At 71.1% G+C, this 51310-nt stretch carries 48 protein-coding genes and 4 pseudogenes (1 of these 52 only partly in view); 29 read left to right on the forward strand and 23 right to left on the reverse strand.

The features are described 5' to 3' along the window. Nucleotides 1-1624, forward strand: partial view of a cation-translocating P-type ATPase gene (locus GFH49_RS29945; protein WP_155059184.1) — the 3' portion only. 2657 nt of this gene lie to the left of the window's left edge; the window shows 1624 of its 4281 coding nt (coding positions 2658-4281); the start codon falls outside the window, past its left edge; it ends in the stop codon at nucleotides 1622-1624. Between the two features lie 355 nt (nucleotides 1625-1979). Beyond that, nucleotides 1980-2936, forward strand: coding sequence for an extracellular catalytic domain type 1 short-chain-length polyhydroxyalkanoate depolymerase (locus tag GFH49_RS29950; RefSeq protein ID WP_408055970.1), 957 nt, complete (start codon nucleotides 1980-1982; stop codon nucleotides 2934-2936). 122 nt (nucleotides 2937-3058) lie between these two features. On the opposite strand, the gene GFH49_RS29955 is transcribed toward GFH49_RS29950, so the two are convergent. Then, a complete protein-coding gene (locus GFH49_RS29955) occupies nucleotides 3059-4138 on the reverse strand; it encodes an NADH:flavin oxidoreductase/NADH oxidase (protein WP_155059185.1) in 1080 nt (359 codons plus the stop codon). Nucleotides 4139-4263: 125 nt separating this feature from the next. Between GFH49_RS29955 and GFH49_RS29960 the strand changes: the two genes are divergently transcribed. Beyond that, nucleotides 4264-4614 carry an ArsR/SmtB family transcription factor gene (locus GFH49_RS29960; RefSeq protein ID WP_196218165.1) on the forward strand — a complete coding sequence of 117 codons (351 nt, stop codon included), beginning with the start codon at nucleotides 4264-4266 and terminating at the stop codon, nucleotides 4612-4614. A 109-nt stretch (nucleotides 4615-4723) separates the two neighbouring features. Here GFH49_RS29960 and GFH49_RS29965 read toward each other — a convergent pair whose 3' ends face one another. Continuing rightward, nucleotides 4724-6067 carry an FAD-dependent oxidoreductase gene (locus GFH49_RS29965; protein ID WP_155059187.1) on the reverse strand — a complete coding sequence of 448 codons (1344 nt, stop codon included), beginning with the start codon at nucleotides 6065-6067 and terminating at the stop codon, nucleotides 4724-4726. 201 nt (nucleotides 6068-6268) lie between these two features. Between GFH49_RS29965 and GFH49_RS29970 the strand changes: the two are divergent. Then, nucleotides 6269-6740 (forward strand): annotated as a pseudogene (locus GFH49_RS29970) (DUF6214 family protein). A 12-nt stretch (nucleotides 6741-6752) separates the two neighbouring features. Here the strand turns inward: GFH49_RS29970 and GFH49_RS29975 are convergent. Then, a complete protein-coding gene (locus tag GFH49_RS29975) occupies nucleotides 6753-7394 on the reverse strand; it encodes a DUF305 domain-containing protein (RefSeq protein WP_155059188.1) in 642 nt (213 codons plus the stop codon). Nucleotides 7395-7490: 96 nt separating this feature from the next. On the opposite strand from GFH49_RS29975, the gene GFH49_RS29980 reads away from it, so the two are divergent. Then, nucleotides 7491-8993 carry an LVIVD repeat-containing protein gene (locus GFH49_RS29980; protein WP_155059189.1) on the forward strand — a complete coding sequence of 501 codons (1503 nt, stop codon included), beginning with the start codon at nucleotides 7491-7493 and terminating at the stop codon, nucleotides 8991-8993. On the opposite strand, the gene GFH49_RS29985 is transcribed toward GFH49_RS29980, so the two are convergent. The 5 genes from GFH49_RS29985 to GFH49_RS30005 form a co-directional block, all read right to left on the reverse strand. Then, nucleotides 8981-9658 (reverse strand): TetR/AcrR family transcriptional regulator, encoded by a 678-nt coding sequence (locus GFH49_RS29985; protein WP_155059190.1) that lies wholly within the window; start codon nucleotides 9656-9658, stop codon nucleotides 8981-8983. The genes GFH49_RS29980 and GFH49_RS29985 overlap by 13 nt on opposite strands. Nucleotides 9659-9803: 145 nt before the next feature. Further along, nucleotides 9804-10493 carry an HAD family hydrolase gene (locus GFH49_RS29990; RefSeq protein WP_155059191.1) on the reverse strand — a complete coding sequence of 230 codons (690 nt, stop codon included), beginning with the start codon at nucleotides 10491-10493 and terminating at the stop codon, nucleotides 9804-9806. A 9-nt stretch (nucleotides 10494-10502) separates the two neighbouring features. Continuing rightward, on the reverse strand, nucleotides 10503-11216 hold the full coding sequence (locus tag GFH49_RS29995; RefSeq protein WP_155059192.1) for a phosphatase PAP2 family protein: 714 nt from the start codon (nucleotides 11214-11216) through the stop codon (nucleotides 10503-10505). A 57-nt stretch (nucleotides 11217-11273) separates the two neighbouring features. Next, a complete protein-coding gene (locus GFH49_RS30000; RefSeq protein ID WP_155059193.1) occupies nucleotides 11274-12209 on the reverse strand; it encodes a M56 family metallopeptidase in 936 nt (311 codons plus the stop codon). Nucleotides 12210-12273: 64 nt separating this feature from the next. Next, entirely contained in the window at nucleotides 12274-12804 is a 531-nt protein-coding gene (locus GFH49_RS30005) for a DUF5134 domain-containing protein (RefSeq protein ID WP_155059194.1), read from the reverse strand. A gap of 134 nt (nucleotides 12805-12938) precedes the next feature. On the opposite strand from GFH49_RS30005, the gene GFH49_RS30010 reads away from it, so the two are divergent. After that, a complete protein-coding gene (locus tag GFH49_RS30010; protein WP_155059195.1) occupies nucleotides 12939-13142 on the forward strand; it encodes a hypothetical protein in 204 nt (67 codons plus the stop codon). Nucleotides 13143-13232: 90 nt separating this feature from the next. Here the strand turns inward: GFH49_RS30010 and GFH49_RS30015 are convergent, their stop codons facing one another. Beyond that, the gene (locus tag GFH49_RS30015; RefSeq protein WP_155059196.1) at nucleotides 13233-13625 is read right to left on the reverse strand and encodes a VOC family protein; all 393 of its coding nucleotides are present in this window, start codon (nucleotides 13623-13625) and stop codon (nucleotides 13233-13235) included. 71 nt (nucleotides 13626-13696) lie between these two features. Between GFH49_RS30015 and GFH49_RS30020 the strand changes: the two genes are divergently transcribed. Then, on the forward strand, nucleotides 13697-14236 hold the full coding sequence (locus tag GFH49_RS30020) for a GNAT family N-acetyltransferase (protein ID WP_155059197.1): 540 nt from the start codon (nucleotides 13697-13699) through the stop codon (nucleotides 14234-14236). A gap of 3 nt (nucleotides 14237-14239) precedes the next feature. Here the strand turns inward: GFH49_RS30020 and GFH49_RS30025 are convergent, their stop codons facing one another. After that, nucleotides 14240-14923: a glycerophosphodiester phosphodiesterase gene (locus GFH49_RS30025; protein ID WP_155059198.1), complete on the reverse strand. Its 684-nt coding sequence runs from the start codon at nucleotides 14921-14923 to the stop codon at nucleotides 14240-14242. Between the two features lie 395 nt (nucleotides 14924-15318). Here GFH49_RS30025 and GFH49_RS30030 point away from each other — a divergent pair, with 395 nt between their 5' ends. From GFH49_RS30030 to GFH49_RS30045, 4 genes are all read left to right on the forward strand, one after another. Continuing rightward, nucleotides 15319-16716 carry a DUF6421 family protein gene (locus GFH49_RS30030; protein WP_155059199.1) on the forward strand — a complete coding sequence of 466 codons (1398 nt, stop codon included), beginning with the start codon at nucleotides 15319-15321 and terminating at the stop codon, nucleotides 16714-16716. An 83-nt stretch (nucleotides 16717-16799) separates the two neighbouring features. Next, a complete protein-coding gene (locus tag GFH49_RS30035; RefSeq protein ID WP_155059200.1) occupies nucleotides 16800-17546 on the forward strand; it encodes an SDR family NAD(P)-dependent oxidoreductase in 747 nt (248 codons plus the stop codon). After that, nucleotides 17543-18613 (forward strand): threonine aldolase family protein, encoded by a 1071-nt coding sequence (locus GFH49_RS30040; protein WP_155059201.1) that lies wholly within the window; start codon nucleotides 17543-17545, stop codon nucleotides 18611-18613. Before GFH49_RS30035 ends, GFH49_RS30040 begins: the two co-directional genes overlap by 4 nt. Before the next feature lie 99 nt (nucleotides 18614-18712). Continuing rightward, nucleotides 18713-19306 (forward strand): transglutaminase domain-containing protein, encoded by a 594-nt coding sequence (locus GFH49_RS30045; RefSeq protein ID WP_155059202.1) that lies wholly within the window; start codon nucleotides 18713-18715, stop codon nucleotides 19304-19306. A gap of 213 nt (nucleotides 19307-19519) precedes the next feature. Here GFH49_RS30045 and GFH49_RS30050 read toward each other — a convergent pair whose 3' ends face one another. Continuing rightward, nucleotides 19520-20248 carry a lysophospholipid acyltransferase family protein gene (locus GFH49_RS30050; protein WP_155059203.1) on the reverse strand — a complete coding sequence of 243 codons (729 nt, stop codon included), beginning with the start codon at nucleotides 20246-20248 and terminating at the stop codon, nucleotides 19520-19522. A gap of 322 nt (nucleotides 20249-20570) precedes the next feature. On the opposite strand from GFH49_RS30050, the gene GFH49_RS30055 reads away from it, so the two are divergent. The 3 genes from GFH49_RS30055 to GFH49_RS30065 all read left to right on the forward strand — a co-directional run bounded on the left by GFH49_RS30055 (nucleotide 20571) and on the right by GFH49_RS30065 (nucleotide 22998). Further along, nucleotides 20571-20906 carry a TlpA family protein disulfide reductase gene (locus GFH49_RS30055; protein ID WP_155059204.1) on the forward strand — a complete coding sequence of 112 codons (336 nt, stop codon included), beginning with the start codon at nucleotides 20571-20573 and terminating at the stop codon, nucleotides 20904-20906. 289 nt (nucleotides 20907-21195) lie between these two features. After that, the gene (locus GFH49_RS30060; RefSeq protein WP_155059205.1) at nucleotides 21196-21981 is read left to right on the forward strand and encodes an electron transfer flavoprotein subunit beta/FixA family protein; all 786 of its coding nucleotides are present in this window, start codon (nucleotides 21196-21198) and stop codon (nucleotides 21979-21981) included. A gap of 54 nt (nucleotides 21982-22035) precedes the next feature. Then, nucleotides 22036-22998 (forward strand): electron transfer flavoprotein subunit alpha/FixB family protein, encoded by a 963-nt coding sequence (locus GFH49_RS30065; protein WP_155059206.1) that lies wholly within the window; start codon nucleotides 22036-22038, stop codon nucleotides 22996-22998. 58 nt (nucleotides 22999-23056) lie between these two features. Here the strand turns inward: GFH49_RS30065 and GFH49_RS30070 are convergent, their stop codons facing one another. Beyond that, nucleotides 23057-23968 (reverse strand): endonuclease/exonuclease/phosphatase family protein, encoded by a 912-nt coding sequence (locus GFH49_RS30070; RefSeq protein ID WP_155059207.1) that lies wholly within the window; start codon nucleotides 23966-23968, stop codon nucleotides 23057-23059. Nucleotides 23969-24161: 193 nt separating this feature from the next. On the opposite strand from GFH49_RS30070, the gene GFH49_RS30075 reads away from it, so the two are divergent. Continuing rightward, a complete protein-coding gene (locus tag GFH49_RS30075) occupies nucleotides 24162-25466 on the forward strand; it encodes a DUF6986 family protein (RefSeq protein ID WP_155059208.1) in 1305 nt (434 codons plus the stop codon). Between the two features lie 403 nt (nucleotides 25467-25869). On the opposite strand, the gene GFH49_RS30080 is transcribed toward GFH49_RS30075, so the two are convergent. Further along, nucleotides 25870-26664 (reverse strand): hypothetical protein, encoded by a 795-nt coding sequence (locus GFH49_RS30080; RefSeq protein ID WP_155059209.1) that lies wholly within the window; start codon nucleotides 26662-26664, stop codon nucleotides 25870-25872. A gap of 8 nt (nucleotides 26665-26672) precedes the next feature. Beyond that, nucleotides 26673-27779 carry a LacI family DNA-binding transcriptional regulator gene (locus tag GFH49_RS30085; RefSeq protein WP_196218166.1) on the reverse strand — a complete coding sequence of 369 codons (1107 nt, stop codon included), beginning with the start codon at nucleotides 27777-27779 and terminating at the stop codon, nucleotides 26673-26675. A gap of 167 nt (nucleotides 27780-27946) precedes the next feature. On the opposite strand from GFH49_RS30085, the gene GFH49_RS30090 reads away from it, so the two are divergent. Next, nucleotides 27947-28900, forward strand: a complete 954-nt coding sequence (locus GFH49_RS30090; protein WP_155059210.1) for an ROK family protein — start codon at nucleotides 27947-27949, stop codon at nucleotides 28898-28900. Nucleotides 28901-29037: 137 nt separating this feature from the next. On the opposite strand, the gene GFH49_RS30095 is transcribed toward GFH49_RS30090, so the two are convergent. Next, complete coding sequence (locus GFH49_RS30095) at nucleotides 29038-29376, reverse strand: hypothetical protein (protein ID WP_155059211.1); 339 nt, start codon at nucleotides 29374-29376, stop codon at nucleotides 29038-29040. A 121-nt stretch (nucleotides 29377-29497) separates the two neighbouring features. Between GFH49_RS30095 and GFH49_RS30100 the strand changes: the two genes are divergently transcribed. Together GFH49_RS30100 and GFH49_RS30105 are read left to right on the forward strand one after the other, a co-directional pair. Next, entirely contained in the window at nucleotides 29498-29836 is a 339-nt protein-coding gene (locus GFH49_RS30100) for a hypothetical protein (RefSeq protein ID WP_155059212.1), read from the forward strand. Nucleotides 29837-29980: 144 nt separating this feature from the next. Continuing rightward, nucleotides 29981-31021: an NUDIX hydrolase gene (locus tag GFH49_RS30105; protein WP_155059213.1), complete on the forward strand. Its 1041-nt coding sequence runs from the start codon at nucleotides 29981-29983 to the stop codon at nucleotides 31019-31021. Between the two features lie 10 nt (nucleotides 31022-31031). Here GFH49_RS30105 and GFH49_RS30110 read toward each other — a convergent pair whose 3' ends face one another. Both GFH49_RS30110 and GFH49_RS30115 read right to left on the reverse strand, forming a co-directional pair. Beyond that, nucleotides 31032-32069 carry a protein kinase family protein gene (locus tag GFH49_RS30110; protein ID WP_155059214.1) on the reverse strand — a complete coding sequence of 346 codons (1038 nt, stop codon included), beginning with the start codon at nucleotides 32067-32069 and terminating at the stop codon, nucleotides 31032-31034. A gap of 11 nt (nucleotides 32070-32080) precedes the next feature. After that, nucleotides 32081-33436: a dipeptidase gene (locus tag GFH49_RS30115; RefSeq protein WP_155059215.1), complete on the reverse strand. Its 1356-nt coding sequence runs from the start codon at nucleotides 33434-33436 to the stop codon at nucleotides 32081-32083. 133 nt (nucleotides 33437-33569) lie between these two features. On the opposite strand from GFH49_RS30115, the gene GFH49_RS30120 reads away from it, so the two are divergent. Beyond that, nucleotides 33570-34835 carry a geranylgeranyl reductase family protein gene (locus GFH49_RS30120; protein WP_155059216.1) on the forward strand — a complete coding sequence of 422 codons (1266 nt, stop codon included), beginning with the start codon at nucleotides 33570-33572 and terminating at the stop codon, nucleotides 34833-34835. On the opposite strand, the pseudogene GFH49_RS30125 reads toward GFH49_RS30120, so the two are convergent. After that, nucleotides 34819-35058: pseudogene (locus GFH49_RS30125) on the reverse strand (PNPOx family protein); the annotation flags it as partial. The gene GFH49_RS30120 and the pseudogene GFH49_RS30125 sit on opposite strands and share 17 nt — an antisense overlap. Here GFH49_RS30125 and GFH49_RS30130 point away from each other — a divergent pair. After that, nucleotides 35056-35161, forward strand: a pseudogene (locus GFH49_RS30130) (DNA-binding response regulator); the annotation flags it as partial. The pseudogenes GFH49_RS30125 and GFH49_RS30130 sit on opposite strands and share 3 nt — an antisense overlap. On the opposite strand, the gene GFH49_RS30135 reads toward GFH49_RS30130, so the two are convergent. Together GFH49_RS30135 and GFH49_RS30140 are read right to left on the reverse strand one after the other, a co-directional pair. Further along, nucleotides 35122-35406 (reverse strand): DUF6332 family protein, encoded by a 285-nt coding sequence (locus GFH49_RS30135; RefSeq protein ID WP_155059217.1) that lies wholly within the window; start codon nucleotides 35404-35406, stop codon nucleotides 35122-35124. The pseudogene GFH49_RS30130 and the gene GFH49_RS30135 sit on opposite strands and share 40 nt — an antisense overlap. Nucleotides 35407-35627: 221 nt before the next feature. Then, a complete protein-coding gene (locus GFH49_RS30140; protein ID WP_155059218.1) occupies nucleotides 35628-37103 on the reverse strand; it encodes an MFS transporter in 1476 nt (491 codons plus the stop codon). Between the two features lie 87 nt (nucleotides 37104-37190). Between GFH49_RS30140 and GFH49_RS30145 the strand changes: the two genes are divergently transcribed. Next, nucleotides 37191-37601 carry a MarR family winged helix-turn-helix transcriptional regulator gene (locus tag GFH49_RS30145; RefSeq protein ID WP_155059219.1) on the forward strand — a complete coding sequence of 137 codons (411 nt, stop codon included), beginning with the start codon at nucleotides 37191-37193 and terminating at the stop codon, nucleotides 37599-37601. Between the two features lie 38 nt (nucleotides 37602-37639). Here the strand turns inward: GFH49_RS30145 and GFH49_RS30150 are convergent, their stop codons facing one another. Beyond that, nucleotides 37640-38374 (reverse strand): maleylpyruvate isomerase family mycothiol-dependent enzyme, encoded by a 735-nt coding sequence (locus GFH49_RS30150; protein WP_155059220.1) that lies wholly within the window; start codon nucleotides 38372-38374, stop codon nucleotides 37640-37642. Between the two features lie 143 nt (nucleotides 38375-38517). Between GFH49_RS30150 and GFH49_RS30155 the strand changes: the two genes are divergently transcribed. After that, nucleotides 38518-39183 carry a class I SAM-dependent methyltransferase gene (locus GFH49_RS30155; RefSeq protein ID WP_155059221.1) on the forward strand — a complete coding sequence of 222 codons (666 nt, stop codon included), beginning with the start codon at nucleotides 38518-38520 and terminating at the stop codon, nucleotides 39181-39183. A 37-nt stretch (nucleotides 39184-39220) separates the two neighbouring features. Here GFH49_RS30155 and GFH49_RS30160 read toward each other — a convergent pair. Continuing rightward, a pseudogene (locus GFH49_RS30160) lies at nucleotides 39221-39508 on the reverse strand (acyltransferase family protein); the annotation flags it as partial. A 122-nt stretch (nucleotides 39509-39630) separates the two neighbouring features. Further along, nucleotides 39631-40800 (reverse strand): MFS transporter, encoded by a 1170-nt coding sequence (locus GFH49_RS30165; protein ID WP_155059236.1) that lies wholly within the window; start codon nucleotides 40798-40800, stop codon nucleotides 39631-39633. Between the two features lie 232 nt (nucleotides 40801-41032). Here GFH49_RS30165 and GFH49_RS30170 point away from each other — a divergent pair, with 232 nt between their 5' ends. From GFH49_RS30170 to GFH49_RS30200, 7 genes are all read left to right on the forward strand, one after another. After that, complete coding sequence (locus tag GFH49_RS30170) at nucleotides 41033-43507, forward strand: ATP-binding SpoIIE family protein phosphatase (protein WP_155059222.1); 2475 nt, start codon at nucleotides 41033-41035, stop codon at nucleotides 43505-43507. A gap of 2 nt (nucleotides 43508-43509) precedes the next feature. Beyond that, a complete protein-coding gene (locus tag GFH49_RS30175; RefSeq protein ID WP_155059223.1) occupies nucleotides 43510-44463 on the forward strand; it encodes a LacI family DNA-binding transcriptional regulator in 954 nt (317 codons plus the stop codon). Nucleotides 44464-44524: 61 nt separating this feature from the next. Then, complete coding sequence (locus GFH49_RS30180) at nucleotides 44525-45763, forward strand: ABC transporter substrate-binding protein (RefSeq protein ID WP_155059224.1); 1239 nt, start codon at nucleotides 44525-44527, stop codon at nucleotides 45761-45763. Between the two features lie 98 nt (nucleotides 45764-45861). After that, complete coding sequence (locus GFH49_RS30185) at nucleotides 45862-46716, forward strand: carbohydrate ABC transporter permease (RefSeq protein WP_230396581.1); 855 nt, start codon at nucleotides 45862-45864, stop codon at nucleotides 46714-46716. Between the two features lie 43 nt (nucleotides 46717-46759). After that, nucleotides 46760-47587 carry a carbohydrate ABC transporter permease gene (locus tag GFH49_RS30190; protein WP_155059226.1) on the forward strand — a complete coding sequence of 276 codons (828 nt, stop codon included), beginning with the start codon at nucleotides 46760-46762 and terminating at the stop codon, nucleotides 47585-47587. A 5-nt stretch (nucleotides 47588-47592) separates the two neighbouring features. Next, a complete protein-coding gene (locus GFH49_RS30195) occupies nucleotides 47593-49926 on the forward strand; it encodes a TIM-barrel domain-containing protein (RefSeq protein ID WP_155059227.1) in 2334 nt (777 codons plus the stop codon). Between the two features lie 188 nt (nucleotides 49927-50114). Further along, on the forward strand, nucleotides 50115-51086 hold the full coding sequence (locus GFH49_RS30200) for a LysR family transcriptional regulator (protein ID WP_155059228.1): 972 nt from the start codon (nucleotides 50115-50117) through the stop codon (nucleotides 51084-51086). The last annotated feature ends 224 nt before the right edge of the window (nucleotides 51087-51310 follow it).

A 51310-nucleotide genomic window follows, 5' to 3' on the forward strand; every position in this document is an offset into this window, starting at 1 on the left:
GCTCAGCGGGCGGGGCGTGCTGGTCCGCGCCCCGCGCACGCTGGAAGCCCTCGGCAGGATGGACACGATCTGCTTCGACAAGACGGGCACCCTCACCGAGAACAAGCTGCGCCTCGTCCGGGTCACCGGCACCGACGGCACCGCCCGCAAGCCGGACGAGGCCGCCGCCACGGCCACCCTGCGCGTCGCCGTACGCGCCTGCCCCGAGCCCGAGGAGGGCCCCGACCAGCCGGTGCACTCCACCGACGAGGCGGTGCTGGACGCGGCCGGGCGCGATCCGGAGTGGGAGCAGACGGAGGGCAGGCCGTTCGAGGCCGGGCGCGGATACGCCGGAGCCGTGGGCCACGCGGCCGACGGGACACGGGAGTTCGTGGTCAAGGGCGCCCCGGAGATCGTCCTGCCCGCCTGCCGCGACCTGCCCGAACACGCCTCCCGCACGGCGCAGTCGCTGGCCCGCGACGGACTGCGGGTCCTCGCGGTCGCACGGCGGCGCCTGAACGACCACGAGAAGGACGCGGACGTCTGCGAAGAGCCCCTGTCGGAGCTGGAGTTCACCGGACTGCTCGCGCTGGCCGACGTAGCGCGCGAGACGTCCACCGCCCTGGTGCGCGGGCTGCGTGAGGCGGGCGTACGACCCGTCATGCTGACCGGCGACCACCCGCAGACCGCCCGCGCGATCGCCGTCGAGCTGGGCTGGCCCGACGACACCGCCGTCGTCACCGGCGACGAACTGGCCGCCGCGGACCGCTCCGAACGCGCCCGGATGCTGCGCGACGTGGACGTCGTGGCCAGGGTCGCGCCCGAGCAGAAACTCCAGGTCGTCGAGGCCCTGATGGACGCGGGCCGGGTGGTCGGCATGGTCGGCGACGGCGCCAACGACGCGGCCGCCATCCGCGCCGCCGACATCGGCGTCGGCATCAGCGCCCGCGGCTCGGCCGCCGCCCGCAACGCCGCCGACCTGGTACTCACCCACGACGACCTCACGGTGCTCGTCGAGGCGGTCGTCGAGGGACGGGCCCTGTGGCACAGCGTCGCCGACGCCATCGCCATCCTGATCGGCGGCAACGCGGGCGAGGTCGGCTTCGGGATCCTGGGCACGCTGCTCGCCGGCGCCGCGCCGCTGTCCACCCGTCAGATGCTGCTGGTGAACCTGTTCACGGACCTGTTCCCGGCGATGGCGGTGGCGGTGACACCGCAGAAGGACGGGGAGACCGATGTCAGCGCGCCACAGGGCAATACCCTGCTCGGCACGCCGCTGATGCGGCAGATCCGCCACCGGGCGCTGACGACCTGCCTGGGCGCGGTCGCCGCCTGGCTCATCGGCCGCTTCACACCGGGCTCGGCCCGCCGGACCACCACGATGGCCCTGTGCGCGGTCGTCGGCACCCAGCTCGCCCAGACCCTGGCCGACCGCAGGGGCTCCCCGCTGGTCCGCATCACCTCCCTCGGCTCCGCCGCCGCCCTCGTCCTGCTCGTCCAGACCCCGGGCGTGAGCAACGCCCTCGGCTGCACACCGCTGGGCCCGGTCGCCTGGACCGGCGTGGCGGCGGCCATCGCTCTGGCGGTGACGGGACAGCGGGTGCTGCCGGAGCTGGAACGGGCGGCGGTGCGGCTCAGCCGGTAGCAGGGTGCGCTGCTGTGCGCGTACAGGGAGGGCGTGCGCGTGTCCGGAGTGCTTGTGCGCATACGGATGCGCCTGTTCGGGTGGCCATGAGTGTTCATATATGTGTACCACGCTCGCTATACGGAACGAATAACGGAGAGATAGCGCGGCTTCGGCCTGAGGAAGGCCCTGAATGGTCAGCTCGCTGAACTGCGCCCCACGCGACCCGCGCTCCTGCTCCACGCTTTGTGCACAACACATTCGGACACCCCCGCTCAGCGGGGGAACAGTCGAACTCGCCGCATGGGAGCGCTCGATGCCCTGCTGATCTCCCTGTCGACGGCCCCAGGATCCCCCATCACGAAGGGATGACACTTTGCCTGCCACCACCAAGCGCAGACCACTTCGCACCTTGCTCGCCGCCCTCTCCGGAATGCTCGCGGCAGCCCTCGTCACCGCACCCCCGGCGAACGCCCGCGTCGACGAGCCCACCGCGGCCCTCGCCGAGGTCACCGGCTTCGGCGAGAACCCCAGCAACCTGCAGATGTACCTGTACGTTCCGGACAACGTGAGCGACAAGCCGGCCGTCGTGGTCGCCCCGCACTGGTGCGGGGGCTCCGGCCCGGCGATGCACACCACGACCGAGTACGCCTCGCTCGCCGACCGCTACGGGTACATCGTGATCTACCCGTCGGTCACCCGGGACACCAAGTGCTTCGACGTCTCCTCACCCCAGGCCCTGCGCCGCGGCGGCGGCAGCGACCCGGTGGGCATCAAGTCCATGGTCGACTGGGTGACCCGGATGTACGACGCCGATACGAGCCGGATCTTCGCCACCGGCATCTCCTCGGGCGGGATGACGACGAACGTCCTGCTGGCCCTCTATCCCGATGTGTTCGCGGCGGGCGCGTCCTTCGCCGGTGTGCCGTTCGGCTGCTTCGCCACCACCGACGGCGCCGAATGGAACCACCCGTGCGCGAACGGCGACATCGACCGCACCCCGCAGGAGTGGGGGGACCTCGTGCGCGCCGCGTATCCCGGTTACAACGGGCCCCGGCCGCGGATGCAGGTGTGGCACGGCACCGAGGACGACGTGCTGTGCTACCCCAATTTCAAGGAGCAGATCGAGCAGTGGGCGAACGTGCTCGGTGTCAGTCAGACCCCGGCTGTCACGGACTCGCCCCAGTCCAGCTGGACCCGCACCCGCTACGGCGGCACCGGTGACCAGGCCCCCGTCGAAGGCATCAGCCTCCAAGGCGTCGGCCACCCCGACCTGTACGCCACGGGTATGGCCGCTCGTGTGCTGACCTTCTTCGGCCTGGCAAGCGGCTGACCCTGCCCCAGTCCGTACGACCGCGCTCGCATCGGTGAGCGCGGTCGTACGGCTGATACGGGAACAGACGACCGGGGTGTCTCCGGTCGACCATCGTCCCGCACGGGCGGTCCTGGGGACGGTCAGACCGAGCGGTGATACTGGTCCGGCACGTGGACCTCCCCGCCCAGTTCGCGTGCCGCGTGCCGCGCCCAGGACGGGTTCCGCAGCAGTTCACGGCCGAGCAGCACCGCGTCGGCCTCGTCGTTGGCGAGGATCTTCCCGGCCTGTCCGGCGTCGGTGATGAGGCCCACGGCGGCGACGGAGAGGCTCGTCTCCGCCTTGACGCGGGCGGCGAACGGCACCTGGTACCCGGGGCCGGTCGGGATGCGGGCGCCGGAGACATTGCCGCCGGTGGAGACGTCGAGCAGGTCGATGCCGTGGGCTTGGAGGCCTGCGGCGAAACGGACGGTGTCGTCCGCGCCCCAGCCGCCCTCCTCCAGCCAGTCGGTCGCCGAGATCCGGAAGAACAGCGGCTTGTCGTCCGGCCACACCGCACGAACGGCGTCGACGACCTCGAAGGCGAAGCGGGTGCGGTTCTCGTACGAGCCGCCGTACGCGTCGGTGCGGTGGTTGGAGTACGGGGAGAGGAACTCGTTGATCAGATACCCGTGGGCGCCATGGATCTCGGCGACCTCGAAGCCGGCGGACAGAGCACGGCGGGCCGCGTCCGCGAACTGGCCGACGATCTCGTGAATCTGATCCACCGTCAACTCGTCCGGCACCGGATGCCGCTCGTCGAACGCGACCGGACTGGGCGCCACCGGCTGCCACCCGTACGCCTCCGGGCCCACCGGCGCCCCGCCCTTCCAGGGCTGGGCTACGGAGGCCTTGCGGCCACTGTGCGCGAGCTGGATCCCGGGCACCGTGCCCTGCGACACCAGGAAGCGGGTGATCCGGCGGAACGCCTCGACCTGCGTGTCGTTCCAGATACCCAGGTCGTACGGGGAGATCCGCCCCTCGGGGCCGACGGCGGTCGCCTCGACGAGGATCAGGCCCGTGCCGCCGGCCGCGCGCGCCGCGTAGTGGGCGAAGTGCCAGTCGGCCGGGGCCCCGGCGTCCGGGCCCTCCGGAGCGGCCGAGTACTGGCACATCGGGGCCATCCAGACCCGGTTCGGGACGGTCACGTCGCGCAGGCGGAAAGGCTGGAAGAGGGCGCTCATGGCGAGCTGCTCCAATCGTCACGGGGGTCGATGGACGACTCGTACGATAGGCATCGTAGTACGTGAAGTGTCAAACTACGAGACCCTTCGTACAATGGAAGTCCGTCCGACGAACTGGAGCCGCCGTGACCACCGCCACCACCAGTCGTGATCTTCCGCACCCGGCGCGCGACGAGATCCGGCTGGAGGACATCCTGCACGCGCTCGCCGACCCGATGCGCTTGCAGATCGTGCGAGAACTCGCCACCGACGGCGGCGAGCTGTCCTGTTCGCACTTCGACCTGCCGGTCACCAAGTCCACGACCACGCACCACTTCCGGGTGCTGCGCGAGAGCGGAGTGATCCGGCAGACCTACCGGGGCACGGCCAAGATGAACGGCCTGCGCCGGGACGACCTGGACGGCCTCTTCCCGGGGCTGCTCGACACCCTCCTCGACGCCGCCACCCGCCAGGCCGTCCGCCTCCGGAGCGCCTGATGCCGACTGGCAGCACGCCCACGGCGACCGTCCCGGACCTCACCGGGCCCGGCGTTGCTCAAGGGGCCTCCAACGCGGCGGAGCCGCACCGTGACAAAGCCCCTCGCCCCTAACCCGCGTTGCCGTGCGCGGCGTTCAGCAGTGACTGCCAGTCGGGGAGCTTCACCACCCCTCGGCCGAGTGATGCCCCGAGTTCCGCCTCCGCCCGCTCGATCGACTGCCAGCCGGACCACTCGACCGGCTCGATCCCCTCGCCGCGCAGGGCCGTCAGCGGATCCCCGGGCAGATCCTTTTGTACGAGAACGTCGGCGTCGTCGATCAGCGACGTCACCGTCTCCTTGGCGTCCGGCCGGTTCGTGCCGATGACGCCCGTCGGCCCCCGCTTGATCCAGCCGGCCACGTACTCGCCCGGCGCGACGAGGTCCTCGCGCAGTACGCGGCCGGCGAGATGCGGCACCGTGCCGGTCGCCGTGTCGAAGGGGAGGCCTTCCAGCGGTACTCCGCGATAGCCCACCGAGCGCAGCACCAGCTGGGCCCCGATGTCCTCGTAGCTGCCCGTGCCCGTCACCCCGCCGTGGCCGTCGGGCCGTGTCCGTTCGAAGCGCACCGCGCCCACGCGGCCCGCCTCGGCGAGGAGTTCGACGGGGCGCAGGAAGAAGCGCAGCCGGATGTGGTGGTGGGCCTCCTTCGCCGGTGCCCCGGCCCAGCCGCGCAGCACCTCCACGTTGCGGCGGTTCGCCGCGGGCAGGCCGGAAGGGTCGGCGTAGGCCGGGTCCAGCGCCAACTCCGCGGGGTCGACCCGCACTTCGGTGTCCGGCAGGGCGCCCAGCTCGCGCAGTTCCTTGGTGGTGAAGCGGGCCTGGGAGGGGCCGCGGCGGCCGACCATGCTGATCTCGGTCACCCGGCTCGCCGCCAGCGCGGTGAGCGCCGCCTGGGGCATGTCGGTGGGGCTCAGCTCGGCCGGGCCGCGGGCCAGTATCCGGGTGACGTCCACGGCCACGTTGCCGACGCCGATGACCACCGCGGAGGGCGTGCCGAGCACGAAGCCGTCGGCGGTGGCGTCCGGGTGGGCGCTGTACCAGGACACGAACTCGGTCGCCGACCAGCTGCCCGGCAGTTCCTCACCGGGGATGCCCAGATGGCGGTCGGTCGCGGCGCCCACGCAGTACACGACCGCGTGGTACAGCTCGCGCAGCCTCGCGGCCGGCACCCCGCCGCGGCCCACCTGAACGCCGCCGAGGAACCGCACCCGCTCGTGTTCCAGGACCGTCCGCAGGTTGTTCTGCAGCGACTTGATCTTCTCGTGGTCCGGTGCCACTCCGTAGCGGACCAGGCCGTACGGGCACGGCAGCCGGTCCAGGACGTCCACCAGCACGTCGGAGTGGAGCTGGACAAGGCTCTGGGCGGTGTAGACCCCGCTCGGTCCGGAGCCGACGACGGCGACATGAAGCACGGCGGAACTCCTTACCCCGAAGGACCGTCGGAGATCGCTGATGCTTCCAGCATCGCACCGCGGATGCTCCGCTGACAGGGTGCTGTACCGGGTACAGGCGTGCGTGTTCGTTCGTATGGAATGTGATCATGAGGTTACGTTGCGTGTGTGTTGGACGCATCCTTTCTTGATCTTTCTGATCGTTGTCCGATGGACGGTGCGGTGTCCGTGTGGCCCGCGTGGGAAAGTGCGGGAAGACGGAGCCGACGGGGACGACGCCGGTGTGACGTCCTGGTGGGGCGTTCGGCTGGCGTTCCCGGACGGCGCGCAGGTCGACCTGCTCGCCGTGGTGTCCGGCGCCGGGGTCTGCATCGAGGACGTGCGGGCCCGGCCGGCCTTGTCCCTCGACGATCTGGCGGTGCTCGCCGAGTGGGTCGAGGGCCCGCTGTCCGAGGTCTGCGGAGTCGAGCCCGCCGGCGATCCGGGGGCCTCGCGGCATGCCCGTCCCGCGTGGCCGCGCGGGATCGCGGGGCAGTGGCTGGTGGCCCGGGAGTACCGAGCGGCACAGAAGGAGGGCGCCGACCCCGTCCTCGCCGTGATGGGCGCGACCGGGCACAGCCGGCGCAGGTCCCTCAGTCTGATCGCCCAGGCCCGCGACGCGGGATTCCTGACGGCACGCCATGCCCGCCGCTGAGGCGGGCTCGGCTCACGGCAGGTCCCGCATCCGGTCGATCTCGCTGGTCTGCTGGGCGATCGTGTCGTCCGCCATCTCCTCGATCTGAATGTTGTTGCCCTGCGCCTTCACATCCGTGGCCATGGTCACCGCCCCTTCGTGATGGGTGATCATGAGGGTGAGGAAGAGCTGGTCGAACGCCTTCCCCTCGGCCGCGCGCAAGTTGCTGAGCTGACCCTCGGTCGCCATCCCGGGCATCGAAGCGTGGTCGTGCCCGCCGCCCGTCTCCTTCTCACCGTGCGTCTTCAGCCAGCCCCTCATGGCTTCGATCTCCGGTTTCTGCGCGGCCGAGATCCGCTCGGCCAGGCTCTTGATCTGCGCCGACTCGGCGCGGTCCGGCACGAGTTCGGTCATCTCCAGAGCCTGGGAGTGGTGCTCGATCATCATGCGGGCGAACGAGACGTCCGCGGAGTTGGGGGAGTCGTCGTCGGCGCGCTGCCGTGCGGCGTCCTCGGCGGACAGCGTGTGGTTCTCCTCGCCGGGCTCGCCCGGCACGATCACCGAAGGCCCGCTCGCCGAGGCGGAGTCGGCGTCGGATCCGGAGTCACAACTTCCCAGCGCCAGAACGGCGAAGGCGGCCAGTGCCGCCGTAGAGGACCGCTTGAAAAGCTTCATTACATGTCTGTGTCCCTCTGTTGGTATGTGCATGCCCAAGACGATACTTCGACGGGCATGAACCGTTCCCACGCGAACGGAACAAGGGAGGAAACAGTGATCCTGTTGAACGATCCCCGAACGCGGCACAGACGCCTGGGAGTCGGCGCTGTCGCCGTCGGGCTGCTGGCCGCGCTGCTCACGGGCGGTCCGGCGGCCGCGACCCCCGACCCGGGGGACGGCCCGGCGGCGGAGAAGGAGGTCTCCCAGAGCACCCAGGCCGAAGTGAGGCGGGCCCTCGACAGCGGCGAGATACCCGGTCAGGACGAGATCGTCCACTCCGCCAACATCCAGCACGTGACGAACATCCCCAAGGACGTGTTACCGGGCACCAATTCGGACCTCGCCTTCCAGGGCAAGTACGCCTTCGCCGGCAACTACGACGGCTTCCGCATCTTCGACATCAGCAACCCGAAGGCCCCGAAGACGGTCTCGCAGGTGCTGTGCCCCGGCTCGCAGAACGACATCTCCGTCTCCGGCGACCTGCTCTTCCTGTCCACCGACTCCTCGCGCAGCGACAGCAGTTGCAACAGCACCACGCAGCCCGTGACCGAGAAGTCGTCGTGGGAGGGCATGAAGGTCTTCGACATCAGCGACAAGGCCAACCCGAAGTACGTCGCCGCCGTGGAGACCGCCTGCGGCTCGCACACCCACACGCTGGTGCCCGAGCGCCGCAACGTCTACATCTACGTCTCCTCGTACTCGCCGAGCGCCACCTACCCCGACTGCCAGCCACCGCACGACGGCATCTCGGTGATCAAGGTGCCGCGCAAGGCCCCCGAGAAGGCGGCCGTGGTGGGCTTCCCGGTCCTCTTCCCCGGCGAGGGAGCCGACGGCGGCGGCAACCCGGGCGCCCCCACCAACCCCGGCGTCTCCAAGACCACCGGCTGCCACGACATCACCGTGCTGCCCTCGAAGGACCTGGCGGCGGGCGCCTGCATGGGCGACGGCATCCTGTTCTCCATCAGGGATCCTGAGCATCCGAAGGTCATCGACCAGGTCCAGGACAACGTCAACTTTGCGTTCTGGCACTCGGCGACCTTCAACCAGAGTGCCGACAAAGTCGTCTTCACCGACGAGCTGGGCGGCGGCGGAGCGGCCACCTGCAACGAGGAGATCGGCCCGAACCGCGGTGCCGACGGCATCTACGACATCGTGGGCAAGGGCGACAAGAGCAAGCTGGTCTTCCGCAGCTACTTCAAGATCGACCGCCACCAGGCGGACACCGAGGTCTGCGTGGCCCACAACGGCTCGCTCATCCCGGTCAAGGGCAGGGACATCATGGTCCAGGCCTGGTACCAGGGCGGCATCTCCGTCTGGGACTTCACAAACTCCGCCCGCCCGAAGGAGATCGCCTACTTCGAGCGCGGCCCGCTGACCATGGACAGGGTCACCACGGCCGGTTCGTGGTCGGCGTACTACTACAACGGCTACATCTACTCGAACGACATCGCCAAGGGGCTCGACGTCCTCAAGATCAGTGACCGGCGCACCGACCCGGCCAACCGGGTGCGGCTGAGCGAGCTCAACGTGCAGACGCAGCCGGACTACTTCGGCTGATCCGCGGGCCGCTCGCCGGTCGCGAAGAACCGCGACAGTTCCGCGTCACCCGTCCCGCCGGACGCCACCTCGGTGTCCGGCGGGACACCCAGCGCCCAGTCCAGCCGGTAGCGGTTGAACAGTTCGGCCCGCAGCACCGGCAGGGGCATCGGAGCACCCGGCACCAGCGCCGCGCAGACCGCGCCCATCAGCTGGGCACGTAGCATCGGGTAGTCGGTGTCCACGTCCTGCGAGCCGGCGCGGGCGACGGTGTCCCGCAGCAGCTCGGCCAGCCGCCGCTGCTCCGGGCACGGCATGAACCCCTCGGCCTGCAGCAGCCCGGCCACGTGCTGGCGCATCAACACGGGCCGGTCCCGGGCCAGACCCAGGATCGCGTCGATCGCCCGCGCCATGCGCTCCCGGCCGTCCTCGGTACGCGGCTCGCGCTCCAGGGCCTCCTCCAGCGTGCGGTTCATCAGCCGGTGCACCGCGGACTGCACCAGCTGGCGTTTGCCGGGGAAGTAGTACGACACGAGACCGCGCGCCGAGCCCGCTCTGTCCGCGATGTCGCCCAGCGTCGTCGCCTCGAACCCGCGCTCGTCGACCAACTCGACCGCGGCATGCAGAAGCCGCTCCCGGGAACGCCGCCGCAACTCTTCATTGACCGAGGCGCTGCGCGGGGACATGCTGTAACTCCTGCGTTGACTGGCTGGCAGCCAACTATACTCAGCGCGTCCGGGCCTGCCCCTTTCCGCGGGCCGTCCGGTGCTGCCGTCCTCCTCGGGCGACGCGGGGGATCGTCCGAGGAGGAGGCGGCGACACCGGGCCGGCTCAGCCCACCAGGTCCAGCACCGGCCGCAGGCCGTCGGGCCGCAGGGTCACCGGCAGATGGTCCACGAAGTGCACCCCGCAGCCCAGCGTGGCCGCGCCGCCGTCCGCCCGGCGGTCGTCACCGACCATGAGCGCGTCCCGCGGTTCGACGCCGAGCTTCGCGCAGGCGGTGGCGAACAGCCGCGGGTCCGGCTTCCGGATGCCGTGCTCGTACGACAGGACGTAGGTGTCGATGTAGGGGTCGAGGCCGTGCTCGCGGAACACCGGGCGCAGGTCCCAGCCGATGTTGCTCACCACGCCGACCCGGATACCGCGCTCGCGCAGCGTGTGCAGGACCTCCGCGGCATCGGGGTACGGCGCCCACGCGGCGGGCAGCATATGGCGGTCGTACAGCGTGTCGTGCAGCCCAGGGTCGGGCAGCGGCACCTGCCGGGAGAGCCCGGTGTACGCCGCCCGGTGCAGCTCCGAGCTCTGGTCCCGCACGTCCCACACCTCGGCGACCGCCGTGGGCAACCGCTCCGGATCGCCCCCGCCGGGCAGCGCCCCCGCCGTCTGAAGCGCCTGCGCCGTCTCGGTCAACTCCGGGTCCGGCAGCTCGATCCCGGCCTCGGTGAGCGCACCCCGCAGCCAGGACTCGGTGGACTCGACACGGAAGAGGGTCCCGGAGAAATCGAACAGCACGGCAGTCATGAGGTGATCTTACGGGGATGTGATCCGCCGGGTGGGGAGAGCCGGTGATGTCCGGGGCACCCACCGCCGGTGCACCAGCACCGCCAGCGCCACCAGCGTCGCGCCCAGCAGCCAGCCGCCGACGACGTCCGAGGCCCAGTGCACGCCGAGCCACACGCGGGTCAGGCCGACGCCGGCCACGGAGATCACCGCCACCGCCACCGCCGTACGCCACACGGTGCGGCCGGCGCCGTAGTGGATCAGGAGCCACAGCAGGAGGCCGCAGACCACCGTGGCGGTCATGGCGTGGCCGGACGGGAACGCCGCGTAGTGGGCCGAGTCGACGGGGTCGGGCCATACCGGGCGGGCACGGCCGACCGCCGCCTTCAGGGACTGCTGCACCAGGGTGCCCAGCGCCACGGTGGCCGCCAGCCACAGAGCGGTCCACCAGTCCCTGAGTCTCCACATCAGCCACAGCACGACGGCCGTGCACAGGACGCGCATCGTCCACGGATCCCACACCCAGTCCGTGAGGATCCGGCACGTCTGAGTGATCCCGGGGCCGTCGACCGCCCAGCGGTGGGTGGGGCGGGCGATGTCGCCGTCGAGCTCCATCAGGGGCCCCCACTCCGCAGCGACCAGGATGAGCAGCAGCAGCGAGGACGCCGCCAGGGCGGCTGCGGAGCGCACGGCGCCGCGATGGCCGCTCGGGCGGGGAGGGGAGTCGACGGACGGAGTGTGCATGCTGTGATCCTCGCCGAACGACGGGGTGTGAGGCGAATTCCGGGGTCCTGAAATCGGCTACCCCAGCGTCCGCAGCGCCGGTACGAACGCCACCAGGACCGGCACGACCGGCACCAGCGAGGCCGCCGCGGTGAGCCGCAGTCGCCGGGCCGCCGAGAGCCGGTCCGGGGGAGCGAGCAGCCGGTTCACCCGCTGCGGCACATGGGCGTGCGGGGCCGGGCCGTGACCGAACACGCCCCGGTCCTCGTTCAGTTCCACCAGCGCCAGAGCGGTGGTCAGGCGGCCGAAGCGCCGGGAGGCCGTGTCGTCGGCGGCGAGTTCGACCAGCCGGTGCATCTCGTCGCGGAACGCGGCGAACACCGGCACCCGCGGGAACCCGCCCGCCAGCGCGGCCGAGCAGTGCAGCAGCCAGTCGTGCCGGGCCTGCGCATGCCCCTCCTCATGGGCCAGCACGGCGTCCAGCTGCCGGCCCTTCAGCCGACGCAACGCGGCGGTGGTGACGACCAGTCGGGGCGGCGAGCCCGGCAGCCACCAGGCGTCGGGCCGCGCGCCCTCAAGGACGACCAGCCGGTGCCGTTCGGGCTCCTCGCCGGGCAACCGCGGGGCGCGGACGAGGAGTTCGGCTCGCCGCTGCCGGCGCCGGGCACGTGCCCGTGCGACCTCGCGGACCAGCATCGCCGCGCTCCACACCCCGCCCAGCGCGAGCGCCACCGCGGTCGTCGGGGCCCACGGGCCGGTGGGACCGAAGGCGTAGGCCTCCACGACGGAGTGCGGCGCGGTCGCGAACACATGGCCCCGGACGGCCTGCCAGGCCGCCGCCGCGCTGAGCGTCATCGACAGCGCACAGCACAGGAGCACCGCCGCCACCACGCACTGCCACACCCACAGGGCGACCACCGGTTCACGGTCCGGCCAGTCGGCGCGGGCGATCAGCCGAGGGGCGACCACGGCGGTCAGGGCGCCGAGCAGCAACAGTGCCGCGGGGACCATCATGGGAGCACCCTATGAGCGGCGGAACGCCCGGAGGTACGGCTTGTCGGGCCAAGTGACGCATACCTCAGAGCGTCAGCAGCATCGCGACCATCCCGATCCCCATCGACAGCCGGCAGGCCCGCGCCAGCTCCGGCCGGTCGCCCCACCCCACACTCCCGCCACCGGCGGCGACGGGCACCAGCCGGGCGCCGGACAGCAGCACATACCCCACGAAGTACGCCAGCAGCGCCGCCGTGACGAGCGGGACCCCGGAATCGCCGTGCCCTCCCGGCGAGCGGGCCATCGCCAGCGCCATGTAGACCATCGCCGAGGCGCCGACCAGGTGGTGCAGATGGTGGGCATGCGTCCGTGCCGCCCACAACGCGTGCAGCGCGGCCCCGCCGAACACGGCCGCGTACACGGGCCAGGCCCACGAAGGCGGCGTGAACACCGCGGCCGGTACGGCCATCGCTGCCATCCCGAAACCCATCAGTGCCTCACCGCCCGCCGCGCGGCGCTGCTCCTCGACACTGCTGCGCATCCGCAGCAGACAGTAGGCGCCGGTCGCCGCGCACAACGCGACCAGCAGCCACCCGGTCGAAGCCGGTCCGTGCACACGCACCTCCGCGGTCGACGGTCGCGGCCACTCGCTCAGGGGATGCCCGGAGCAGGCGGCGCGCATACGAGCGCAAGGGTGTACGCGGGGGGCATGTGAGGGAGCACGCAAGTGAGGAATACCGTCAGTGAGGAATGAGGAATACCGTCAGTGAGGAATATCGTCCGCACCCCGACGCGGTCGCCTCGTTCGCCCTGCCCGACGCGAGCGTGTCCTGCCCGAGCCGCCGACCGGCTGCGGATCGCCTTCTCGCCTACGAAGCGGCCACCGGCCGGGCGATGGTCGGCCACCTGACCTCGGCGGGTTTCCGGGAACTGACTCGCGCGGACCGCCGCTGAGGGCTCCGCGGGATGCCCGCGCCAGGCCGTTGATCCTCTGCGGGTCCGCCGTGACCGGTCGGGCAGCTGCCCGCGCTCCCTGCGGGGCGCTCAGATTCCCGGACGGTATCGGATCGGGTGGTCCTCGGGCACCTCCACCAGCACGATCTGGGTTCCGTCCGGATCCGCGAGCCACATCTCGATCAGGCCCCACGGCTCCTTCACCGGCTCCCGCAGGATCTCGACGCCCTTTGCCCGCAGCTCTTCGTGCGCCGCGGTCACGTCGTCCACCTGGAGCCACAGCCGTACGGCCGGGGACGGCGGTGGGTCGGACCGGCCGGAGACCTCCAGGAAGCCGCCGCCGAGGAAGTAGACCGTGCCGCGTTCCGGGCCCGTACCGAACTCCCGGTAGACGGCCAGGCCCAGCTGCTCGCCGTAGAAGAACCGGGACCGCTCGGGATCGGTGGGTCGCAGAAGGATCCGGCTGCTCAGTACGTGCACCATGCAGCCGGAGCCTAGTGGCTGGGCTACTCTCGTCCGTGCCTGAGCCGCGCCGGAGATCGGAGTCGTACTCGATGGAGACCGCAGCCACCGGACCGACGTTCCGAGACGCCGTCGACAGCGATGTGGACACGTTGGTCGCCCTGATCGAGTCGGCGTACCGCGGTGACTCCAGCCGGGGCGGATGGACCACGGAGGCGGACATCCTTCAGGGGCAGCGGACCGACCCGGAGGGAGTGCGGGCCGTGATCAAGTCGCCGGACAGCCGGCTGCTCACCGTCGAGCGGGACGGGCAGGTCGTCGCCTGCTGCCAGCTCGAACACCGCGGCGACCACGCCTACTTCGGGATGTTCGCGGTCAGCCCCCGGCTCCAGGGCGACGGCCTCGGCAAGGTGATCATCGCCGAGGCGGAGCGCACGGTCCGCGAGGAGTGGGGTGCCACGGAGATGCACATGACCGTGATCTCCGTACGCGATGACCTGATCGCCTGGTACGAGCGGCGCGGCTACCGCCGTACGGGACGGATGACCCCGTTCCCGTACGGCGACGAGCGGTTCGGCATCCCACTCCGCGACGACCTGCAGTTCGAGCTGCTGGTCAAGGAACTCGGCTGAACGTCACGCGGTGAAGCGGCCGGTGCGTTTGATCTCCGGGTAGTCGGTGGTCGCACCGTCCAGTTCCAGAGCCCGTACGAGCCGCAGGTGGTCCTGCGTGTTCACCACCCAGCCGATGATCCTCAGGTCCGCCTTCCGGGCGTGCTCCACGATCTCCAGGGTGAGCCGGCGGATGTTCAGGCAGACGGCTCGCGCACCGGTCTCGACGGCGCGGTCCACGACATCGGTGTCATAGCGGCTGGCGATGAGCGCGGTGCGGACGCCGGGCACCAGCCGGGCGATCTCGGTGATCGCCTCGTCGTGGAACGAGGACACCTCGACCCGGCCGACCAGATCCCGCTTGTGCATGACCCCGGCCAGCGCCCGCGCCGCCGCCTCGTCCTTGATCTCCGCCTGGAGCGGGCACTTCACCGCGTCCAGGACCTCCTCGAAGACCGGCACGCGCTCTCCGCGACCCGCGTCCAGGGCGCGCAGTTCGGCGAGCGTCTGCTCGGCGATCGGGCCGGTTCCGTCGGTCGTGCGGTCCACGTCCGCGTCATGCATGACGACGAGGGCGCCGTCCTTGCTGAGGTGCAGATCGAGTTCGATGACGTCGAGGCCGGCGTGCTCGGCGGCGACGAAGGAACGGAGGGTGTTCTCGGGTTCGACACCCATGACTCCGCGGTGACCGATGGTAAGGAAGTTCAAGGTTCCAACTCGCTTCCGTCGACGGCGGCTCGGGCACGCGCGTAACCGGGGCGGATGTTTCGCGCGGCAGGGCCGCAGCCTAGTGGCCCTGCCCCGCGATGTACCCGCGCGTTCACCGGCGATCGGCGTGGCGCGCATGGCGGGCCCGGCCGCCGTCACCCCGAGCGTTCACCCGGGCGTGGGCGAGTCCTGCGCGCGTTGACCGCCGGCCCTCCTGGATCCCGTGCCACGCTTGCCCGTTCGCGGCCGAAGTAGTCGCCGTCAGGGCATCTGGCAGGAAAAAGTTCGGTGACACCGGGGGGTACGCAGGATAATTCACCGAGGCTGCCCTTGCTGGGGGAAACCTCATATGCATACGGTGTCCTTACGCGAGGTTCTCCCGTGGAGGATGGGACATGACGGAAATTCTTGTGCAGGTGGGTGCGGGGGACCAGGTTCCTTCGATGGCCAGGGTGGTGGAGCACCCGGCGTGGCCCGTGCTCAAGGATGCCGTGGAGCGGATCCGGCCCTGGCAGGCCAAGGACGGGTCGATCGACTTCGCGGCCGAGGGCGCCCCCGATCCCGCGGACGCCGAACTCGTCGTGCGCCGGATCACCGACGCCGTCTCGGAGCTGTCCCCGCTGCTCCCGCACGACCGCGTCTACCACGAGGCCCTCGTAGAGGACCTGCACCGCTGGGCCGACGCCGGATTCGGGGTGCCGGACTTCCTCGACTCACTGCTGGCCTTCCAGCCCGCCGCACACCGCGCGGACGGCCTCCAGCACCTGGTCGTCTTCCCGATGTACACACAGAACGGCAACCCCGACCGCAACCTCGAAGCGGTCGTCCTGAGCATGGTCTGGCCGGACTGGCTGGCCGAGCTGGAGCGCACCCGCTACGACAACCCGCTGTTCTGCGGCATCAAGTTCGAGGACTTCACGGCCGGCTACGACACCAACTCCGCCGTCCTCTTCCCCGAGACGATCGCCGTGCGCGAGGCCCCGGAGCGCTTCTCCTGGGGCGGCATCTTCTGCGACCGTGAGGCCGCCCGCTTCCGTCGCGTCACCGCGGCCGCCGTGGACGTCCTCGGCCTCGACCTGCCCGCGGACATCGCCGCCATGGTCCAGGACCAGAATCGCTGCGAGGAGGCCTTCGTCCTGTGGGACATGGTCCACGACCGCACCCACAGCCACGGCGACCTGCCCTTCGACCCGTTCATGATCAAGCAGCGCCAGCCGTTCTGGATGTACGGCCTGGAAGAGCTGCGCTGCGACCTCACCGCCTTCAAGGAGGCCGTGCGGCTGGCCGCCGACGGTGTCCCGCAGGCCCGTGACGTGCAGTACGCGGTGCTGTTCGACCGCATGTTCCGCTTCCCGGTCACCGGTGAGCGCGTCCGCAACTACGACGGCCTGGGCGGCCAGCTCCTCTTCGCCTACCTGCACCAGCACGACGTCGTCCGCTGGACCGACAACAGGCTCTCCATCGACTGGGAGCGGGCACCGCAGGTCACCAACCAGCTGTGCGCCGACATCGAGCAGCTGTACCGGGACGGCATCGACCGCCCCAAGCTCGTCCACTGGTTCAAGGGCTACGAGCTGGTCGCCACCTATCTCGCTCCGCACCCCGGCTCCAGGTGGGCCAAGGGCCCCGACGCCCTGGACCTGACCCTGCCGCCGCGCAAACTCGTCGATGACGTGCTTCCGGACGAGTTTCCGCTGAGCATGTTCTATGAGGCGCTGTCCAAGAAGCTGAAGAACGTGATTGCCTCGACCCGTGGCATCACGGCCGACACCGCCGAGCGAGTCGCCGCGTGAGCGACCGCACAGGGAGTGAGGCGGTGGCGCCCCGCAGGCGAACGACCGATCAAGAGGCGCACGCTGGTCAGGAGGCGAGGATCATGGGGAACGGGGCTCTCAGCGGTGCGGTGGTCGCGGTGGCCGGTGCGGGTGGACCCGCAGGGCGGGCGGCGCTGCTCAGACTGGCCGAGGCGGGCGCGATCGTCGTCGGCTCGGACAACGACCCGGAGCGGCTGGCCGAGGCCGTGGACGCGGCCAGTTACGCGCACGGCGGTGCCACCGTCATCGGTGACACGGTCGACCTGCTCGACCTCCAGTCCACCCACGACTGGGCCACCCGTATCGAGAAGGACTTCGGCCGGGTCGACGGCCTGGTCCACCTCGTCGGCGGCTGGCGCGGCAGCGAGACCTTCACCCGCACCAGCCTCGACGACTGGGACTTCCTGGAGCTGCTGCTGATCCGCACCGTGCAGCACACCTCCCTCGCCTTCCACGAGGCCCTGCAGCGCAGCGACCGCGGCCGGTACGTCCTGATCAGCGCGGCCGGTGCCAGCAAGCCCACCGCGGGCAACGCCGCCTACGCCGCCGCCAAGGCCGCCGCCGAGGCGTGGACGCTGGCCACGGCCGACTACTTCCGCAAGGCCGGGGGCGAGCAGGGCCCGAACGCGGCGGCTGCGATCCTGGTGGTGAAGGCACTGGTGCACGACGCGATGCGCGCCGAGCGCCCCCACGCGAAGTTCGCGGGTTTCACGGACGTCAATGACCTCGCCGAGGCCGTCCTCGGAGTCTGGGAGAAGCCCGCCGCCGAAGTGAACGGAAAACGTCTGTGGCTGGCCGAGAAGCCGTGAACCCTCCGAAGACCGACGCCCGTCGCCGTCACGACCCGGAAATCCGCGGTTTCGCCAGCGACAACTACGCCGGGGCCCACCCCGAGGTGCTCGCCGCCCTGGCCCTGGCCAACGGCGGGCACCAGGTCGCGTACGGCGAGGACGTCTACACCGAGAACCTCCAGCGGATCATCCGCAGCCACTTCGGCGCCACCGCCGAGGCCTTCCCCGTCTTCAACGGCACCGGCGCCAACGTCGTGGCGCTCCAGGCGGTCACCGACCGCTGGGGTGCGGTGATCTGCGCCGAGAGCGCACACATCAACGTCGACGAGTGCGGCGCCCCCGAGCGCATGGGCGGCCTCAAGCTGCTCACCGTGCCCACGCCCGACGGCAAGCTCACCCCCGAGCTGATCGACCGGCAGGCGTACGGCTGGGACGACGAGCACCGGGCCATGCCGCAGGTCGTCTCGATCGCCCAGAGCACCGAACTCGGCACCGTCTACACGCCGGACGAGATCCGCGCCGTCTGCGAGCACGCCCACGCGCACGGCATGAAGGTGCACCTCGACGGCTCCCGCCTCGCCAACGCGGCGGCCTCGCTCAACATGCCCATGCGGACCTTCACCGACGCGGTCGGCGTGGACATCCTCTCCCTGGGCGGGACCAAGAACGGCGCGCTGCTCGGCGAGGCGGTCGTCGTCATCAACCAGGACGCCGTCAGCCACATGAAGCACCTGCGCAAGCTGTCCATGCAGCTCGCCTCCAAGATGCGCTTCGTGTCGGTGCAGTTGGAGGCGCTGTTCGCCAAGGACCTGTGGCTGCGCAACGCCCGGCACTCCAATGAGATGGCCCAGCGCCTCGCGGAGGGCGTGCGCGCGGTGCACGGCGTCGAACTCCTTTACCCGGTGCAGTCCAACGCCGTGTTTGCGAAGCTCCCGCATGACGTGAGCGAGCGACTGCAGAAGCGGTTCCGCTTCTACTTCTGGGACGAGGCGGCGGGCGACGTCCGCTGGATGTGCGCCTTCGACACGACCGAGGAGGACGTGGACGCGTTCGTGGCGGCGCTCAAGGAGGAGATGGCTCGCTGAGGCCGCGCCGTTCGTCAGTGACCGCAGGTGCTGCATAAATATGTGGGATGCGGAAAATTAATTGACCGGTGGTTGATCGTCTTCCTATGCTCTACGGGCATGGAGCTCACGCAGGAAACCTCTGACCTGTCCGCCTACTTGGCCGCCAGCGACGCCATCGACCATGATCATCCGCGCGTACGGGCGACGGCTGCCCGCCTGGCCGAGAAGGCGCAGGACTCGTATGCCTATGCACGACTGGCGTTCGAGTTCGTGCGCGACGCCATCCCGCACTCGCAGGACTCCGGCGACCCGCGGGTCACCTGGCGCGCTTCCGACGTCCTGGAACAGGGCACGGGCATCTGCTACGCCAAGGCGCACGCTCTCGCGGCGCTGCTGCGGGCCGAGGACATCCCGACGGCGTTCTGCTATCAGCGGCTGTCGGACGGCGACGGTGACGGACATGTCGTGCACGGTCTGGTCGCCGTCCGGTTCAACGGCGCCTGGCATCGGCAGGACCCCAGGGGCAACAAGCCAGGCGTCGACGCCCAGTTCTCGCTCGACGGTGAGCGGCTGGCGTTCGCACCCGAGGTCAAGTCCAATGAGATGGACTATCCAGTGCTGTACGCCGAACCCCATCCGGTCGTGCTGAACACCCTCAAGGCGGCGCGTGACCGGCCGCATCTGTGGCAGACGCTGCCCACCGCACTCTGAGGAAGGGCCGCGCCGTAGCGGCGCACGGCCTTGTCAACGGACCCGGGGCCGGGGTGACCTGCCGCCGCTGGAACTGGCACCAGGGACCGCGCACCCGGCTCACCTAGGAGACCGTCTCGGCGGTCTTCCTGCTGGAGAGCATGGCCCGGCGCGGGGGCTGACCCTCCGCACTCACCGCGGCCGGGTCCCGGTCGGCCGGCGCAGCGCCCGCTGTCAGCGGGCCTCGGCCGCGCGGACCTCTTCCGGTGTCGGAGCCGTACCACCGAGGTGGGCCGGCATCCACCAGGTGTCCTGGGCGTCCCTGGGGCGTACGGGGTAGGCGCGCTGCGCGGCTTCGAGGAGGTCCTGTACGGCCTCGCGCAGCTGGCGTGTGATGGCACCGGCGTACTTGTCGCGGGAGGCCTCGATCGCCTCGCCGACCCGGATGGTGATCGGGGTGTGGCTGCGCTTGAAGTTCTTCGGGTGGCCCTTGGTCCACAGCCGCTGCGTACCCCACACGGCCATCGGGATCAGCGGTACGCCCGCCTCCTGGGCCAGCCGCGCCGCGCCCGACTTGAAGCTCTTGAGCGTGAACGACTGCGAGATCGTGGCCTCGGGGAACACCCCGACGATTTCGCCGGAGCGCAGTGAGTCGAGCGCGTGCTGGTACGCCGTCTCACCCTGCTTGCGGTCCACGGGGATGTGCTTCATCCCGCGCATCAGCGGACCGGAGATCTTGTGCCGGAACACGGACTCCTTCGCCATGAAGCGGACCAGCCGCTTCTGCGGCAGCGCCGCCAGGCCGTCGAAGATGAAGTCCAGATAGCTGATGTGATTGCTCACCAGCACGGCGCCGCCCGAGCGCGGAATGTTCTCCGACCCCTTGCAGTCGATCTTCAGGTCCCACGCCTTGAACAATGTGAGGGCGAGACCGACAACGGGACGGTAGACAAGCTCTGCCATGGACGGGGTGAACCCTTCCTCATCTGCCCGGGAAACGGCTCCCGGCGGGAAAGTTACGCAGCCGTAGGTTTACGGCATCTCGCAGATCGTGCCCCAAGAACGCACGGACAGCCAGTGTTGGTGCCGGAGAACGGCGAGATTCTCGTCACGTCGACCCCATGATCCACCTCGGGCTTTTACGCCGCCTTTACTGGGCACGTACCGTAATCCTCCACGCGACCAGCACATCTCGCGGCCCAGGCAGTACCCGAATGCAGCATTGGGCAAGGTGGCGGCGAGCGCCTGCGGAGTGCCGCGCCGGCGGCGGAACGGGAGAGCGCGGATGCGTGGGCGGGGCGAAGGAAAGCGGCTCGGCGCGGCCGAGTTGGGACAGGATCTCGGCGAGCGCGCCACCCTCGTGCAGTTCTCCAGCGCCTTCTGCGCACCCTGCCGGGCCACCCGGCGGGTCCTCGGTGAGGTCGCCCGGATGGTGCCCGGGGTGGCTCACGTCGAGGTCGACGCCGAGGCCCGGCTGGAGCTCGTGCGCCGGCTCGGCATCCTCAAGACCCCGACCGTGCTGGTCCTCGACGCCGACGGCCACGTGGTGCGGCGGGCAACCGGCCAACCACGCAAGGCGGATGTGATCGCGGCACTGGGCGAGGTGCTCGGAGCGAGGTGAGCCGATCTCCGTGATTCTCCCGGATGTCCGCTCGTGTACCACTCGGGGCGGTGCACCGCACTGTGGGACTGATCATGCTGCGGACTCTTCTGCGAGAGCGTCGACTTCCGGTTACGCTGCGTTGCAAAGGTCACAGTTCAAAGCGCTTGCTTAGTGGGCATGAACTGGATGTACTGACGAGTAATATTCGGTCGGAGCGCAGCCGCCCCGACCGGGATCGGCCGCTTGGGGCGCCTATGCTGCCTGCAAGTGGGCAGCAGAGAAATGTCGATGCAGTAGGAGAGCCGGCGTGAGCTTGAGGATCGTTGTCACCGTGAAGTACGTGCCTGACGCCACCGGCGACCGGCACTTCGCCGATGACCTGACCGTCGACCGGGACGATGTGGACGGTCTGCTCTCCGAACTCGACGAATACGCCGTCGAGCAGGCGCTGCAGATCGCCGAGGACGCCGACGACGCCGAGATCACCGTCCTGACCGTGGGCCCCGAGGACGCCAAGGACGCGCTCCGCAAGGCCCTTTCGATGGGCGCCGACAAGGCGATCCACGTCGAGGACGACGACCTGCACGGCACCGACGCCATGGGCACCTCGCTGGTGCTGGCCAGGGCGATCGAGAAGGCCGGCTTCGACCTGGTCATCTCCGGCATGGCCTCCACCGACGGCACCATGGGCGTCGTACCGGCGCTGCTCGCCGAGCGTCTGGGCGTCCCGCAGGTCACCCTGCTGTCCGAGGTCTCCGTCGAGGACGGCACCGTCACGGGCCGCCGTGACGGCGACGCCGCTTCCGAGACGCTTCAGGCCTCGCTGCCGGCCGTCGTGTCGGTCACCGACCAGTCGGGTGAGGCGCGTTACCCGTCCTTCAAGGGCATCATGGCGGCCAAGAAGAAGCCGGTGGAGTCCTGGGACCTGTCCGACCTGGACCTGGAGGCCGAGGAGGTCGGCCTGGAGGGTGCCTACACGGTCGTCGACTCCGCGGCCGAGCGTCCGGCCCGTACGGCAGGCACGATCGTCAAGGACGAGGGCGAGGGCGGCAAGCAGCTCGCTGAGTTCCTCGCGGGCCAGAAGTTCATCTGAGCCCGGATTCGCTGACCGCCCCTCATCTTTCGCAAGCAGGAGAGAAGAAGTCCCATGGCTGAAGTTCTCGTCTACGTCGACCACGTGGACGGTGCCGTCCGCAAGCCCACCCTGGAGCTGCTGACGCTGGCCCGCCGCGTCGGCGAGCCCGTCGCCGTCGCCCTGGGCGACGGCGCCGCCGACACCGCCGCCACGCTCGCCGAGTACGGCGCCGTGAAGGTCCTCACCCACGAGGCCGCCGAGTACGACGACTACCTGGTCGTTCCGAAGGTCGACGCCCTCCACGCCGCGGTCGAGGCCGTCTCCCCGGCCGCCGTGCTGGTCCCGTCCTCCGGCGAGGGCAAGGAGATCGCCGCCCGTCTGGCGCTGCGTATCGGCTCCGGCATCATCACCGACGCCGTCGACCTGGAGGCCGGCGACGAGGGCCCGGTGGCCACCCAGTCGGTGTTCGCCGCCTCCTTCAGCACCAAGTCCCGTGTCTCCAAGGGCACCCCGGTCATCACGGTCAAGCCCAACAGCGCGGCCGTGGAGGCCGCCCCGGCCGCCGGTGCGGTCGAGGCGTTCGCCGTGACCTTCTCCGAGAACGCCACCGGCACCAAGGTCACCGCCCGTGCGCCGCGTGAGTCGACCGGCCGTCCGGAGCTGACCGAGGCCGCGATCGTGGTCTCCGGTGGCCGTGGTGTGAACGGCGCGGAGAACTTCGGCCTCATCGAGGCGCTCGCCGACTCCCTCGGCGCGGCCGTCGGTGCCTCGCGTGCCGCCGTGGACGCCGGCTGGTACCCGCACACCAACCAGGTCGGCCAGACCGGTAAGTCGGTCTCGCCGCAGCTGTACATCGCCTCCGGCATCTCCGGTGCGATCCAGCACCGTGCCGGTATGCAGACCTCGAAGACGATCGTGGCGATCAACAAGGACGCCGAGGCCCCGATCTTCGACCTGGTCGACTACGGCGTGGTCGGCGACCTCTTCGACGTGGTCCCGCAGCTCACCGAGGAGATCAAGACCCGCAAGGGCTGATCCGCAGACGGCTGAACGAGGCCCCCGCGACCGTGCCGACGGTCGCGGGGGCCTCGGCTCATCCCAGGGTCAGTGACGCCTGCACCGGCAGGTGGTCGCTCGGGAACTGCCCGTTCATGGCGAAGGTGTTCATCGACGCGTGGTGCGTCGTCACCCCCGGCGTGGCCAGGATCCAGTCGATACGGTCGCCGTTCGGCGTCAGCGGCTGGTAGCTGTGGAAGGTCGCGTACAGCGGGCCCCGCTCGGCCGCCGTGTCCCAGGTATCGACCAGACCGGTGCCCAGCATGGTGTCGTAGACGACGTTCTTGTGGGCGACCGCGTTGAAGTCGCCGGTCACCACCAGTGGCAGGGAGCGGTCGAGGCCGGTGAGCCGCTGGGCGATGAGCGCGGCGGAGCGCTCGCGTGCGTACTGGCTCGCGTGGTCGAAGTGTGTATTGAGGACGCAGAACTCCCGTCCGCCGTCGCGCCGGTCGCGGAAGCGGACCCAGGTGACCATCCGGGCGAAGCCGGCACCCCAGGTGTTCGAGCCGATCACGTTCGGGGTGTCGGAAAGCCAGAAGTGGTCGTACTCGACGGGGGTGAGGCGCCGTCTGTCGTAGAAGACCGCCATGGACTCGTCCCGGCTGCCGTGCAGGCGGCCGGTGCCGATCCAGTCGTAGTGGCCGCCGAGATCGCTCCCGATGTCGAGCAACTGGTGGAAGATGCCCTCCTGGGTGCCGATGACGTGCGGGGACTCGCGGCGCAGCAGCGCGCGCATCACCGGTCTGCGGACGGTCCAGCTGTGGGGCTCGGTGGTGCTCGCGAAGCGGAGATTGAAGGACATGACCTTCAGCAGGCGCTTCCCAGGGCGGGGTTCCTCGGCCGAGGCGGACGGTCCGGACAGTGCTGTACTGGAGAGCGGAACGGCGACCGTCGCCGCTAACGAGGCCTTCAGGCCCAGGCGGCGCGTGACTCGGCTGTGGTGCGGCACGGGGGCTCCTTCGGTAGGGCTGCCGGACGAGTCGTGCGTACGGAAGTGTTCTACCGTCATGTGAGATGGGCGTGAACATGTTGAAAGCCCGGAGTGGACCGGTACGGAAGTGGTGTTGACCGGCGGGGAGGTCCCCGTATAACTTCGTTATACGGATTGTATATTCCGTATTGCGAAAATCAGGAGGGTATGGATGGGGCAAGGGCAGCAGGAGAAGGTGGCGACGAGCCTCGCGGGTGCCGTCAGCGAGGAGATCAGTGCCTCCCTCGCCCCGGTCGACGCCGAGCTGGAGCGCCGCTACCCCGGCGACCCCGGCACCCGCCAGCCCGTCCACACCGTCTACGTCCCCGGAGACGTCTTCGCCGCCGGCACCATCCGCTCCTGGGGCGACCAGGCCCTCGCCGCCCTCGACGAACACGCCCCGGACGCCGCCTCCTTCGCCTCCGTCCTCGGCCTCGCCGACGGCCTCGCCGAGCCCGTGTACGCGCGCGTGCGCGCCAAACTGGAACGCGAGCCCGTTGAAGACCTGCGCGTCGACTTCGAGGACGGCTACGGCCCGCGCCCGGACGCCGAGGAGGACGAGGCGGCGGCCCGCGCGGCCCGGCTGATCGCGGCGGCGTTCGAGAACGGCACGGCGGCGCCGTACATGGGCATCCGCATGAAGTGCATGGAGGCGCCGGTCCGCGACCGGGGCATCCGCACCCTCGACATCTTCCTGACCGGCCTCATGGAGGCGGGCGGGCTGCCCGGCGGGCTGGTCCTGACGCTGCCCAAGGTGACCTACGCCGAGCAGGTCACCGCCATGGTGCGGCTCCTGGAGGCCTTCGAGGAGGCGCGCGGTCTCCAGCCCGGCCGGATCGGCTTCGAGATACAGATCGAGACCAGCCAGTCCATCCTCGCCGCCGACGGCACCGCCACCGTCGCCCGCATGATCCAGGCCGCCGAGGGCCGCGCGACCGGACTGCACTACGGCACCTTCGACTACAGCGCCTGCCTCGGCGTCTCCGCCGCCCACCAGGCCGGCGACCACCCGGCCGCCGACCACGCCAAGGCGATCATGCAGGTCGCGGCGGCGGGCACGGGCGTACGCGTGTCGGACGGCTCCACCAACGTCCTCCCGGTCGGTACGACCGAGAAGGTCCACGACGCCTGGCGACTGCACTACGGCCTCACCCGGCGCGCGCTGGCCCGCGCCTACTACCAGGGCTGGGACATGCACCCCGGGCACATCCCGACCCGGTACGCGGCCGTCTTCGCCTTCTACCGCGAGGGCTTCGAGCAGGCCGCGGCCCGCCTCACCCGGTACGCCAACCGGGCCGGTGGCGACGTCATGGACGAGCCGGCCACCGCCAAGGCCCTCAGCGGCTATCTGCTGCGCGGTCTGGACTGCGGTGCGCTCGACATCACCGAGATCGCCCGCGCGACCGGGCTGACCCGGGCAGACCTGGAGGGCTTCGCGGCGCCCAGGCGCGCTGATCTGACGGCCTCCGCCATGTGATCTCCGCCATGTGATCTCTGCCAAGTGATCTCTGCCAAGTGACGAAGCGGCGGAGCTGTCACAGCCGAGGTCTCCCGGCCGCGTTGTCAGTGGCGCCCCGTAATGTGAGCAGCACGCATCGGACGTGTCACGGGAGAGGGGCAGCGGTGTCTTCGGGGGAGTACGGACAGGCGGAGGGACCGGTCGGCTGTCGGCCGGGCGCCATCGCGACGTGGCGCAGCCGGGCGCGGCGGTACGGGCGTGGTTGGGAGAGCCGTCACTCGCCGACCTCACTCGCCGATCTCCGAGTACGGATACGGCGCGAGGCCCGCGCCGCGGCCCGGGTGCGCCATCCCCGAGTCAACGGCTGGTGGGCCAAGACGGACGACGACAGCGGCAACGCGAACGTCCGCGTCAGCGACGTCTACATCAAGGGCGGCGGCGACGTCGCGCCGGTCCCCGGCCTCCCGGCCTGCTGTACCGGCAGATACCGCTCCAGCCCCGAGGCCGTCACCAGCTTCTCCTCGCCGAGCAGCCGCGTCCCCGCCGCGCACAGCCGCCCGTCGGCACGCGCGCGCGTGCAGAAGTCCTCGGGCGTGACGCCGAACAGCTCCCTCAACCGCGCCGATCCCGTGAGGAGTTCGGTGAGCAGGGGCCGCTGCCCCGGGTGGGTGCGGGGCACGCCGGTGCCGTCGTGCAGGACGCCGCGGCGATTGACGTAGACGTACGCGCCGGGCAGCGCGGTGCCGTCGGTTAACTCCACCAGTACCTCCGTCGCGGGCAGCCAGGCACGGCCGTAGTTGCCGTCCCTCAGCGGCACGCCCTCGCTCGCGTCGACCACCGCGAGCTGCTCGGCATCCAGCCAGGTGACGAACAACTCCCGTACCCGACCCGGCGCTTCGAACGGCGACGCGGAGACGTACCCCATGCGGCTCACATGTGCGGAGACGCCGACCTCGACGCCCGTGACCCGGGCCTTCACCATCGGCACGGTGGAGGCGATCTGGGCCTCGGCCATCTTGTGCCGCAGTTGGGCCGGGGAGGCGTTGGAGCCGACCGCGAGGACGGGCACGCGGTCCTCGTGCACCAGACGGTCGAGCGGCAGCAGCCGGTCACCGTCCAGGAGGCCGGACTCGGTCGGCCACACGCCGGGGTAGAGCAGCGGATGATCGCGCGGAGCCTCGGCCAGGCCCAGCGACTCCAGGGTGCGGTCCTCCACGGGTACCCTCAGTCCGTGGGCGGCAGTTCGCCCGAGCCGCGGGTGATCAGCCGGGTCGGGAGCTCGATGCGCTCCGGGACGACCAGGGAGCCGTCCAGCTGGCGGAAGAGGCGCTCGGCCGCGGTACGGCCGAGGGCGGCGGCGTCCTGGGCGATGACGGTGACGCCCGGCTGCAGCAGATCGGCCAGCTCGATGTCGTCGAATCCGACCAGTGCGATCCGGCGGGACTGCTCGGCGAGCACCCGGATCACGGTGACGGTCACCCGGTTGTTGCCCGCGAAGACCGCGGTGACGGGTGAGGGGCCGGAGAGCATCTCCTCGGCCGCGCGGCGCACCCGCTCGGGGTCGGTCACGCCCAGCGACATCCAGGTCTCCTCGACCGGTATGCCCGCGTCCTCCATGGCCGCCCGGTAGCCGCGCAGCCGCTCGGCGGCCGTGTGGATGCGGGGCATGTCGCCGATGAATCCGATCCGCCGGTGCCCATGGGCGATGAGGTGGGCCACACCGTCGCGGGCACCGCCGTAGCTGTCCGACAGCACCACGTCGGCGTCGATCTTCCCGGCCGGACGGTCCACGAACACGGTGGCCACGCCCGCCCTCAGCTCGGGCTCCAGATAGCGGTGGTCGTCCCCGGCCGGGATGACCACCAGCCCGTCCACCCGCCGTGCGCACAGCGCCAGCACCAGCTCCTGCTCACGGTCCGGGTCCTCCGCGCTGGAGCCGTTGATGAGCAGCGCGCCGTGCGCACGGGCCACCTCCTCCACCGCGCGGCTGAGCGGCCCGTAGAACGGGTCCGCGAGGTCCTCCAGGACCAGGCCGATGCTGGCCGTACGGCCCTTGCGCAGGACCCGTGCGCTGTCGTTGCGGCGGAAGCCCAGCGCGTCGATGGCTTCCTGGACCCGCTGCTCCGTCTCGGGGGTGACCCCCGGTTCCCCGTTGACCACGCGCGAGACGGTCTTGAGTCCGACTCCCGCACGCGCCGCCACGTCCTTCATGGTCGGACGATTGCCGTAGCGGCTCCCGGACAGACGGTCTGCGAGGCGATCTGCACGGCGGCTGGTGTCGGGCACGGTGCGGTGTCCTGTCCTGTCGTCCACGGGGATGCGTCGGGCCATGGGTATGTATGAGGATGTGGCGTCGAGCATAGAGCCTGGACAACGTTGTCAGATGCGGGAGACACTGTCCATCGCAATCTCCGGTCTGCGCCCCACCGTGAGACCGGCCCGCCTTTTTCCCGTGATTGACGGGGAGAACCGATCCTTGACCGGGAGATCAGACACAGATGCACACCGACCTCGTGGCTGCGCTCGACATCGGCGGCACCAAGATCGCCGGAGCGCTGGTGGACGGCCGCGGCAGCATCGTGGCGCGTGCGCAGCGCGCGACCCCGGCACAGGAGGACGGCGACACCGTGATGCGGGCCGTCGAGGAGGTGCTCGGCGAACTGGCCGCGCACGAACTGTGGGGACGGGCCGGCGCCCTCGGCATCGGCAGCGCGGGCCCGGTGGACGCCTCCGCGGGCACGGTGAGCCCGGTGAACGTGCCCGGCTGGCGCGACTATCCGCTCGTACGGCGGGTGCGGGCCGCCGCCGGAGGGCTGCCCGTCGAGCTGATCGGCGACGGGGTGGCGATCACGGCTGCCGAGCACTGGCAGGGCGCCGCCCGCGGCCACGACAACGCGCTGTGCATGGTCGTCTCCACGGGCGTCGGCGGCGGCCTGGTCCTGGGCGGCCGACTGCACCCCGGGCCGACCGGCAACGCGGGCCACATCGGGCACATCAGCGTGGAACTCGACGGTGACGACTGCCCGTGCGGCTCGCGCGGCTGCGTGGAGCGCATCGCGAGCGGCCCGAACATCGCGCGGCGCGCGCTCGACGACGGCTGGCGTCCGGGCCCCGACGGTGACACGTCCGCCGCCGCGGTGGCCGCCGCCGCCCGCGAGGGCGACCCCGTCGCCGTGGCCTCCTTCGAACGAGCCGCCCAGGCCCTGGCCGCCGGGATCGCGGCCACCGCGACTCTCGTCGAGATCGACATCGCCGTCATCGGCGGTGGCGTCGGCAAGGCGGGCGATGTGCTCTTCACGCCGCTGCGCAAGGCGCTGAGCGACTACGCGACGCTGTCCTTCGTGCAGCGCCTGGCCGTGGTGCCGGCGCAGATGGGGACGGACGCGGGACTGGTGGGCGCCGCCGCTGCCGCGCTCGCCAAGCGGTCGGACGCGGCAGCGGCGGGGGTCTGAGGCGGGGCCTCGGCGGGAACGCCGGGGGTAGCGGTGACTCGCCTTGAGGGGCAGGTCGTACGACCCTGTAGGCGTCCCTGGGGCGGTGACGGACCCACTTGGTGCGGGGCGCGCGGCCGGTCGGCGGCGGGCTGTGCTCACGTATCCCAGAAGCGGCGTGCGAGGTCGCGCAGCGAGGCTGCCGCATCCGCCGCCTGGTTCCGCGGGATCGTGGAGCCCGCCATGGCGCCCAGGCGCTCGATCTCCTCGGCGAGGCGCAGGTGTTCGCGAGCGGCGTGTTCGCGGCAGGGCAGGCAGGTGACGCGCTCCGGGCGCGAGGAGGTCATCGCGTACGGCACGCGCAGGCCGCAGCCGGTGGTGACGGTGCTCGGAAGGTCGCCGGCGAGAGCGAACGCGGACGCCAGGATGTTGCGCGTGGCGGCGGTGTCGCGCAGCGCCTTCGCGTCGACGTGGATGTGTCGGTCCTGCTCGCTCATCCGCCCTCCCCGGCGTGGCCTGCCACAGCAGAGCATGCCAGGTGGGCAGGGATGCCATCCGTTCCGGTTCCCTCGGGAAGAGGTGCGTGACCCCGGCCCGGTCCGCGCAGTTGAGCGGGGCATGAAGAAGCGCAGCATGCTCGCCATCGCCTCCCTCGCCACCGGTTTCGTCGTCGCGGCCGTGTCGCCGTCCCACGCCCACGGGGACGATCCGGCCGCGCCCACCGGTCCCACTGCCCCCGACGGTTCCGCTGCCCCCCACGACTCGGCCGTTCTCCACGGTCCGGCCGTGCTGCACGGTCCGGCTGTTCTCGGCGGAAGCCCGGCTGTGGTCCACAGTCCGGCGGTTGTCGACGTCGACGAGACCGTGGGCACCGTCGACCCGTTCCTCGCCAGGGAGTTCCGTATGGCGCTGGACGACACCCCGCACGGGCAGAAGGGCAAGGGCAAGATCGGCTGACGAGGCCGACGGCCGGAGCGCGGCGCCGGTGTCCCCGCTGTCGGGGCCACCGGCGTCCTGCGTCTGTGCGCCCTCAACGAGGGCTGGTTTTGGTGGCAGGGTGGAGCGGGCAAGCCACAGGGGGCCAACAGAAGAGGGGGAACCGTGATCGTCTGGATCAACGGTGCGTTCGGTGCGGGGAAGACCACCACCGCACGGGAACTGATCGACCTGATCCCGAACAGCACGCTCTTCGACCCTGAGGTCATCGGCGGAGCGCTCACCCACCTGCTCCCGCCCAAGCACCTCGCCGAGGTCGGCGACTACCAGGATCTGCCGATCTGGCGGCGGCTGGTGATCGACACTGCGGCCGCGCTGCTCGCCGAACTCGGCGGCACGCTGGTGGTCCCGATGACCCTGCTGCGCCAGGACTACCGCGACGAGATCTTCGGCGGACTCGCCGCACGCCGGATCAGTGTCCGGCATGTCCTCCTCGCCCCGGCGGAAACGATCCTGCGTGAGCGAATAGCCGGGCGGGAGCTCCCGCCCGACCTGCCCGACGGCGAGATGCGCGTACGGCAGTGGTCGTACGACCATATAGAGCCGTACCGCGCCGCCCTCGCGTCCTGGCTCACCGCCGACGCCCACCCCGTCGACACCAGCGCCCTCACCCCGTACGAGACCGCCGTCCGCATCGTCGACGCGGTCAGCAGTGGGAGCGTTCCGGTATGTGACATAGTACAAACCCCGGAGCCCACCGCCGAGACGATCGCCGCCGGTGTCCTCCTCTTCGACGAGCACGACCGGGTGCTGCTGGTCGACCCGACCTACAAGGCCGGCTGGGAGTTCCCGGGCGGCGTCGTCGAACCCGGTGAGGCGCCCGCGCGCGCGGGCATGCGCGAGGTCACCGAGGAGACCGGGATACGGCTCGACGACGTACCCCGTCTCCTCGTCGTGGACTGGGAACCCCCCGCCCCGCCCGGCTTCGGCGGCCTGCGCCTCCTCTACGACGGCGGGCACCTCGACTCCACCGAGGCCCACCGGCTCCTGCTGCCCGGCCCCGAACTGCGGGACTGGCGCTTCGCCACCGAGGCGGAGGCCGCCGACCTGCTCCCACCCGTCCGCTACGAGCGGCTCCGGTGGGCACTGCGGGCACGGGAACGCGGGGCCGCGCTGTATCTGGAGGCGGGGATTCCGACGCCGTGACCTCGCCTGGTCACGGGCGCGGGGTGAGCGCGGTGCGGAGCGCCTCGTACGGATACGGCGTCTGACGGCTCTCGTCCCGGAGCCGTCGGATGAAGCCCGCCATCACCGAGGCCGTCCGGGCATGCCGGGTCACGACGCTCGCCGCGACGGGCGGCAGCCCGGCCGGTGGCGCCCCCTCGGCACACGCGCGCATGAAGGCGTCGCGCTCCTCGCTGTCGCAGCCCCGCAGGGTGGTGACGAGCCAGTTCGCGAGATACCCGGTGGCATACGCGCGGTCGTAGTCACGGTGCCGGTCGTGGAAGTCCCTCTCCTCAGTGGTCAGCCGGAAGCGGGAGGAGAGGGCGAGGCCGTAGTCGGTGAGATAGAGGCGGTGGCCGTCGGTGAGGATGTTGCCGAAGTGGGTGTCCAGGTGGAGGAGTGCGTGGTCGCGGAGGAAGGCGACGACGGCATCGAGTTCGCTCTCCACGAAGGCGCAGGCCGTGTCGTCCGTGGTGAGTTGCCCGGTGAGCCAGTCGTGCAGGGTGTAGGGCACGTACTCCAGGAACAGGGCCAGGCTCGCGGAAGCGGACCGCAGCGCCTCGATCCGCGCCCGCACCTGCTCGGCGCCTCCCCAGTAGGCGACGGTCCGCTCCACGTCGGCCAGTTCCTTCGGGAGCGGCTGGACCTCGTCGGGCAGCACCCGCCAGTGGTGCAGCAGCGGGAACCCGGGGAACCGGCCCGTCAGCACCCAGTTCGTCGTCATCTCGTGGGCGGCCAGCTCACGCCAGGCCCCGCCACCCGGGCCGCCGATGTTGTACCTGCAGAACGCCGGCAGCCCGAAGAGGTTCGCCGTGGAGCGGACGTTCGCCGGACGCAGCTCCAGGTCCGTGACGGGTACCCGCTTCACGAACACGCGGTGCCCGTCCACCTCCGCGACCGCGCCGCGCCCGCCGATACCGGTGGTGACGGAGGCGCTCGCCGCCACCAGCTCGGCCAGTTCGTGGTCGCTGAGGAGAGCGAGACAGGTCGCGATGTCGCCGTGCGCGTCGAGGCGTGCCGTGGGGGACATGTCCCGGCGGCTCAGCTGCCCGCGTAGTTGCGCAGGAACAGGGCCTCGGCGACCGAGAGCCGCTCCAGTTCCTGCGGGGACACGCTCTCGTTCACCGCGTGGATCTGGGCCTCCGGCTCGCTCAGGCCGATGAGCAGGATCTCGGCGGCCGGGTAGAGGGCGGCGAGGGTGTTGCAGAGCGGGATGGAGCCGCCCTGGCCGGCGTACTGCATGTCCTGGCCCGGGTAGGCCACCGCCATCGCGTCCGCCATCGCCTGGTACGCCGGGCTGCTCGTGTCGGCGCGGAAAGCCTGGCCCTGGCCGATCTGCTCGGAGTGCACCCGGGCGCCCCACGGCGTGTGGGCCTCCAGGTGGGCCTGCAGGAGCTTGGTCGCCTCGGCCGCGTCCACGCCCGGCGGCACCCGCAGGCTGATCAGCGCGCGGGCGCTCGCCTGCACGGACGGGGTGGCGCCGACGACGGGCGGGCAGTCGATGCCGAGGACGGTGACGGCGGGGCGGGCCCAGATGCGGTCGGCGACCGTGCCGGAGCCGATCAGCTCTACGCCGTCCAGGACCTTGGCGTCCGTGCGGAACTGCGCCTCGTCGTAACTCAGCCCGTCCCACGACGTCCCGTCGGTGAGCCCGTCGACCGTCGTGGAACCGTCCTGCGCCCGCAGCGAGTCCAGTACGCGGATCAGCGCGCCCAGCGCGTCGGGCGCGGCGCCGCCGAACTGGCCCGAGTGCAGGTTGCCTTCGAGCGTGTCGATCCGGACCCGGACGAGGGTCATACCGCGCAGGGTGGAGGTGACCGTCGGCAGGCCGACGCGGAAGTTGCCCGCGTCGCCGATGACGATGGCGTCGGCCTCCAGGAGGTCCGGATGCTCCTCGGCGTACCGCTCCAGACCGCCGGTGCCCATCTCCTCGGAGCCCTCGGCTATCACCTTGACGTGCACCGGCACGCCGCCGTTCGCCTTCAGGGCGCGCAGCGCGAGCAGGTGCATGATCACGCCGCCCTTGCAGTCGGCGGCACCGCGCCCGTACCAGCGGCCGTCACGCTCGGTCAGTTCGAAGGGCGGGGTGGTCCACGCGGCCTCGTCGAGCGGCGGCTGCACGTCGTAGTGGGCGTACAGCAGGACCGTCTTCGCGCCCTCGGGGCCGGGCAGATACCCGTACACGGACTGTGTGCCGTCGGGGGTGTCGAGCAGGGCCACGTCCTGGAAGCCCTCGGCGCGCAGCGCGTCGGCGACCCAGTTCGCGGCGCCCTCGCTCTCGCTCCGCGGGAACTGGCCGAAGTCCGCCACCGATTTGAACGCCACCAGTTCGGTGAGCTCCGCCCGCGCCCCGGGCATCAGCGAGGCGACGGTCTCGGCGACCGGATTCGACGACATGGGCACGCTCCTTGTGGGTGCGACGTTGTGACGAGTAAGTGCTGTGATCCTCCCACAGCGGCCTTCGGCGACGGCCGCCGTAGGATGCGGGAGACAGGTGCGGCAGCGGCTTGATCGGGAGCAGTAGACCATCGTGAGCAGCGAGAACTCTTCGGCGGACGGCGTGCAGCGGGTGTGGGACGTCGTCGTGGTGGGTGCGGGACCCGCAGGGGCCTCGGCCGCGTATGCGGCGGCGGTGGCGGGGCGCCGCGTCCTGTTGCTGGAGAAGGCCGAACTGCCGCGCTACAAGACATGCGGCGGCGGCATCATCGGCCCCTCGCGCGACTCCCTGCCGCCCGGCTTCGAACTGCCGCTGCGGGACCGGGTGCACGCGGTCACGTTCTCCAACAACGGGCGCTTCACGCGCACGCGCCGCTCCCGGCAGATGCTGTTCGGCCTGATCAACCGGCCCGAGTTCGACCAGCAACTCGTCGAGCACGCCCAGAAGGCGGGCGCCGACCTGCGTACGGGCGTCACGGTGGCGCGGGTCGAGCAGCACGGGTCGGCGGTGCCGGACCGGCGGACTGTCGCCGTCGTCCTGCAGGGCGGCGAGACACTGCTCGCGCGGGCCGTGGTGGGCGCCGACGGCAGCGCCAGCCGGATAGGGGCGCACGTCGGCGTGAAGCTCGACCAGGTCGATCTGGGCCTGGAAGCGGAGATCCCGGTGCCGCGGACCGTCGCCGAGGACTGGAAGGGGCGGGTGCTCATCGACTGGGGGCCCCTGCCCGGCAGTTACGGCTGGGTGTTTCCCAAGGGGGACACACTGACGGTCGGGGTCATCTCGGCGCGGGGCGAGGGAGCGGCGACGAAGCGGTATCTGGAGGACTTCGTCGGCCGGCTCGGGCTCGCCGGGTTCGAACCCAGCGTCTCCTCCGGCCACTTGACGCGCTGCCGCGCCGCCGACTCGCCGCTGTCGCGGGGGCGGGTGCTGGTGTGCGGGGATGCGGCGGGGCTGCTTGAGCCGTGGACGCGCGAGGGCATCTCGTTCGCGCTGCGGTCGGGGCGGCTCGCGGGGGAGTGGGCGGTGCGGATCGCCGAGGCGAACGACGCGGTGGACACCCGGCGCCAGGCCCTGAACTACGCCTTCGCCATCAAGGCGGGGCTGGGCGTGGAGATGGCCGTCGGCAAGCGGATGCTGACCCTGTTCGAGCGCCGCCCCGGGCTCTTCCATGCGGCGCTGACCGGCTTCCGGCCCGCCTGGAAGGCATTCACGGACATCACGCGCGGTGTGACGTCGCTGGGCGAGCTCGTCCGCTCCCATCCGATGGCCCAGCGCGCCCTGACCGCGCTGGACCGCCGGCCGGTGGGCGGCGAGGCCGGTGATGCCGGGGAGGCGGGCGAGGTCAGCTCTCGACCGTGATCCGGAACACCGGGTGGTCGGGGGCGATGCGCCGCAGCTCCTCGTCGGAGGAGCCGGGGCCGACGCCCTTGAAGAACACGCCGACCTCGGCCTTCCATCGCTTGAGGTAGGCACGCAGCAGCGGGGGCTTGTCGTCGTCGGCGACCTCGGTCGCGGTGAACGTCTCCACCTTCTTGCCGAGCCGCAGCTCACCGCCGCCCGCGGCCCGCATGTTGTGCGTCCACACGTCAGCCGCACGATGGTGAGGCTGGACGCCCCGGGACCGCGCCCAACTCGACGTGCCGGCCTACGAGTCGGGGCTGGTGCGGCCGGGCCGGCTGGGCTGAGGCGGCTGCCGGAAGCGGAGCAGCACGCTGACGACACGGGCGGCGAAGAGCGCCGGCGCGAGCACGAGCCCGGTGCGCAGCAGCAACGTCTCCATGGTGTCGGGCAGTTCGAAGAGCAGTGCCGGACCCGCGACGGCCGCGAACACGACGGCCGCCGCGAACGCCGCGCTGCACAGGGCGTATCCGATCTCGACGGTGATCGCGTCCCGCCGGGCCTGGTCGCGCCGTCCCCCGTATCCGGTCACCCGCGCAGTCTCACAGGCGTGCGCCCGGCGGAGCAAGCAGGCTCCGCCGGGCGCACGCGTGGAGGCGTTCCCCTCGGCAGATCGGCCGAAGTCGGCTACGGTTCGGCAGCGCCCCAAAGGGGCCCGTGGAACTGCGCGACCAGCCACGATGGCGCCGCGGTCGAACGACGGCACATCACGGCCCCCGGCGGAGCCGCGCATGGACACAGCCAGCGGAGCGCCTAGTCGCGTACGGCCACGCGCTCCGCCTCCCGCACCGTGGACTTGGCGACGACGACGGAACGCTGCGGACGGCGGGTGCGCAAGCCCGTGAGGGTGATCAGCAGTCCGGCGACGGCGACGCCCGTCACGACGACCAGGCCGGGGCGGTAGCTGTCGAGGACGGCCTGCGGGGTGGCGTTCTCGGGAGCGCCCGCGGTGACCACCGCCGTCACGACGGCCAGGAAGATCGCGCCGCCCACCTGGACCGAGGTGTTGAGCAGACCGGAGACCATGCCCTGCTCGTGGTCCTCGACCCCGTTGGTGGCCTGGATGTTGAGCGAGGGGAAGACCAGCGCGCAGGCGGCGCCGATCAGCAGCATCGACGGCAGGATGACCGCCGCGTAGACCGGGTCGAGGTCGACGCGCAGGAACAGCGCGTACCCGACGGTCATCAGCGCGAAGCCCGCCGCGATGAGCCGCTGCGTGCCGAACCGGTCGACGAGCGAACCCACCTTCGTCGAGGAGAGCGCCACCAGCGCGCCCGCGGGCAGGAAGGCGAGCGCCGTGTGCAGCGCCGACCAGCCGAGCAGCGACTGCATGTACAGCGTGACCAGGAACTGGAAGCCGACGTACGACCCGAAGAAGGCCATCGCGCCGAGCTGGGCGCGGATCTGGCTGCCGGAGCGCAGCACGCCGAGCCGGATCAGCGGCCCCGGCGAACGCCGTTCGACCGCGACGAACACCGTCAGGAGCACGGCGACGGCGAGGAAGGACAGCAGCGTACGGGCGGATCCCCAGCCGACCTCGGGGGCCTGTACGACGGTGAAGACCAGCAGCAGCATCGACGCGGTGCCGAGTACGGCGCCGGGGATGTCGTAGCCGTTGTGGTCCTTCTCGCGGTCGCTGCGCGGCAGCAGCTTCAGTCCCGCGATGAGGGCGAGCAGGGCGATGGGCGCGGGCAGCAGCATGGTCAGGCGCCAGCTGGCCTCGGTGAGCAGACCGGACAGCACCAGGCCCATCGAGAAACCGGTGGCCGCGCAGGTGGTGTAGATGGACAGGGCCCGGTTGCGCAGCGGGCCCTCGGGGAAGGTCGTGGTGATGATCGACAGGCCGGCGGGCGCCGTGAACGCCGCGCTCAGGCCCTTGATGAAGCGGCTGGCGATCAGCAGCGGGCCGGAGTCGACGAGCCCGCCGAGCAGCGAGGCGAGCGCGAAGACACCCAGGGCCACCAGGAACACCTGGCGCCGGCCCAGCAGGTCGGCGGTCCGTCCGCCGAGCAGCAGCAGGCCGCCGTATCCCAGGATGTAGCCGCTGACGATCCACTGCAGCGTCGAGGTGGACAGACCGAGGTCGGCGCCTATGGACGGCAGGGCGACGCCGACCATCGACACGTCCAGCGCGTCCAGGAACATCGCGGCGCAGAGCACCAGCAGGGTTCCCCACAGCCGGGGCGTCCAACGTCCGTCGGACGTGGGGGTGGTGAGCGGAGAAGTCATGCCGAAGACACTACATGCGTATGCATCGAATGCAAGCGCATTTAATTCTGATGCAACAAAGCTCCTTCTCTGCTACGGTGCCGCGCTATGGCGGCGAAGAAGCCCGAACAGGCGCTCGTGGAACAGTGGCGCGACATGCTCGCACTCCATGCGCGGACCCAGTGCGAACTCGACCGTGCCCTCCACCGACACGGCCTGTGCGCAAGCGACTTCGAGGTGCTCGACGTGCTGGCCGAGGCGCGCGCGGTGGACGGCATCTGTGCCTACCGCGTCCAGGAGATCGCCGAGCGGGTCCATCTCACCCAGAGCGCGCTGTCCCGGCTGGTCGCCCGGCTGGAGAGGGACGGTCTCGTCGAGCGCGGCATGTGCTCGGAGGACCGGCGGGGCGTCAAGGTGGCGCTCACCCCGAAGGGGCGCTCGCTGCACGGCGAGGTGCTGCCGGTGCAGCGCGAGGTGCTGACGCGGATGCTCGCCGGGGTCAGCTCCGGCTCCCCGTGATGGCCGATCTCAGCTCCGGGTGACGGCGGATCTCAGCTTCACGTGACGGCGGACTTCTCCCGCCACAGCGCGGTGAGCGAGGTGTCGCCGGTGACGGCGGGGAACGGCAGGCGGTTCCAGAGCGACAGATAGATCCGGGCCGCGGGACCCCTGATCTCGCAGTCGGCGCCCGGAACATCGTCGCGTGTGGCCACGGGCGGCTCCGGAGACAGTCGTACGGTCCACACCGCGCCGTCCACGTCCGTCGCTCGTACCCGCAGCACCCGGGGCTGATCGGTGCGCACCCTGCTCTTGCGGCGGGCGTGGAACGCGAGAAGCAGCTCGTCGATGCCGTCCACCGCGAAGGCGGGGGCGATCTCGGACGGCGTCCCGCCGCACGCCAGTTCGGCGTCGAAACGGTGCACGGCGGTCTCGTGCGCCTGCCTGCGCGCCCAGAACGCGAGCGGCGACGGGGCAGGCAGGAAATGCCAGCACTTCACGTCGGGAGCCGCGGCGGAGAGGGCGTCGACGAGATGCCGGTGCCCGTCCCGGAACCAGGTCACGAGTTCGCTGCCGTCGAGGTCGGGCAGGCCGTCGTCGGGGCGGTAGGAGGGGTATCCCTCGCTGACGAATCCCGCTGCCCAGCGATGCACCGTCCCCGTGTGCCGCAGCAGGTCCCGCACCTGCCAGTCCGGGCAGGTCGGCACCTTCACGTCGGTGCCGGCCCGCTCGGCGGCCGTGGCCAGGGCCTGTCCCTCCCGGTCCAGGATCCCTACGAACTCGGCTGTCTCCATGCGCCGAGTGTGCCGTATGAAGTGCGGTCGAAGGGAAGAGCGCGGAGGCTGGACCTCGGACCGCCGGGTTCCCCGGTAACCCGGCGCGTGGACCTTAGGCTGCCCTCGGCCCCGTCGGGGCTTCACGAAACGGAGGAGTACCGATGGGCGAGCGGGAGCACGGCGAGTCACTGGCGCGGGAGCAGCGGCGGCACTGGCAGCGGACGTACGCCGGCCATCCGGGCATGTACGGCGACGAGCCGTCCGCGCCCGCGACGTACGCCGCCGAGGTCTTCCGGCGGGCGGGCGCGCACGAGGTGCTGGAACTGGGCGCGGGGCACGGACGGGACGCCCTGTACCTCGCCCGCGAGGGCTTCGCCGTGCACGCCACCGATTTCAGCGCCGAGGGCCTGGAGCAACTCCGCGACCGGGCGGCCGGATCCGGCCTGTCGGTGACGACGGCGGTCCACGACGTACGCGAGGCGCTGCCGCTGCCCGACGCGTCCGAGGACGGGGTGTTCGCACACATGCTGCTGTGCATGGCCCTGTCCACGGAGGAGATCCGCGCCCTCGTCACCGAGGTGCGCCGCGTGCTGCGCCCCGGCGGCGCCTTCGTCTACTCCGTCCGCCACATCGGCGACGCCCACTACGGCGTCGGCGCCTCCCACGGCGACGACATCTTCGAGCACGGCGGCTTCGCGGTGCACTTCTTCGACCGCACGCTGGTGGAGGAACTGGCGGAGGGCTGGGAAGGCGTCGACGTGTACGCCTTCGAGGAGGGCGAACTGCCGCGCCGGCTGTGGCGGGTGACGCAGCGACTGCCGGGCTGAAGGTCTCTGCGGGGCCGATCGGGCCTTGTACCCGGGGCTAGGGCGGCCCTAGACGGTGACCCCGTCGGGAGCGGGGCGGGCCGTGTTCCGTGTTCCGTCGGAAGGCCCGGGTGATCCTCGGTTCCACGGCGAAGCGGAAGGCCTGACGTACGGGCGGGGTGCACAGCACGGTGACGACACCGGCGGCCACCACGGTGACGGCGACGCCGCCCAGCGGACGATGGACCCAGGCGGGGTCGTACCAGCCCCAGAACTTGGCGCCCTGAGCCACGAACCCGTGCAGCAGATAGCCGTACAAGGTGCCCGCGCCCGGCACGGTGAACCAGTGACTGATGTGATGAAGCGGCGCGACATCCTGAGCACCTCACCGCTTCGTCACGACGCGAACCTCTCGATGCGACGGGCGGGTGCCGTCCCCGTCGCCACCTGTCCCGTCCCGCGCGCGCCTCAGCCGGCCGCCGCACGTCGGGTCACGACGGCGATGAGCGCGGCCGACGCCGCCAGCGCCGCCACGCTGGTGAGGGCGGTGGGAAGGGAGAACCAGTCCGCCATGAACCCGATGGCGGGCGGGCCCAGGAGCATGCCGCCGTAGCCGAGCGTGGACGCGATCGCGACCCCGTCGGGGCCGGCCAGTGCGCCCGCGCGTTCGACGGCGATGGGGAAGAGGTTGGCCAGACCGAGCCCGGTGATCACGAAGCCGAGAAGGGCCGCCCAGAGCGCGGGAGCGAGGGCGCCGAGCAGCATGCCGACGGCGGCGGTCGTGCCGCCGTACACCAATGTGCGGGTCTGGCCGAGGCGTTCGAGCAACCGGCTGCCGGTGAGCCGCCCGATGGTCATGGCGAGCGCGAAGCAGGAATAGCCGACCGCCGCGGCCCCCGCCGTGGCGTCCAGGTCCTGCTCCAGGTGCAGCGCGCTCCAGTCGGCCAGGGCTCCCTCGCCGTAGGCCGTGCACAGCGCGATGAGGCCGAAGGTGATCACGAGGGGACGGGTACGGGATCCCGGGCGACGCGGCGTGGACTGCTCCCGCGGTGCGCTCTCCGGCGAGGTCGGGGGCGGGATGCGCAGCAGCGTGCGGCCCGCCAGGCCGGTGACGAGCAGCCCGGTCAGGGTGAGGCCCAGCAGGTGCTGCGTCGGGGTGAGCGCACCGGCGACGAGCGCGCCGAGTCCGGCGCCGATCATGCCGCCGAGGCTGAACGCGGCGTGGAAGCTGGGCATGACGGGGCGTTGCAGGGCTCGCACCAGGTCGACCGCGGCGCTGTTGAACGCCACATTGATCCCGCCGTACGCGGCACCGAAGAGCAGCAGGACGGCGCCGAGGGCGACCGCGGAGTGGGTGAGCGGGGGCAGGGCGACGCTGAGGGAGAGCAGGACGCCGCAGATCACGGTCATCAGGTGGCTGCCGAAGCGGCGGCACAGGTGGCCGGTGACCATCATCGTGACGACCGCGCCGGCGGAGACCCCGAGGAGAGCGAGGCCGAGTGCGCTGCTGGAGGCGTTGGTCTGCTCCTTGATGGCCGGGATGCGCACGACCCAGCCGGCGAAGACGAAGCCGTCGAGGGCGAAGAAGACGGTGAGGGCGACACGGAGTCGGGTGTGGGGGTTGCCGCTGCCCGGCACGGCGTTGTGCGTTCGGGTTTTGTTTATTATCGGCACAAATGCAGGCTAGGTGGGGGTGAGTGGCCGGGGCAAGGGCGTACGCGCCGGTCGCGGATGACGCGTCGGCCCTCGGCCGGCGGTGCTCGGGTCGGTGCGGCCGCCGGCGCTACGTTCGCTCCATCCGACTTGTCCGTTTCTTTGGCGGCGCGCACGCTGGGTCTGTGAGGTACCTCACCGCGCGAATAGAGCAAGAATGGTCACTTACGATCTTGGAGACGGTTACTGCGGGTGCTCGATCGATGTCGCGACAGTCACCGTCAGCCCGGATGGCGTCGTCACCGGATGGAGCGAGGGCGCTCGTCGGCTGCTGGGTCACCACGCCCGGGAGGTCGTAGGTCGCGCCGCGGCCGATCTGCTCCTCGGCCGGGAGGTTCCAGAGGCGGTCGGATCCACTTTCACCGCCTCCCGGGGATGGAGCGGTACGGCGGGATTGCGGCACCGGGACGGCCACCGCGTCGAGGTGACCCTGCACGCCCATCCGTCGCTGGGCGGTGACGGCACCCCCCAGGGGTTCGTCGTCATCGTCACCACCGGTCCCGCGGAGTCGGAGCGCGATCGCAGGATGGTGGAGTGGGCGTTCGCCCAGTCCTCGATCGCGCTCTCCGTCCACCCCACGGCGTCCCCCTCAGGGCAGCTGGACGTGGCCGCGGAAAGCGGCGAGCGGGGCGCCGGGGTCGGCGGTGTCGGCGGTGAGCATGCCCCCGAGACCGGAAGCGGGCCATACGAGGCCGCCGACGCCGACGAGGGCTTCCTCCGCTGTGTCCGCCAGGTGGCCGAAGAGGGCACACCGATGCGCTACGAGCGCCCGGCCCCGGAGCCGTCCTCCGCCCCTGCCACCACCGCCACCCCGGACGCCGCCCGGCACCGCGCCTGGATCATCGAGCTCTGGCCCGTCCGGGACCCCGCCACCGGCGAGGTCGTCGGCGTGGGCACCGCCGCGTTCGACAGCGCCGACCAGCACTCGGCCCGTGAACGGCTGGCCCTGCTGCAAGAAGCGGGCGCGTGTGTCGGCACCACCCTGAACGTGACCCGCACCGCCCAGGAACTCGCCGATCTCGCCGTCCCGCGGCTCGCCGACTTCGCCAGCCTGGACCTGCTCGACTCCGTGTTGCGCGGCGAGGAGCCGGTCCCCGGACCGGTCGACGCGGCCGTGGTGCTCCGCCGGGTCGCGCACCAGTCCTCCGCCGAGGGCACCGACGTGCCCGAGGCCGCCGTCGACCTCGGCGCGATCGACACCTACCCCCCGTTCTCCCCGCCCGCCCGCTGCCTGACCGGCGGGCGACCGGTGCTCAGCGGCGTGGACGACCCCGACTTCGCCCGCTGGATCGCCGGGGACGAGCGGCGCACCGCCCGCGTCGAGGAGTACGGATTCCACTCCGTCATGGCCACCCCGCTGCGCGCCCGGGGCATCACTCTCGGGGTCGCGGTCTTCGCTCGTACCGCGGCTTCCCCGCCCTTCGAGCAGGACGACCTGATCCTCGCCGAGGAACTCGCCGGCCGGGCGGCGGTCGGCGTGGACAACGCGCGCCGCTACACCCGCGAGCGCACCAACGCCCTCACCCTCCAGCGCAGTCTGCTGCCGCGTGACTTCCCCAAGCAGGCCGCCGTGGAGGTGGCGCACCGCTATCTGCCGGCCGGTACGGGTGCGGGGGTGGGCGGCGACTGGTTCGACGTAGTACCACTGTCGGGCACCCGTGTGGCCCTGGTCGTCGGAGACGTGGTCGGGCACGGCATCCACGCCTCCGCCACCATGGGGCGGCTGCGCACCGCGGTGCGCACACTCGCGGACGTGGACCTGCCCCCGGACGAACTCCTCACCCACCTCGACGACCTGGTCATCCATCTCACCTCGGACGATGCCAGTGCCGAGGGCCGTATCCGGGACGACACCGGTGAGATCGGAGCGACCTGTCTGTACGCCGTCTACGACCCGGTCTCCCGGGTCTGCACCATGGCCAGCGCCGGCCATGTGCCGCCCGTCGTGCTGCTCCCCGACGGCACGGTCAGCGTGGTCCGCCTCAGCCCCGGTCCGCTGCTGGGCGTCGGAGGGCTGCCCTTCGAGGCCACCGAACTGGAGCTGCCCGAGGGCAGCCTGCTGGCCTTCTGCACCGACGGCCTGATCGAGGCGCGCGACCGCGACATCGGCCTCGGGCTCGAACGGCTCTGCGAGGCCCTGGCCAGCCCCGTTCCCTCGCTGGACGCCACCTGCGACGCCATTCTGCAGGCCCTGCTGCCCGAGAGCCCCGCCGACGACGTGGCCCTGCTCCTCGCACGCACCCGGGCCCTGCACGCGGACCAGGTCGCCGCCTGGTACCTGCCGTCCGACCCCGCGATCGTGGCCGACGCCCGGGCCCAGGCCTCCCGGCAGCTCGCGGCCTGGGGACTTGAGGACGCGGCGTTCGTCACCGAGCTGGTGGTGAGCGAGCTGGTCACCAACGCCATCCGCTACGGGGCCGTACCGATCGGACTCAGGCTGATCCGGGACCGGGCGCTGATCTGTGAGGTGTCCGACGCCAGCAGCACCGCACCGCACCTGCGCCGTGCCCGCACCTACGACGAGGGCGGTCGCGGGCTGCACATGGTCGCCCAGCTCACCCAGGGCTGGGGAACGCGCCAGACCCCCATGGGCAAGACCATCTGGGCCGAGCAACCCCTCCCGGCCGGGTGACCATGGCAGAGCGCACCGGAGACCAGACGACACCGCACACCGCGGCCACCGACGGCGGAACGCACACACTCGGGTTGCTCTACCCGCCGTCCGGCCGCAACCGCGAGTACACCACCATGCAGCTCGCCTTCGTCGGCGGGATCGCCGAGGCCGCCACCCCGTACGGCTACGACCTGCTGCTCTCGCCCGGCGACTCGCACGACGACCCCTTGTTCCTGCGGATGATCGGCGACCGGCGGGTCGACGGCGTGATCGTCATGGAGATCCGCCGGGAGGACGACCGGGTCGAGCGGCTTGCCGAGGCGGGCTTCCCCTTCGTGGCCATCGGCCGCAACCACCGGGCCGACATGGCCGACTGGGTCGATCTGGACTTCGCCGGACTGGCCGGCGGCTGCGTCCAGCACCTCGCCGATCTGGGCCACACCAGAATCGCCTTCGTCAACCGGTCGGAGCAGCTGTTCAACAGCGGGTACGGGTTCGCCCGGCTCGGGGACGAGGGCTACACCGAGGCGATGAAGAAACTGCTGCTCACCCCCCGCGCGTACCTCTGCGGCGACGACCTCGCCTCGGGGGAGGAGGTGGTGGAGCGGATCCTGCGGGACGACCCGGCGACCACCGCCCTGGTCACCCAGAACGAGGCGGCCCTGGAGGGGATCTACCGTGGGCTCACCCGGCACGGCCAGAGCGTGCCGCGCGACTTCTCGGTCGTCGGCGTGGCGGCCACGCCCTGGGCCGAGCAGGTGTCCCCGCCGCTCACCGCCGCGGAGATACCCGCCAAGGAGATGAGCCGGGTCGCCGTCGAGCTGATGATGCGGCGGCTGCGCTCACCCGGCTCGCCTCCCCGGCACGTCCTGCTGAAGCCCCTGATCACCCTGCGCGCCAGCACGGGCCGCTGTCGGTCGGACCCCGGTTCGGAACCCGAACCCGAGTTCCCGGACTTCGGCCTCGATTTCTGATACATCGCTCACCGAGCCCTTGATCACCGAACCCTTGATCACCGACCCCGAGGAGTGGAGCATGCCGTACCCCGTCGACCGCCGTGGCTTCCTGCGTACCGCGGGAGCGGCGGCGGCCGCCCTCGGCCTCGGCTCAGCCGTGACCTCGTGCGGCTCCGGAGAACCGAGCACGGTCACCCTCACCTGGTGGGACTACTTCACCCTGGACAACTTCCAGCCCGGAATGAACCGCTTGATCAAGGACATCGAGGCAGGTGTCCCGGACGTGAAGATCGAGCGGCGGACCTTCCCGTTCGCGGAGCTCGACCGGCAGATCGCCCTGGCTGCGATCTCCGGTGAGCTGCCGGACATCGCCATCGTCGACAACGTCGCCATGAACACCCTCGGCGGCAACGATCTGCTCGCCGACCTCACGGACCGGGTGGAGCGGTGGGGTGAGGCCGACCAGTACTACAAGGGCCCGTGGGACGGCTGCCAGATCGGCGGAAAGACCCTGGGGATCCCCAACAACAGCAACTGCCTGGCCCTCTACTGCAACACCGGCATGCTCAAGTCCGCCGGAGTGGAACCCCCCACCACCTGGGACGAGCTGGCTTCCGCCGCTCAGCGGCTGACCAGCGGGGACCGCTACGGCCTGGCACTGAGCGCGATCAGGACCGAGGAGGGTGTCTTCCAGTTCCTGCCCTTCCTGTGGCAGGCGGGCGGCGACCTGGACACCTTCACCACCTACGGCGCCACCGCCCTGTCCTTCCTGGACGACCTGATCGCCAAGGGTTCCCTGTCCGAACAGTGCGTGGGCTGGACCCAGCAGGACGTCAACACGCGGTTCCTCAACCAGCGCGCCGCCCTGCAGATCAACGGTCCCTGGCAGATCCCCACACTGAAGCAGGCGGACTTCGACTGGAACGTCGTGGCCCTGCCCCGGGACAAGGAGGCCGCCACCTGTCTCGGCGGCGAGAACTGGGTCGTGATGGCGAGCAGCGAGCATCAGGACAAGGCGTGGGAGGTCCTGGAGTACACGCAGCGCCCGTCGGTGCTGGTTCCTTACCTGGTGGCGTTCGGTGAACTCCCCGCCCGCAAGGACCTCGCCGACCAGGGCACCTGGGCATCGGACCCGGCCCTGCGGCTCTTCCTCAGCCAGCTGCCCCTGGCCCGTCCGCGCCAGTACGGCCCGCGTTACACCGAGGCCTCGCAGGCCGTCGCGGAGGCGGAACAGGCCGTCCTCACCGGGTCCGCCTCACCCTCCGCGGCGGCGAGAACCGCGGCCGCCAAGATCGACAAAGCGCTGGGCCGGCAATGAGGCAGCGGCTCGCTCCGCGACGGCGCTCGCCGCGGATCAGATTCCTCTCCCCGTCCGTGCGCCGCCGACGCGCCGGCTACCTGTTCTGCCTTCCGGGAATGACCTTCCTCGCCCTCTTCCTGGCCTACCCGCTCTTCTACAACGTGTGGACATCCGTCCACGACGTCGAGCTGGGGCAACTGCTCGGCGGAGCCGAGCGGTTCAACGGCCTGGAGAACTACCGGGCCGTGCTCGACGACCCGGCCTTCTGGCACTCCGTACGCCTCTCGCTGATCTTCACGCTGGGCTCGCTGCTGCTGCAGTTCGCCATCGGCTTCGCCCTGGCCCTGCTCTTCGCCCGCCCGTTCCCGCTGGGCGGCCTGCTGCGATCGCTGCTGATGGTGGCCTGGCTGCTTCCCCCGGTGGTCAGCGGCACCCTCTTCCGCTGGCTGCTGGACGCGGAGTCCGGCGCCTACAACGCCCTGCTCACGGGGGTCGGCCTGGGCGCCCTGTCACACGACTGGCTCACCGACCCGTCCACCTCGATGGCGGGGGTGATCTTCGCCAACGTCTGGGTCGGCGTGCCCTTCAACATGCTGCTGCTCCTGGTCGGACTGCACACCATCGACCCCGAGCTGCACGAGGCCGCCGCCGTCGACGGCGCGAGCGCCTGGCAGCGCTTCCGCCACATCACCCTGCCGCTGATGCGGCCGGTCTCGGTGACCGTCCTCCTCCTCGGCCTCGTCTACACGTTCAAGGTCTTCGACATCATCTTCGTGATGACGGGCGGCGGCCCCGTCGACGCCACCCGCGTGCTTCCCCTCTACGTCTACGAGGTCTTCTTCACCTTCTTCCGGTTCGGGCAGGGCGCCGCCGCCGGCCTGCTGCTGCTCGTCGTACCGCTGCTCGCGGGAGTGTTCTACGTGCGACGGCTGCGGCGGGAGGACGAAGCGCCGGCGGGAGGTGCCGTATGAGGTGCCGTATGAGGTGCCGTAGGACGTCGGCAGGAGGTGCCCTATGAGACCGCCACGCCACCCCTGGCGGCTCACCGCGGTCGCCACCGTGATCACCGCGGCCTTCCTGCTGCCGGTGTACTGGATGGTGAAGACCAGCCTCACGCGGCCGGACCGCATCCAGACCCCGACTCCCCAGTGGGTGCCCACTCCCGTCACCGGCGAGAACTACTCGACGGCACTGGGCTACGAAGGACTGACCAGGGCCCTGCTCAACAGCCTGGTCATCTCCTGCGGGGTCGTGGCGCTCACCCTGGTGCTGGGCGTTCCGCTCGCCTACGCGCTCGCCCGGATCCGGTTGCGAGGGTCGGGCGCCATGGTGCTCGCGCTCCTGGTCGCCCAGTTGCCGCCCGCCATCGTGCTGGCGGCGCCGCTGTTCATCCTGGAACGCCGGGCCGGTCTCTCGGACACGTATCTGGGCCTGATCGCCGCCGACACGACGCTCACCCTGCCTTTCACCGTGATCGTGCTGCGTCCGGTACTGCGGAGCGTGCCGCCCGAGTTGGAGGAGGCCGCCCTGGTCGACGGCTGCGGACTGCCGGGTGTGCTGCTGCGCGTCGTCCTTCCGCTCATGGTTCCCGGAGTGGTCGCGGCGGCCGGGCTGTCCTTCCTGATCGGCTGGGGCGAGTTCCTGTTCGGCCTCACCCTCGCCGAGGGGCCCGACGTGCAGCCCGTCACCGTCCTTCTCAACGCGTTCATCGGACAGCACGGAACCTCGTGGGGCGCGCTGATGGCCACCGCCACCCTCATCAGCATCCCGGTGGTCTGCGTCTTCGCCGTCTTCCAGCGCTTCATCGTCGGCGGGCTCACCGCGGGCAGCGTGAGGGGCTGACCGTCATGTCCTCCCTCCACCCCCGTGACCACGCGTTCTTCGTGGCACCGCCGCCGCCCCTGACGCCCGCCGGGCCCACCGCGCTCGACCCGGTGACCAGCGCCTGGGTCGCCCACGCCGACAGCGACGGCGCGACCCTGGACGTACACACCGCGGCCGGACGCACCGGCACGCTCCGTCTGCGCCCCGCGACGGGCAGCATCCTGCGGGTCACCTTGCGGATGGCCGACGCGGTGACGGCACCCCGGGTCCGCGTCGTCACCCCCCTCAGGGACACCGACTGCACGGTCGAGCGGTCGCCGAACAGGCTCACCCTGCACCTCGACGCCCTGCGCGCGGACATCCAACTCGCGCCCTTCGTCATGGAGGTGACGGACCGTCACAACCGGACCCTGCGCCAGGCCACCGACATCAGCGACCCCAGTGACCGTACGACCGTGCTGCCGTTCGGCGTCACCGAACTCACGGACGGCCGCCTGGCCCACCACGACAGCTGGATCGCCGAACCCGACGAGCACTTCTACGGCCTCGGTGAACGCTTCACGGGACCGGACCTGCGCGGGCAGCGGGTCGACTGCTGGATCGAGGACGCCCAGGGCTCGACCGGCACCCGTTCCCACAAGGCCGTCCCCTTCCTGCTGTCCAGCCGGGGCTACGCCGTACTCGTGGACACCACCACCGCGGCGTCCTTCGACCTCGCCCACAGCAACACCGGCGCCTGGTCGATGACCGTCCCCGACGAGGTGCTCGACTACTACCTGATCACCGGCACACCGGCTCAGTGCCTGACGGCCTACCGCGACCTGACCGGTCCCGCCCTGCTGCCTCCCCAGTGGGCCTTCGGCCCCTGGATCTCCGGCGGCTTCCGCCGGGACAACGAGGCCGACGTACGCGAACGCGCCCGCCGGATCCGCGCTCGCGGCTTCCCCTGCGACGTCCTGCACCTCGACACGTACTGGCAGCCGCACGGCTCCTGGTCCGACATGCGCTGGGACACCGAGGCGTTCCCCGACCCGCGGGGGCTGATGGCCGACCTGGCCGGGCAGGGCTTCCACGTCTCGCTCTGGATGAACCCGTATGTAGGCGTGGACAGCCCGTACTTCGCCGAGGTGGAGCGCAACGGCTGGTTTTTGCGCACGGCTTCGGGCGGCACGTACATCACCCAGGTCTGGGGCGGCACGCACCCCGACTCGGCCATGCTGGACCTGACCCACCCCGGTGCCGCCGACTGGTTCAGGGCCCGTATCCGCCAGGCCCTCGCCACGGGAGCAGCGGTGCTGAAGACCGACTTCGGCGAGGCGGTCCCCGCCGACGCGGTCGCCCACAACGGCATGACCGGCGACCGCCTGCACAACCTCTACCCCCTCCTCTACAACGACCTGGCCGCCGAGGTCACCCGAGAGGCGGGGGCGGGCCACGGCCTGACCTGGGGCCGCTCGACCTGGACCGGCGGCCAGCGCCACGGGGCCAAGTGGACGGGCGACCCCAACGCGAGCTGGCAGGACCTCGCCTCCACGCTCCGCGCAGGCCTGTCCCTCTCCCTCTCCGGCCACCCCTTCTGGAGCCACGACATCGGCGGCTTCCACGGCACACCGGGCACCGAACTCTTCGTCCGCTGGGCGCAGTTCGGCCTGCTGTCCCCGCTCAGCCGGTTCCACGGGATGACGTCCCGGCTCCCGTGGGACTTCGGCGAGGTGGCGTACGAGGCCGTCCTGCACACGGCCCGCCTGCGCATGAGCCTGCTGCCGTACGTCTACTCGGCCGCGGCCGACGCGGTCCGCACCGGCGAGCCACTGGCCCGCCCCATGGCCCTGGACCACCCGGACCGCCCGGATGCCCACGCCGCCGACCTCCAGTACCTGCTGGGCCCGGACCTGCTGGTCGCCCCGCTGTACGCACCGGGAGGCCGTCGGCAGGTCTGGTTCCCGCCGGGCGAGTGGCTGCCCTACGGCGGTGGATCCCCGGTCACCGGCCCGGCCTGGTACCCCGTCGACGTCCCCCTCCGCACCGCCCCCCTCTGGCTGCGAGCCGGAGCGCTCCTCCTGACCACCAGTCCCACCGACCGCGCAGGCAGCACGCCCTTCCGGGAACTGACCGCCGTCTGGCCCCGCCCACAGTCCGAGCCCTCCCGCACGGCCCGCACGACCCTGAACGACGCCGGCGGCCACCGAACCGCCATCACCGCCCGCCTCGCCGATGACAACCACCTGACCATCACCACCGAAGGCCCCGTCCGCCCCCGACTGCGCGTCGCACTCCCGGGCTTCTCCCACCCTGCCCCGACCGCCGAGGCCGACGGTCGGCCGACCGAGTTGAGCGCATGGCCCGAACTCGGCTGAGCAACGACACACGCCCGCGCTCGGTGGAGCTGACAAGGGGCCAACTTGCGGGATCTGAGCCGCGGTTCGCCAATTCGCGCGGACCAGCCGTCGCCTCTGGCGCACCTGTGGATCCCGGTTGTCCCGTGCGCTAACGTGAGAAACGGTCACAGGTGAAGGGCACCCGTGGTGAGCGGGGGAGGTCGTCGTTGACCCCGGCACAGCTGCGGGCCTTCGCGGCGACGGTCCGCCTCGGCTCCGTGAAGGCCGCGGCGGCCGATCTCGCCGTGACCGAGGCCGCCGTCTCCACGCACATAGCGCATCTGCGCAGGGAACTCGGCGACAAGCTCTTCACCCGCACCCGCCACGGCCTCGCGTTCACACCCGGCGGGCTGCGGCTCGCCAGCCGTGCCACGGAGATGCTGGGGCTGCAGGATCTGACCGTCATCGAGGTGCGGCAGGCCGGCTCCGGACGGAGGCTGTTGCGCGTCGCCGCATCGAGCCTGTTCGCCGAGTACGCCGCTCCCGGTCTCATCGAGGTGTTCGCCCGGCGTGCCGACGACCTGGACGTTGAGCTGAGCGTGCACGATCCGCAGAGGTTCGAGACGCTGCTGGTGGCCCGAACCGTCGACGTGGCCATCGGGCCCCCGCCCGCCGCCGTCGGCTCCGCCCTGACCTGCATTCCCTTCCTGAATTACCAGGTGATCGCGGTCGTGGGCGCCGACCATCCACTCGCGGTCGGCGGCGCCGGGGCCGGTGTCGGCGCCGTGGAGCTTCGTGAGCAGACCTGGCTGCTCGGTCCCTCGGCCGTCGGCAGGGTGGGCATGGTGCCCACCGTGCTGCGCCGACTGGGCGTGCCCGAGCACAACCAGCGCATCTTCCAGAGCCATGCCGCCGCCCTGGACGAAGCCAAGCGCGGCAAGGGCGTGGCCCTCGCGGTGGCGTTCGCCGTGGCGAAGGACCTCGCCGACGGCGACCTGCGTCAGCTCAACGGTCCCCACCTGCCCGCCCGCGGCTCCTGGAACCTGCTCGCCCTCGCCGACTGCGAGACGCCGCCGGCCGCCGCCGAGCTGCGGCGCTTCGTCACCACGCCCCGCGCCACCCAGGCCATGCTGCGCGGCCCCGGCGGTATCACCGCGGGCCGCTTCCGGCCGGCCATTCATGTGACCCTGTGGAGTTGACCGGATCACTCGGGACGCAGGGTCGGGTCGGCCGCGGTGGGGTCGGGTCCGTCACTGCGGGATTCGGGGCCGGCCGGGGTGCGTGGCGCGGGCCGTTGTGTCGGGGTGCGTGGCATGCGATCGTGCCGGGCGCCTGCAGTAGTGGGCTGGTGGGGTCGGTTGGCAGGGGCTGGTCGAGGTGGGGGAGTTGATCCGGTCAGTGGGGCGCGGGGGCGGGGCGGTCA

It is taken from the genome of Streptomyces blattellae, from assembly GCF_009709555.1.
Taxonomy (GTDB): Bacteria; Actinomycetota; Actinomycetes; order Streptomycetales; family Streptomycetaceae; genus Streptomyces; species Streptomyces blattellae.

Excerpts from the sequence above, each read along its gene's own strand:
- GFH49_RS29955 (WP_155059185.1), bottom strand. The coding sequence starts at position 4,138 with ATGAGCGCCCTCTTCCAGCCTTTCCGCCTGCGCGACGTGACCGTCCCG.
- GFH49_RS29975 (WP_155059188.1), bottom strand. The coding sequence starts at position 7,394 with ATGAAGCTTTTCAAGCGGTCCTCTACGGCGGCACTGGCCGCCTTCGCC.
- GFH49_RS29985 (WP_155059190.1), bottom strand. The coding sequence starts at position 9,658 with ATGTCCCCGCGCAGCGCCTCGGTCAATGAAGAGTTGCGGCGGCGTTCC.
- GFH49_RS29990 (WP_155059191.1), bottom strand. The coding sequence starts at position 10,493 with ATGACTGCCGTGCTGTTCGATTTCTCCGGGACCCTCTTCCGTGTCGAG.
- GFH49_RS29995 (WP_155059192.1), bottom strand. The coding sequence starts at position 11,216 with ATGCACACTCCGTCCGTCGACTCCCCTCCCCGCCCGAGCGGCCATCGC.
- GFH49_RS30000 (WP_155059193.1), bottom strand. The coding sequence starts at position 12,209 with ATGATGGTCCCCGCGGCACTGTTGCTGCTCGGCGCCCTGACCGCCGTG.
- GFH49_RS30010 (WP_155059195.1), top strand. The coding sequence starts at position 12,939 with ATGAGGAATACCGTCAGTGAGGAATATCGTCCGCACCCCGACGCGGTC.
- GFH49_RS30015 (WP_155059196.1), bottom strand. The coding sequence starts at position 13,625 with ATGGTGCACGTACTGAGCAGCCGGATCCTTCTGCGACCCACCGATCCC.
- GFH49_RS30020 (WP_155059197.1), top strand. The coding sequence starts at position 13,697 with ATGGAGACCGCAGCCACCGGACCGACGTTCCGAGACGCCGTCGACAGC.
- GFH49_RS30030 (WP_155059199.1), top strand. The coding sequence starts at position 15,319 with ATGACGGAAATTCTTGTGCAGGTGGGTGCGGGGGACCAGGTTCCTTCG.
- GFH49_RS30035 (WP_155059200.1), top strand. The coding sequence starts at position 16,800 with ATGGGGAACGGGGCTCTCAGCGGTGCGGTGGTCGCGGTGGCCGGTGCG.
- GFH49_RS30045 (WP_155059202.1), top strand. The coding sequence starts at position 18,713 with ATGGAGCTCACGCAGGAAACCTCTGACCTGTCCGCCTACTTGGCCGCC.
- GFH49_RS30050 (WP_155059203.1), bottom strand. The coding sequence starts at position 20,248 with ATGGCAGAGCTTGTCTACCGTCCCGTTGTCGGTCTCGCCCTCACATTG.
- GFH49_RS30055 (WP_155059204.1), top strand. The coding sequence starts at position 20,571 with ATGCGTGGGCGGGGCGAAGGAAAGCGGCTCGGCGCGGCCGAGTTGGGA.
- GFH49_RS30065 (WP_155059206.1), top strand. The coding sequence starts at position 22,036 with ATGGCTGAAGTTCTCGTCTACGTCGACCACGTGGACGGTGCCGTCCGC.
- GFH49_RS30075 (WP_155059208.1), top strand. The coding sequence starts at position 24,162 with ATGGGGCAAGGGCAGCAGGAGAAGGTGGCGACGAGCCTCGCGGGTGCC.
- GFH49_RS30085 (WP_196218166.1), bottom strand. The coding sequence starts at position 27,779 with ATGGCCCGACGCATCCCCGTGGACGACAGGACAGGACACCGCACCGTG.
- GFH49_RS30090 (WP_155059210.1), top strand. The coding sequence starts at position 27,947 with ATGCACACCGACCTCGTGGCTGCGCTCGACATCGGCGGCACCAAGATC.
- GFH49_RS30095 (WP_155059211.1), bottom strand. The coding sequence starts at position 29,376 with ATGAGCGAGCAGGACCGACACATCCACGTCGACGCGAAGGCGCTGCGC.
- GFH49_RS30100 (WP_155059212.1), top strand. The coding sequence starts at position 29,498 with ATGAAGAAGCGCAGCATGCTCGCCATCGCCTCCCTCGCCACCGGTTTC.
- GFH49_RS30110 (WP_155059214.1), bottom strand. The coding sequence starts at position 32,069 with ATGTCCCCCACGGCACGCCTCGACGCGCACGGCGACATCGCGACCTGT.
- GFH49_RS30115 (WP_155059215.1), bottom strand. The coding sequence starts at position 33,436 with ATGTCGTCGAATCCGGTCGCCGAGACCGTCGCCTCGCTGATGCCCGGG.
- GFH49_RS30140 (WP_155059218.1), bottom strand. The coding sequence starts at position 37,103 with ATGACTTCTCCGCTCACCACCCCCACGTCCGACGGACGTTGGACGCCC.
- GFH49_RS30145 (WP_155059219.1), top strand. The coding sequence starts at position 37,191 with ATGGCGGCGAAGAAGCCCGAACAGGCGCTCGTGGAACAGTGGCGCGAC.
- GFH49_RS30150 (WP_155059220.1), bottom strand. The coding sequence starts at position 38,374 with ATGGAGACAGCCGAGTTCGTAGGGATCCTGGACCGGGAGGGACAGGCC.
- GFH49_RS30155 (WP_155059221.1), top strand. The coding sequence starts at position 38,518 with ATGGGCGAGCGGGAGCACGGCGAGTCACTGGCGCGGGAGCAGCGGCGG.
- GFH49_RS30170 (WP_155059222.1), top strand. The coding sequence starts at position 41,033 with ATGGTCACTTACGATCTTGGAGACGGTTACTGCGGGTGCTCGATCGAT.
- GFH49_RS30175 (WP_155059223.1), top strand. The coding sequence starts at position 43,510 with ATGGCAGAGCGCACCGGAGACCAGACGACACCGCACACCGCGGCCACC.
- GFH49_RS30180 (WP_155059224.1), top strand. The coding sequence starts at position 44,525 with ATGCCGTACCCCGTCGACCGCCGTGGCTTCCTGCGTACCGCGGGAGCG.
- GFH49_RS30185 (WP_230396581.1), top strand. The coding sequence starts at position 45,862 with ATGACCTTCCTCGCCCTCTTCCTGGCCTACCCGCTCTTCTACAACGTG.
- GFH49_RS30190 (WP_155059226.1), top strand. The coding sequence starts at position 46,760 with ATGAGACCGCCACGCCACCCCTGGCGGCTCACCGCGGTCGCCACCGTG.
- GFH49_RS30195 (WP_155059227.1), top strand. The coding sequence starts at position 47,593 with ATGTCCTCCCTCCACCCCCGTGACCACGCGTTCTTCGTGGCACCGCCG.